Annotated in this window: 48 protein-coding genes, 1 tRNA gene and 1 riboswitch (1 of these 50 only partly in view); of the genes, 23 read left to right on the top strand and 26 right to left on the bottom strand. The window is 36.3% G+C overall.

Translation table 11 applies throughout. The annotated features are described in order from the left end of the window. Positions 1-92: 92 nt before the first annotated feature. The 5 genes from ACPDG9_RS05425 to idi form a co-directional block, all read right to left on the bottom strand. Positions 93-169: transfer RNA gene (locus ACPDG9_RS05425), tRNA-Thr, on the bottom strand. Positions 170-250: 81 nt separating this feature from the next. Further along, positions 251-514: a hypothetical protein gene (locus ACPDG9_RS05420; RefSeq protein ID WP_430526741.1), complete on the bottom strand. Its 264-nt coding sequence runs from the start codon at positions 512-514 to the stop codon at positions 251-253. A gap of 55 nt (positions 515-569) precedes the next feature. Next, positions 570-1,538 (bottom strand): type I phosphomannose isomerase catalytic subunit, encoded by a 969-nt coding sequence (locus ACPDG9_RS05415; RefSeq protein WP_430526740.1) that lies wholly within the window; start codon positions 1,536-1,538, stop codon positions 570-572. Between the two features lie 96 nt (positions 1,539-1,634). Next, a complete protein-coding gene (locus ACPDG9_RS05410) occupies positions 1,635-2,051 on the bottom strand; it encodes a 6-pyruvoyl trahydropterin synthase family protein (RefSeq protein ID WP_430526739.1) in 417 nt (138 codons plus the stop codon). Positions 2,052-2,057: 6 nt separating this feature from the next. Beyond that, complete coding sequence (idi, locus tag ACPDG9_RS05405) at positions 2,058-2,585, bottom strand: isopentenyl-diphosphate Delta-isomerase (protein WP_430526738.1); 528 nt, start codon at positions 2,583-2,585, stop codon at positions 2,058-2,060. A gap of 170 nt (positions 2,586-2,755) precedes the next feature. Here idi and ACPDG9_RS05400 point away from each other — a divergent pair, with 170 nt between their 5' ends. After that, complete coding sequence (locus ACPDG9_RS05400; protein ID WP_430526737.1) at positions 2,756-2,998, top strand: hypothetical protein; 243 nt, start codon at positions 2,756-2,758, stop codon at positions 2,996-2,998. Between the two features lie 67 nt (positions 2,999-3,065). Here the strand turns inward: ACPDG9_RS05400 and ACPDG9_RS05395 are convergent, their stop codons facing one another. The 3 genes from ACPDG9_RS05395 to ACPDG9_RS05385 all read right to left on the bottom strand — a co-directional run bounded on the left by ACPDG9_RS05395 (position 3,066) and on the right by ACPDG9_RS05385 (position 8,625). Beyond that, on the bottom strand, positions 3,066-5,291 hold the full coding sequence (locus ACPDG9_RS05395) for a S41 family peptidase (protein ID WP_430526736.1): 2,226 nt from the start codon (positions 5,289-5,291) through the stop codon (positions 3,066-3,068). Positions 5,292-5,355: 64 nt separating this feature from the next. Next, positions 5,356-6,117 (bottom strand): helix-turn-helix domain-containing protein, encoded by a 762-nt coding sequence (locus tag ACPDG9_RS05390; protein WP_430526735.1) that lies wholly within the window; start codon positions 6,115-6,117, stop codon positions 5,356-5,358. A gap of 312 nt (positions 6,118-6,429) precedes the next feature. Next, complete coding sequence (locus ACPDG9_RS05385; RefSeq protein WP_430526734.1) at positions 6,430-8,625, bottom strand: RecQ family ATP-dependent DNA helicase; 2,196 nt, start codon at positions 8,623-8,625, stop codon at positions 6,430-6,432. Between the two features lie 90 nt (positions 8,626-8,715). Between ACPDG9_RS05385 and ACPDG9_RS05380 the strand changes: the two genes are divergently transcribed. The 6 genes from ACPDG9_RS05380 to ACPDG9_RS05355 all read left to right on the top strand — a co-directional run bounded on the left by ACPDG9_RS05380 (position 8,716) and on the right by ACPDG9_RS05355 (position 17,056). After that, positions 8,716-9,681, top strand: coding sequence for a KpsF/GutQ family sugar-phosphate isomerase (locus ACPDG9_RS05380; RefSeq protein WP_430526733.1), 966 nt, complete (start codon positions 8,716-8,718; stop codon positions 9,679-9,681). Between the two features lie 3 nt (positions 9,682-9,684). Beyond that, a complete protein-coding gene (gene tatC / locus ACPDG9_RS05375; protein WP_430526732.1) occupies positions 9,685-10,524 on the top strand; it encodes a twin-arginine translocase subunit TatC in 840 nt (279 codons plus the stop codon). Positions 10,525-10,526: 2 nt separating this feature from the next. Next, entirely contained in the window at positions 10,527-11,270 is a 744-nt protein-coding gene (gene lptB, locus ACPDG9_RS05370) for an LPS export ABC transporter ATP-binding protein (protein WP_182647757.1), read from the top strand. A gap of 111 nt (positions 11,271-11,381) precedes the next feature. Continuing rightward, positions 11,382-12,164, top strand: a complete 783-nt coding sequence (locus ACPDG9_RS05365; protein ID WP_430526731.1) for a polysaccharide biosynthesis/export family protein — start codon at positions 11,382-11,384, stop codon at positions 12,162-12,164. Positions 12,165-12,169: 5 nt separating this feature from the next. Continuing rightward, the gene (locus tag ACPDG9_RS05360; RefSeq protein WP_430526730.1) at positions 12,170-14,587 is read left to right on the top strand and encodes a GumC family protein; all 2,418 of its coding nucleotides are present in this window, start codon (positions 12,170-12,172) and stop codon (positions 14,585-14,587) included. A 249-nt stretch (positions 14,588-14,836) separates the two neighbouring features. After that, positions 14,837-17,056 (top strand): NADP-dependent isocitrate dehydrogenase, encoded by a 2,220-nt coding sequence (locus ACPDG9_RS05355; RefSeq protein WP_430526729.1) that lies wholly within the window; start codon positions 14,837-14,839, stop codon positions 17,054-17,056. A 95-nt stretch (positions 17,057-17,151) separates the two neighbouring features. Here the strand turns inward: ACPDG9_RS05355 and purB are convergent, their stop codons facing one another. From purB to ACPDG9_RS05325, 6 genes are all read right to left on the bottom strand, one after another. Continuing rightward, on the bottom strand, positions 17,152-18,492 hold the full coding sequence (gene purB, locus ACPDG9_RS05350; RefSeq protein WP_430526742.1) for an adenylosuccinate lyase: 1,341 nt from the start codon (positions 18,490-18,492) through the stop codon (positions 17,152-17,154). A gap of 175 nt (positions 18,493-18,667) precedes the next feature. Next, positions 18,668-19,522 carry a DUF2911 domain-containing protein gene (locus ACPDG9_RS05345; RefSeq protein ID WP_430526728.1) on the bottom strand — a complete coding sequence of 285 codons (855 nt, stop codon included), beginning with the start codon at positions 19,520-19,522 and terminating at the stop codon, positions 18,668-18,670. 131 nt (positions 19,523-19,653) lie between these two features. Further along, positions 19,654-21,639: a protein-disulfide reductase DsbD family protein gene (locus tag ACPDG9_RS05340; protein WP_430526727.1), complete on the bottom strand. Its 1,986-nt coding sequence runs from the start codon at positions 21,637-21,639 to the stop codon at positions 19,654-19,656. Further along, complete coding sequence (tilS, locus tag ACPDG9_RS05335; RefSeq protein WP_430526726.1) at positions 21,636-22,958, bottom strand: tRNA lysidine(34) synthetase TilS; 1,323 nt, start codon at positions 22,956-22,958, stop codon at positions 21,636-21,638. Before tilS ends, ACPDG9_RS05340 begins: the two co-directional genes overlap by 4 nt. Before the next feature lie 974 nt (positions 22,959-23,932). Then, a complete protein-coding gene (locus ACPDG9_RS05330) occupies positions 23,933-24,976 on the bottom strand; it encodes an RluA family pseudouridine synthase (RefSeq protein ID WP_430526725.1) in 1,044 nt (347 codons plus the stop codon). Positions 24,977-24,989: 13 nt separating this feature from the next. Then, the gene (locus ACPDG9_RS05325) at positions 24,990-25,583 is read right to left on the bottom strand and encodes a PASTA domain-containing protein (RefSeq protein WP_430526724.1); all 594 of its coding nucleotides are present in this window, start codon (positions 25,581-25,583) and stop codon (positions 24,990-24,992) included. Between the two features lie 125 nt (positions 25,584-25,708). On the opposite strand from ACPDG9_RS05325, the gene ACPDG9_RS05320 reads away from it, so the two are divergent. Next, positions 25,709-26,683, top strand: a complete 975-nt coding sequence (locus ACPDG9_RS05320) for a D-alanine--D-alanine ligase (RefSeq protein WP_430526723.1) — start codon at positions 25,709-25,711, stop codon at positions 26,681-26,683. A 13-nt stretch (positions 26,684-26,696) separates the two neighbouring features. Then, positions 26,697-27,149 carry a pantetheine-phosphate adenylyltransferase gene (coaD, locus tag ACPDG9_RS05315; RefSeq protein ID WP_430526722.1) on the top strand — a complete coding sequence of 151 codons (453 nt, stop codon included), beginning with the start codon at positions 26,697-26,699 and terminating at the stop codon, positions 27,147-27,149. Between the two features lie 31 nt (positions 27,150-27,180). Here coaD and ACPDG9_RS05310 read toward each other — a convergent pair whose 3' ends face one another. Continuing rightward, complete coding sequence (locus ACPDG9_RS05310; protein WP_430526721.1) at positions 27,181-27,786, bottom strand: NUDIX hydrolase; 606 nt, start codon at positions 27,784-27,786, stop codon at positions 27,181-27,183. Positions 27,787-27,793: 7 nt separating this feature from the next. On the opposite strand from ACPDG9_RS05310, the gene pyrE reads away from it, so the two are divergent. The 4 genes from pyrE (at position 27,794) to ACPDG9_RS05290 (ending at position 30,956) form a co-directional block, all read left to right on the top strand. Beyond that, on the top strand, positions 27,794-28,435 hold the full coding sequence (pyrE, locus tag ACPDG9_RS05305) for an orotate phosphoribosyltransferase (RefSeq protein WP_430526720.1): 642 nt from the start codon (positions 27,794-27,796) through the stop codon (positions 28,433-28,435). Positions 28,436-28,451: 16 nt separating this feature from the next. Next, positions 28,452-28,844 (top strand): SRPBCC family protein, encoded by a 393-nt coding sequence (locus tag ACPDG9_RS05300; RefSeq protein WP_430526719.1) that lies wholly within the window; start codon positions 28,452-28,454, stop codon positions 28,842-28,844. Positions 28,845-29,135: 291 nt separating this feature from the next. Continuing rightward, positions 29,136-30,374 (top strand): AAA family ATPase, encoded by a 1,239-nt coding sequence (locus ACPDG9_RS05295; RefSeq protein WP_430526718.1) that lies wholly within the window; start codon positions 29,136-29,138, stop codon positions 30,372-30,374. Between the two features lie 3 nt (positions 30,375-30,377). After that, positions 30,378-30,956, top strand: coding sequence for a hypothetical protein (locus tag ACPDG9_RS05290; RefSeq protein ID WP_430526717.1), 579 nt, complete (start codon positions 30,378-30,380; stop codon positions 30,954-30,956). Positions 30,957-30,987: 31 nt separating this feature from the next. Here the strand turns inward: ACPDG9_RS05290 and ACPDG9_RS05285 are convergent, their stop codons facing one another. Further along, positions 30,988-31,731 (bottom strand): hypothetical protein, encoded by a 744-nt coding sequence (locus ACPDG9_RS05285; RefSeq protein ID WP_430526716.1) that lies wholly within the window; start codon positions 31,729-31,731, stop codon positions 30,988-30,990. A gap of 466 nt (positions 31,732-32,197) precedes the next feature. Here ACPDG9_RS05285 and ACPDG9_RS05280 point away from each other — a divergent pair, with 466 nt between their 5' ends. Both ACPDG9_RS05280 and prfH read left to right on the top strand, forming a co-directional pair. Further along, positions 32,198-33,589, top strand: a complete 1,392-nt coding sequence (locus tag ACPDG9_RS05280) for an RtcB family protein (RefSeq protein WP_430526715.1) — start codon at positions 32,198-32,200, stop codon at positions 33,587-33,589. Between the two features lies 1 nt (position 33,590). Then, positions 33,591-34,223 (top strand): peptide chain release factor H, encoded by a 633-nt coding sequence (gene prfH / locus ACPDG9_RS05275; RefSeq protein WP_430526714.1) that lies wholly within the window; start codon positions 33,591-33,593, stop codon positions 34,221-34,223. 10 nt (positions 34,224-34,233) lie between these two features. On the opposite strand, the gene ACPDG9_RS05270 is transcribed toward prfH, so the two are convergent. Continuing rightward, positions 34,234-34,509 (bottom strand): ATP-dependent Clp protease adaptor ClpS, encoded by a 276-nt coding sequence (locus tag ACPDG9_RS05270; protein WP_430526713.1) that lies wholly within the window; start codon positions 34,507-34,509, stop codon positions 34,234-34,236. Positions 34,510-34,530: 21 nt separating this feature from the next. Beyond that, complete coding sequence (prmA, locus tag ACPDG9_RS05265) at positions 34,531-35,364, bottom strand: 50S ribosomal protein L11 methyltransferase (protein ID WP_430526712.1); 834 nt, start codon at positions 35,362-35,364, stop codon at positions 34,531-34,533. 120 nt (positions 35,365-35,484) lie between these two features. On the opposite strand from prmA, the gene ACPDG9_RS05260 reads away from it, so the two are divergent. Beyond that, positions 35,485-36,708, top strand: coding sequence for a porin (locus ACPDG9_RS05260; RefSeq protein WP_430526711.1), 1,224 nt, complete (start codon positions 35,485-35,487; stop codon positions 36,706-36,708). Between the two features lie 136 nt (positions 36,709-36,844). Next, entirely contained in the window at positions 36,845-37,333 is a 489-nt protein-coding gene (locus tag ACPDG9_RS05255) for a hypothetical protein (RefSeq protein ID WP_430526710.1), read from the top strand. A gap of 261 nt (positions 37,334-37,594) precedes the next feature. Here ACPDG9_RS05255 and ACPDG9_RS05250 read toward each other — a convergent pair whose 3' ends face one another. The 4 genes from ACPDG9_RS05250 to ACPDG9_RS05235 form a co-directional block, all read right to left on the bottom strand. Then, entirely contained in the window at positions 37,595-38,608 is a 1,014-nt protein-coding gene (locus ACPDG9_RS05250; protein ID WP_430526709.1) for a hypothetical protein, read from the bottom strand. Positions 38,609-38,876: 268 nt separating this feature from the next. Next, complete coding sequence (locus tag ACPDG9_RS05245) at positions 38,877-39,107, bottom strand: hypothetical protein (RefSeq protein ID WP_182647779.1); 231 nt, start codon at positions 39,105-39,107, stop codon at positions 38,877-38,879. An 81-nt stretch (positions 39,108-39,188) separates the two neighbouring features. Continuing rightward, a complete protein-coding gene (gene lysA / locus ACPDG9_RS05240) occupies positions 39,189-40,352 on the bottom strand; it encodes a diaminopimelate decarboxylase (RefSeq protein WP_430526708.1) in 1,164 nt (387 codons plus the stop codon). Positions 40,353-40,364: 12 nt separating this feature from the next. After that, entirely contained in the window at positions 40,365-41,684 is a 1,320-nt protein-coding gene (locus tag ACPDG9_RS05235) for an aspartate kinase (RefSeq protein ID WP_430526707.1), read from the bottom strand. A 521-nt stretch (positions 41,685-42,205) separates the two neighbouring features. Here ACPDG9_RS05235 and ACPDG9_RS05230 point away from each other — a divergent pair. The 5 genes from ACPDG9_RS05230 (at position 42,206) to ACPDG9_RS05210 (ending at position 50,079) form a co-directional block, all read left to right on the top strand. Continuing rightward, positions 42,206-43,957, top strand: coding sequence for an ABC transporter ATP-binding protein (locus tag ACPDG9_RS05230; RefSeq protein ID WP_430526706.1), 1,752 nt, complete (start codon positions 42,206-42,208; stop codon positions 43,955-43,957). A gap of 74 nt (positions 43,958-44,031) precedes the next feature. Next, on the top strand, positions 44,032-44,397 hold the full coding sequence (locus ACPDG9_RS05225) for a PUR family DNA/RNA-binding protein (protein WP_430526705.1): 366 nt from the start codon (positions 44,032-44,034) through the stop codon (positions 44,395-44,397). Positions 44,398-44,458: 61 nt separating this feature from the next. Further along, a riboswitch (Fluoride riboswitch) is annotated at positions 44,459-44,519 on the top strand. 29 nt (positions 44,520-44,548) lie between these two features. Further along, a complete protein-coding gene (locus tag ACPDG9_RS05220; protein ID WP_430526704.1) occupies positions 44,549-45,766 on the top strand; it encodes a chloride channel protein in 1,218 nt (405 codons plus the stop codon). Positions 45,767-46,092: 326 nt separating this feature from the next. Continuing rightward, positions 46,093-47,646, top strand: coding sequence for an FMN-binding glutamate synthase family protein (locus ACPDG9_RS05215; RefSeq protein WP_430526703.1), 1,554 nt, complete (start codon positions 46,093-46,095; stop codon positions 47,644-47,646). Between the two features lie 735 nt (positions 47,647-48,381). Further along, a complete protein-coding gene (locus ACPDG9_RS05210) occupies positions 48,382-50,079 on the top strand; it encodes a tetratricopeptide repeat protein (protein WP_430526702.1) in 1,698 nt (565 codons plus the stop codon). Between the two features lie 560 nt (positions 50,080-50,639). Here the strand turns inward: ACPDG9_RS05210 and ACPDG9_RS05205 are convergent. The 3 genes from ACPDG9_RS05205 to ACPDG9_RS05195 all read right to left on the bottom strand — a co-directional run bounded on the left by ACPDG9_RS05205 (position 50,640) and on the right by ACPDG9_RS05195 (position 53,920). Then, on the bottom strand, positions 50,640-51,578 hold the full coding sequence (locus ACPDG9_RS05205) for a pyridoxal-phosphate dependent enzyme (RefSeq protein ID WP_430526701.1): 939 nt from the start codon (positions 51,576-51,578) through the stop codon (positions 50,640-50,642). A 226-nt stretch (positions 51,579-51,804) separates the two neighbouring features. Further along, on the bottom strand, positions 51,805-52,737 hold the full coding sequence (locus tag ACPDG9_RS05200; RefSeq protein WP_430526700.1) for a peptidylprolyl isomerase: 933 nt from the start codon (positions 52,735-52,737) through the stop codon (positions 51,805-51,807). 13 nt (positions 52,738-52,750) lie between these two features. Beyond that, a complete protein-coding gene (locus tag ACPDG9_RS05195; protein WP_430526699.1) occupies positions 52,751-53,920 on the bottom strand; it encodes an MFS transporter in 1,170 nt (389 codons plus the stop codon). Positions 53,921-54,423: 503 nt separating this feature from the next. Here ACPDG9_RS05195 and ACPDG9_RS05190 point away from each other — a divergent pair. Then, positions 54,424-54,681: a hypothetical protein gene (locus tag ACPDG9_RS05190; protein ID WP_430526698.1), complete on the top strand. Its 258-nt coding sequence runs from the start codon at positions 54,424-54,426 to the stop codon at positions 54,679-54,681. A 69-nt stretch (positions 54,682-54,750) separates the two neighbouring features. Here ACPDG9_RS05190 and ACPDG9_RS05185 read toward each other — a convergent pair whose 3' ends face one another. Beyond that, a protein-coding gene (locus tag ACPDG9_RS05185) for a hypothetical protein (protein ID WP_430526697.1) crosses the window boundary here: on the bottom strand, positions 54,751-55,391 show its 3' portion. 85 nt of this gene lie beyond the right edge of the window; the window shows 641 of its 726 coding nt (coding positions 86-726); its start codon lies off the right edge, out of view — the gene reads right to left on this strand; the stop codon is at positions 54,751-54,753.

The raw sequence follows: 55,391 nt of genomic DNA, 5'->3' as shown, positions 1-55,391 counted from the left end.
ACCCACGACCTGCTGATTACAAATCAGCTGCTCTAGCCAACTGAGCTACACCGGCGACTTAAAATCGTCTTGCAATATTTAATCTTCAAAATTGGAGCCGATGGAGGGACTCGAACCCACGACCTGCTGATTACAAATCAGCTGCTCTAGCCAACTGAGCTACACCGGCGACTCATTTTTCGAGTGCAAATATAACACGCTTTTTCAATCTTCCAACTGAATTCGCGTGTTTTTTTTCGCTTTATTCTAATTACAAGTTGTTAATCTTTTCAACTAATTGACCTGCAATATTTTCCAATTTCACAAAAACACCTTTAAAATGAGCTTTTTTATTTTCAACTCCCTTTGCATTGATGTCAACAATCAATTCGTCGAATCCTGTTAACGCTTCTTCAATTAATGCTGATGTCTGTTCTGTAGGTCCTCCTACTGTCAATTCATGAATATAAATTGCCTCAATGATGTCTCCTAATACTTGGTGTACATCTTTTTTTAATCCTCTTACACTTGCCATAATAATTTATTTAAAATTTAAACAAAAGTACAATTATCTTTACTATATCGTCGGTCTAATCGATATATATTTCTAACAAGGTTGCCTGACCAATAGCAACTAGCTTTTTCACTGAAGCGGGAATCAATACGGTTTCTCCCTGTTTAATTCCACACGTCAAATCGTTAATTTGAAGCTCACACGCCCCTTCTGTACAGACATAAAGGTAAAAGCGATCTAAAGGCTTCTCTATTTCGTATCGCTCCGCCAAAGGGATGAAATTGACGGTAAAAAACGGACAACAAACCAAAGGATTTGCTTTATTTTCGTGCTTTTCGTAAGTGAGTACAACCTGTTTTTTTTCGTAATTAATGGCTTTTAATGCCAAATCTACGTGTAGTTCTCTTGTTTGCCCTTCACTATCCACCCTGTCCCAATCGTATACGCGATAAGTAATGTCAGATGTTTGCTGAATTTCAGCTAGTAATACGCCACCTCCAATGGCATGAACCGTTCCGGTTTGTATAAAAAAAGCATCTCCTTTTTTTACGGGAATCTCATTTAAAATAGAAGGAAGTGTTTTGGTACTCAAATGTTGTAAGTAATCCTCTTGCGTAACTCCCTCTTTAAAGTCTACAACAACTCTCGCTTCAGGGTCCGCTTGCATGACATACCACATTTCTGTTTTACCTAGTGAGTTGTGTCTCTCTTTTGCTAATTCATCGTTGGGATGTAATTGAATAGACAGATCTTCCTTGGCGTCTAAAAACTTAAACAACAAAGGAAATTGATACCCAAACGCCGTTACAATAGAAGATCCCAAAACATCCATCGGATAAGTTTTGATCAGTTCTTCTAGACTTTGTCCTTGATAACAACCATTTGAAACAAGACTCACATTTTCTGGAACATTTGAAATTTCCCAACTTTCTCCAACGGAATCAGAAATCTGCTGTTTACCTAAAACAGTATGCAATTTCTTCCCTCCCCAAATTCTTTCTTTTAGAATGGGTTCGAACATCATTGGATATGGTATAAAACTCATAGGCTTAACTTCTTCCTCATTTCGCGATAGTCTATCAATAGGTTTATCGCTTAAAACAAGACGCAAATGTACAACTTTTAATGGATTCTATACATGTTAAATCCCCTCCCCTTTAAAAGTTACAAAGTTTCTAGAAGTTTCATATAAAACCACCTCTAAATCATTGTCTTTTGCAATAAAAGGTCTCAATTTTTGCCAAATCACTACTGCAATATACTCTGCAGTAGGAATGAGTTGTTGAAATTCCTTTACATCTAAGTTTAGGTTTTTATGATCAAACGCTTCTTCTATCTCTGCTTTGATCAAATCTGAAAGTATTTTAAGATCCATGACAAATCCTGTTTCTGGGTCTACTTCTCCAGTTACATTGACGATTAATTCGTAATTATGTCCATGAAAATTAGGATTATTACACTTGCCAAACACAGCTTGATTCTTTTGGTCCGACCAATCGGAACGATGCAATCGATGTGCTGCATTAAAATGTGCTTTTCGGCTTACTGTTAATCTCATGTTGTATTATTTTTTATGCGCTTCGATATGGGGGTAAAACTTGGCGAAAATGATTTTAAACCACGCCGTATAAAGATGTGGATGTACCTCCATATCCTTTTTTACCTCTTCAATACCCATCCATTTCCAAGCTTCAACTTCCTCAGGGTTAATAATCGGTTCATCGTTGTAATATCCGATCATTACATGATCAAACTCATGCTCTGTAAGTCCGTTGTCAAACGGCGCTTTATAAATAAAGTGAAAAACATCCTTCAAAGCCACCTCAAACCCCATTTCTTCTCTCAAACGGCGTTTTCCTGCTTCGATATTGGTTTCCCCAACTCTTTGATGACTACAACAAGTGTTCGCCCATAACAACGGTGAATGATACTTCTCTGCAGCACGTTGTTGTAGCATAATTTCATTTTTATCATTCAAAATAAATACAGAAAATGCACGGTGCAACAAAGCTTTTTCATGCGCTTCTTGTTTGCCCATAGTACCTACTTGTTCATCTTGCTCGTTAACTAAAATCACTTGCTCTTCAATCATACCTAGTGTTACTTTTATTTTACTTCCAAAAGTACAAAAAACAAAATAGGAAACCAATGGCGAAAAGGAGTTTAAACCCCCATCCTAAACTGCACCTTCTTTTTAAAGATCTTTTCCTTTATACATCAGATCCAATACAATTTATTTACCTTTGAGGTTTTACACTAGTCATGGAGAGATTAATCAAACTTATTTGGGATTTTCGAGGTCCTGATGCTGAAAAAATAGCAGAGCACCACGTGATTCACTTGCGTGAATATGTAGCTTTAGAAAAACTTCCTTTAACACTTATGGATAAAGAGGTTATCAATGACTTTCACGCCCTTGCTTATTTGGTTGTCAACGAGCAACAAATGCGAGAGGTCAGAGATGTATTAAAACCACATCGAGGAGAACTTTATCAAGCAAAATAAAAAATCAAATGCGATAAAAAAATCCCTTTTGTTGTGCAAAAGGGATTTTTTTATCGTGAATAATCACTTACTTCTTTACTATTTCCAAGGCTTTTTCCAACAGTTCGTCTTTTCCTTTTTTAATACCTTCTATGGTTGGACGTACAATTATATCGGGTATAATACCGATGCGCTGCGTTTCTGTACCATCGGGATAGTAAACACCAATGCCCGAAATCGCAGTTCTCAATCCTCCAGGGAGATGAAACTGAGCCATATCCCCATCTGCACCTGATGTTGTACTCCCAACAATCGTTGTGTTTTTTCCTGCTCTAAATGCCATAGCAGTGTATTCTGCCTGACTTTGCGTATACGCATTGACTAAGACAACTATTTTACCTGTATACGGTTCTTTATCATTGGGAATTTCCAACAACGGTGTAAAAACGAATGTCCCAGGATTATTGACATCTCCGACAGTAAACTTAACAAATGGCGTTGCTTGATCCACAAACCATCCCCCTAAGTCAAACGCAGTAAAAGCAGTGGGATAATTTCGGATATCTATAATTATTCCTTTGGTATCTTTAAACATCTGTTTTATTTCTGGTATATCCTCTTTTTGAATGTTCGCTAAAGTCACATAACCAATCGTTTGATCTAACAATCGAAAACTCCTTTGTTCATCGTCTACTTTATACCAGCGATATCGATTTAACTCTTCTTCTGGATACAACACAAGATCCATTTGCTTTGTTTTTCCAGCTTTTTGATAGGTGATTGACATAGACGCAGTAGAAGAACGCAAAGCGTCTTCTGCTATATCCCTCAAGCGAGCTGCCTCATTTGAAGCAGGATAATACGGACGTAAGCGATTAACCATAGCAGCAACCGTTTCTCCATTAATATGCGTGATCACATCACCCAGACTTATCTCTTCTTTTTGCATTAATTCAGGATTGAAATAATCAACTACAACCAATTGATCTTCCACAAAACTCACCTTAAACGGGGCAAAATGATTTCCTTTTGCTACAGCAAATTTATCACCACCTCCCCATAAGTTCGCGTGGGTATCGTGAATTTCTCCAATTAACTGAATTGCTGCAAGCTCATACTCCAACTCATCTTTCGCATCTAAAAACACCGGAATATATTCTTTTAATACCTCTTCCCATTTTTTATCCGTTAAATGTTTACTTGGAAAAAAATACTCGATCATACTCCAATACTTATACACTGCCAACAACCTAAAACCACTGTCCGGATAAGGCATACTAGCATAGATATTCTCATTGTCAAAACGAGGACTTCCCACAACATTCTCAAACACTACGTAATAATGTGATCCTTGATTTCTACGCGCATATACCTGTTGCAATTCGCCTTGTAACTCCTTCGACATACCGAATTGCTTCATCCAATAAAAATCCGGTTGCAGCACTGCATCTTTTGACACAGGCTCACAAGTTTCACAAGGCGCCAAAGGTCCATATTTCTTTATCCATTGAAGGAGAACCTCATCTCTATCTTCCTTATTTTTCACCTTTAAATAAGCAGGAAGTACTCTAAACAACTCATAATCCCAATTGTAATTTCCTTTGCCCACTTCAGGATGATGGTATTTCAAAAAACCCCATATTTTGCCTAATAGCTCTAAATTAGCAATTGTTTCAGCTGTTGGATTGCTTATGGAAATCGCAGATCCCGCATCAAATTCTTTGTCCAAATCAGCAGGTAAAGGCTCTTTGACATAAACTTCAAGGGTTGGGTCATCTAGTGTTTTTCCATCAATTGTTACTTGTAAGTGATCCAACCACATTTTTCCCTTACCAACCAACAATCCTCCAATATAAACTCCCTCCGCCTTAGCAGGATCCAAAGGCAAGGTAATCTCATACTTCTGCCAAGCTGTAGTACCGATCACTCCTCTATCATCCATATTATCAAATGCTAACATAGGATCAATGCGCATCCACAAACCCGCATATCCTTCTGTTACATTTTCTGTTTTGATATAACCCGAAAGACGAATACTATCTCCCTTAAACTTCTGCGGTAACACTAAAGCCAATGCTTTATATCCTGCTTCCATTCCTGTATTTTCAATTACTACGGAATATTTTCCACTTTGCACCTGAACTGAATCAGCATATATCTTATACTGTTCATCTCCCATATCAATCCACTGTATAGGATACCCCCCTTTAACCTGTTCAAAATCTAGATCTATTAGTTGCTCTTCAACTTGTTGAGAAAATCCCATCAACGAAAATAAAAAGACAATGAGCATTTTTATCAATTTATATCTCATACTGTATATTTTTGGCTAAAACTAGCTGTAAAACAGCTAACAAACTTGTAAAAATGGAAACTACCTAAATAGTCAACCAGACATTCTCCACATCGAGTTTTGTTTTATCAAAAAAATCTTTAGGATTATGCTTGGTGAACCTCTTAAATTCTTTGATCAAATGCGATTGATCAAAAAACAAATGATTATAGGTTAATTGGGTTAAGGTTTGATTGGGTTGCTCTTGAAAACTCTGTATTGCCTTTCTGAATCGAGCGATTTTTTTATAATCAGAAGCATTCTTACCTATTCTTTTTTTCAAATATTTGGACACATACTGTCGCGATATCCCGAGATTATTCGCAATATCTTCAATAGCGTACCCTTGATCTAATTGCTGTAGTAACTCCATCAACAACAGATCTTCTTTTCGTTGAAACCGCATCAACAAATAATTCTCAATTTGCTGCTCGATATCTTCGGTTTGAGTTAACAGATGCGCCATATCGTTTTTAAATGTTTCATGAGGGTTAAAATCATAAAACATCTCTGTCGTAAAGCAACTTATATCAGTAAAAAACTGCTGCAGTCCAAAAGGCTTAAAATATATAGTTAATTCCTTAACCTTATCTACATAGTTAATTTCCATTGGTCGTGTATAATTATACGTCAAACTCAAGGTCGATGCTCCTTCTGTTTTATATATCAATACGCGATCCCCGTCCTTTTGAACAGTAGCATGATGTAAATAAGTCAATATGAGGTAATTCGTCGGAAAAGTTAAATACCGTTTGGGAAACGTTGTATATTCATCTAAGCAATAATACCCTTGAATATATTCCTCCAATACAGGGTTTTTAGGTCTATTAAATTTAAAAGCAATATCCAAAATACAGGTAAAATTAGCAATGTTAAATATACATCTTTTATCAACAACTAAAAAAGAACTAGGAAACACTATAAGATTGATGGTAAGTTAAACTATTAAAACAAACGTTAGCAATGCCTCTATTTTAATTTTTTCAACTCTGCTTCTGTTGCCCCTATCCCCTGTTCTTCGATCAACTTTATTCAAAAAAAAATCCAGAGAACAATTGTTCTCTGGATGGTATAATTCCAAGTCTCAAGGACTATATTTATTTTACGATAAAAACAGCGGTTAATTCGCTTCTTTGGTAATAAACTGGATGCGCATTAATCGCAATTCATCCGTATCATATTCACCATCAAACTCCGCCATAGCTGTTTTAATATTATCCGATTCAGAGTCCATGAAGTAATCGTAAATTTCTTCCTGTTGATCTTCATCCAATACTTCATCCAGCCAATAATCGATATTTAATTTTGTTCCTGAATAAACAATTTGTTCCATTTCCTTCAATAGGGCATCCATGTCTAATCCTTTTGCCTTCGCAATATCATCTAAAGAAAGCTTTCGATCTACACTTTGAATAATATACAATTTAAGTGCTGAATTCGCCCCAGTAGACTTCACTACTAAATCATCTGGTCTGATAATGTCGTTTTCTTCAACATAACTTTTAATTACATCGACAAAATCCTTTCCGAACTTTTTAGCCTTTCCATCACTTACACCGATTATATTCGCCATTTCCTCTAGTGTGATAGGGTATTTCAAGCACATTTCTTCTAATGATGGATCTTGAAACACGACAAATGGCGGAACCCCTGCTTTTTTGGCCACTTTTTTGCGCAGATCTTTTAATAAATTAATCAAAACTTGATCAATGATTACCTCTGCTTTTGGAGCATCACTTTCAACAACCGAATCGCCTTCTGTATATTCGTGATCCTCCGTCATCATGAACGAAACAGGATGCTCAATAAAGTGCTCTCCCAATTCTGTCAACTTTAACACACCATATGATTCAATATCTTTTTTAAGATATCCTGCCACATTTGCCTGGCGGATGAGCGCCAACCAAAAGCGTTCATCTTGATGTTTTCCAACGCCAAAAAAGGCTTGTGTATCTGTTTTATTTACTTTTAAAAGCGCATTTAACTTACCTAACAAGATAAATACAATCTCTTTGGTCTTGTACACTTGCTTGGTTTCGCCAATAATCTTCAACACTTTTTGGAGTTCTTCTTTTGCTTCACTCTTCTTCTTGGGATTTCGAACGTTGTCATCCATGTCAGCTCCTTCTCCATGTACTTCATCAAACTCCTCTCCAAAATAATGGAGTAGAAATTTACGTCTAGACATAGAAGTCTCAGCATAAGCTACTACTTCTTGCAATAGAGCTATCCCTATTTCTTGCTCGGCAATTGGCTTACCAGCCATAAACTTTTCGAGCTTTTCAATATCTTTATACGAATAGTAGGCTAAACAATAGCCTTCCCCACCGTCACGTCCAGCACGCCCCGTTTCTTGGTAATAACTTTCTAAAGACTTAGGGATATCGTGATGAATCACATAGCGCACATCTGGCTTATCGATTCCCATCCCAAAAGCGATAGTAGCGACTACAACATCGACATCCTCCATTAAAAACATATCTTGATGTTTCGCTCTAGTTTTGGCATCTAATCCCGCATGATAAGGTACAGCGCTAATCCCGTTAACTTGTAAAACATTGGAGATTTCCTCTACTTTCTTTCTACTTAAACAGTAAATAACCCCTGATTTACCTTTGCGTTGCTTGATAAAGCGAATAATATCACTTTCTATGTTTTTCGTTTTGGGTTTTACCTCATAGTATAGATTAGGTCTATTAAATGAAGCTTTAAAAACATTAGCATTTGGGATTTCTAGGTTTTTCAGAATATCTTCCTGTACTTTTGGTGTAGCTGTAGCAGTTAAACCAATAATGGGAATATCGCCTAATTGTCGGATGATATTCCTTAAATTTCTGTATTCGGGTCTAAAATCGTGCCCCCATTCGGAAATACAATGCGCCTCATCAATCGCAACAAATGATAGTTTTACTTCTTGAAGAAAGCTCACATACTCTTCTTTTGTCAATGATTCTGGGGCTACATATAACAACTTTGTTATCCCTTGTTTGATATCTTCTTTCACCTGATTCACTTCCGTTTTGGTCAAAGAGGAGTTTAAAACATGGGCAATTCCTTGCTCCGTTGATAAACTACGAATAGCATCAACTTGATTTTTCATCAGAGCAATCAACGGAGAAACAACGATAGCCGTTCCGTCTAAAACCAATGCAGGTAATTGATAGCAAAGTGATTTACCACCACCTGTAGGCATAATCACAAAAGTATTGTGCCCGGAGATAATACTTTTCACCACGTCTTCTTGAAGACCCTTAAACTGGGAAAAGCCAAAAAATCTCTTTAACTCTTTGTGCAAGTCAATTTCAATTGATTTCATTATTTTTGTATGGTATTTTACATAAATTTGCAGTACCTAAAGATAATAATTTTCTTTGGTGCAATCCTAATATTTAACATTCTCGTCATTTTGAATACATCTACGACTATATTACAACGAGCAAAACAAACTTTACTATCTGAAAGTGAAAGCATTAAAAAGCTTATCGATTATTTAACGGAAGACTTCTCGGCGGCTGTACAAACCATTTTGGATTGTAAAGGACGTGTAGTCGTTACAGGTATAGGTAAAAGTGCGTTAATTGGCAGCAAAATTGTCGCTACCTTCAACTCCACTGGAACTCCTTCGCTTTTTATGCATGCGTCAGAAGCGGTTCACGGCGATTTAGGTTTACTTCAACCCAATGATTGTGTTATATGCATTTCGAATAGTGGAAATAGCCCCGAAATAAAAGTATTGACTCCTTTGCTCAAGCGCTTTGGCAATACGCTCATTGCGATCACAGCAAATGAACAGTCTTTTTTAGGAAAAAATGCCGATTACGTTTTACGCTCTAAAGTAGATCGCGAATCAGATCCGAATAATTTAGCTCCCATGGATAGTACAACCGCACAATTGGTCCTAGGTGATGCTCTAGCTGCTTGTTTAATCGAGTGCAGGAATTTCACAGCCAATGATTTTGCGCTTTATCACCCAGGAGGTGCCTTAGGAAAAAAATTATTGCTCTTGGTTCAAGATATCTTAAACAACGAAAATAAACCAATGGTTCGCCCAGATTCTTCGATCAAAGAAGTGATTGTTGAAATTTCTCAAAAGCGCTTAGGTGTGACTGCCGTAATTGATCAAAACAAGTTGATCGGTATTATTACAGATGGAGATTTACGCAGAATGTTGCAAAATAATGTTAGTTTTGAAAACATTCAAGCCAAAGACATCATGAGCATCAACCCCAAAACGATTGAATCCGACCAGCTTGTTTCCAAAGCATTGTCCGCATTAGAAGATAATTCAATCACACAGTTAATTGTCACCAAAAAAGGAGAATACCAAGGTATCATCCATTTACACGATATTTTAAAAGAAGGAATAGTATAACCAATGGCAAAACAAAAAAACTCAGAAAAGGCAATGTCCTTTTTAGACCATTTAGAAGAATTGAGATGGCTTTTAATTCGCTCTTCTATTTTTATTTTAGGAGGAGGAATTGTCGCTTTCTTTTTCAGAGACTTCATTTTTAATCAAATTATTTTCGGTCCTAAGAATAGCGATTTCATCACGTATCAATTCTTTTGTAAAATCGCTCAGAAATTTGATTTTGACGATAGTTTTTGTCAACAAGAACTTCCTTTCGAAATTCAAAACAGAACCATGGACGGGCAATTCTCTGTCATGATGTGGACGTGTATTACAGCTGGTTTTATCATCTCTGTCCCTTTTATCTTACGCGAAATCTGGAAATTCATTAGTCCAGCCTTATATACAAAAGAAAAAAAATACGCAAAATTCTTTATTATTGTTTCCTCCCTTCTATTCTTTTTAGGTGTTTTATTTGGGTATTATGTCATTACGCCTCTGTCGATTAATTTCTTAGTTAACCTACAGGTGAGTGACATTGTAAAGAATGACATTGACATCAATTCGTATATTGGTTTAGTTAAGACAACCTCCTTAGCCTGTGGGCTTATTTTTGAGCTGCCTATTATCATGTATTTCTTATCTGTACTTGGTTTAGTAACACCACAATTCTTAAGAGAATACAGAAAATATGCGATTGTTCTAATTCTAATTTTGGCAGCTATTATCACACCGCCAGATGTAATTAGCCAAATCATCGTATCGATCCCGTTATTAATTCTGTATGAAATTAGTATTTATATCTCTAAATTTGTTCAGAAGAAACCCAAAACAGAAGCTTTAGAAGCACACAAAAAGGACTAATCATGAAATTAAGAGCAGATAATATTGTCAAGATATACAAGAAGAGGAAAGTCGTAAAAGGAGTTTCTGTCGAAGTAAATCAAGGGGAAATCGTAGGATTGTTAGGCCCCAATGGAGCGGGAAAAACAACGTCATTTTACATGATTGTTGGTTTAGTAAAGCCCAATCTTGGTCACATCTATTTAGATAATATGGACATTACCAATTTCCCGATGTACAAAAGAGGACAACACGGGATTGGCTACCTTGCCCAAGAGCCATCCGTATTTAGAAAACTCAGCATTGAAGATAATATTCTCAGTGTATTACAATTAACCAAGCTTTCTAAACAAGAACAAGTGGCTAAGATGGAATCTTTAATTGCTGAATTTAACTTAGAACACATCCGTACGAATCGCGGAGATCTCCTTTCAGGAGGGGAACGCCGAAGAACAGAAATCGCTCGTGCTTTAGCTACCGACCCAAAGTTCATTTTATTAGACGAGCCTTTCGCAGGTGTTGACCCTGTTGCTGTAGAAGATATACAACGCATTGTAGCCAAATTAAAAAATAAAAATATCGGTATTTTAATTACGGATCACAACGTACAAGAAACACTAGCCATTACAGATAAAACCTACTTAATGTTTGAAGGAGGCATTTTAAAAGCCGGAATTCCAGAAGAACTAGCAGAAGATGAGATGGTCAGAAAAGTATATTTGGGTCAAAACTTTGAATTACGTAAAAAGAAATTAGAGTTTGACTAGATTAATTGTACAAAAACCGTTTTCAGCACTCTTTTACTTTAATTTGTAAAATATTGCTACTTTTACTTTTATTCGACTCAACAAAGTTCTATTTTTGAAAAAAAATTAACAATGAAATTAAGAAGCTTTTTTGTGGTGCTCTTGGTAGCTACTACTGTTTTTTTCTCTTCTTGTGCCTCAAGAGAATCGGTAGTTTACTACCAAAATGTAGAGGATGTTTTAGCTAACGACAATGCTGTAAAACAATTTGAGACGTATTTACAACCCGATGATTTACTAATGATCATTGTTTCCGCTCAAGACAGAGAGGCTGCAGAACCCTTCAACTTAATCAACACCATGGTGACTAATTTGAACAACCAAGCGGGGGCAGGATCTGCTCAACAGCAACTTTACTTAGTGGACAATAAAGGAAATATTGAATTTCCCGTTCTTGGTACAATAAAAGTTAGTGGATTAACGAAGAAACAAGCTATTGATTATTTAACAACAGAAATCAGCAAATACATTATTCGCCCTATTGTAAACATGAGAATCATGAATTTCAAAATTACAGTACAGGGAGAAGTGAATCGTCCTGGAATTCACACGATAGTAAGCGAACGCCTAACGCTATCTGACGCTATCGCTCTTTCGGGAGATTTAACTGTTTACGGCAAAAGAGACAATATCTTAGTAATTCGCGAAGTAGAAGGCAAACGCATTCCATATCGCGTCGACATGACAAAAGCTGATTTCATGACTTCCCCTTACTACTATTTAAATCAAAATGATATTGTATATGTAGAACCTAACAAAACAAAGGTTAACTCTTCTGTAGTTGGTCCAAACTTGAGTTTAGGTATCTCAGCTTTATCCCTATTAGTAACTATAATCGCATTAGCAGCTAAATAATAGAAATGGAAGGAAAATTCGAAAATAACGAAAACACGAATATCAATATTCGGGAGGAATTAGAAAAATATCTTATACACTGGAGATGGTTTGTTGTAAGTGTTTTTCTTACGCTTATTCTTGCTTTTATCTACCTTCGTTATACAGAAAAAACCTATAAGGTTAATACTACTATTGTTGTAAAAGATGAAAAAAGAGGTGGTGGTATTTCTACTGAACTTTCTGCTTTTGCCGATTTAGGAATGCTTTCTGGAGGAAAAAGTAACGTTGAAAATGAAACTCAAATTTTATCTTCTCGTACCCTAGCTGAACGAACAGTACGTCGTCTACAGTTAAACATCACCTATATCAATGAAGGACGCTTAATCAACAGTGAACTTTACAACAATAGCCCGATAGACTTCAACTTTATCGAACGCGTTTTTGATTTTGACAATATTACGTACACCTTCTATGCGAAAGACATTACGGAAACGTCTTTTACGCTTTTAGATAAAGACAAAGTTAACTTAGGAACATTCGAGTATAATACAACAATCGAAACAGTGTTAGGGAAATTGGTGGTTACAAAAAACCAACCAAAACAAACGCCAACATTAAAAAAATTGGATATTGAGAAAGAAGATCCAGAAGAAAGTGAAGAAATTAAGAACATTATTATTGAAATCAAACCAGTAGAGGAAGTTACAGACTACTTTGTAAAAAACGTACAAATTACTCCTACGGATAAATTTTCAAGTATTTTAGATCTTTCCCTTCTTAGTCCAACACCAGCAAAAGCAGTTGATTATTTAGACAATTTAATTACGCTATACAACGATGCTGCTATTGCAGATAAACGCTATATCTCAGAAAAGACATCTGAATTCATCGATAGCCGCTTAAAGCTGATCACAAATGAATTAAGTGATGTTGAAAAATCAGTTGAAGGTTATAAATCAAGAAATAGTATCACAGATATCCCTACTGAGCTAGGTTTATTCTTGCAAGATGCTAATGTTTATGACAAACAAATCATAGAGAATGAAACAGAACTAAAAGTGGTTTCTTCTTTAATTGAATTTCTAAAAACCAGCAAACAAAATGAGCTTTTACCGAATTTAGTTTCGTCAAATCCCAATATAAGTGCTCAAATTAACCAATACAATTTATTGGTTCTTGATCGCAATAGAATTAGTACGAGTTCAACAGATCTGAACCCTACTGTGGTTAAGTATGACGATCAAATTTCGGCTATGCGCGCATCTGTTACGGCTAGTTTAATGCGCTTAGAAAGTTCTTTAAAAATCACCAAAAAAGAACTAGAAGGAAAAGAACACGAATTGCGCGCTAAACTATCTCAAGTTCCTAGACAAGAACGCGAGTTTAGAATCATTGATAGACAACAAAAAGTAAAAGAAGCGATCTACTTATACTTATTCCAAAAGAGAGAAGAAACTGCAATTACATTAGCAGCAACGGATCTTAACGCAAAAGTAATTGACACAGCGAAGAGCTCAGACAAACCAGTCTCTCCTAAAAAGATGATTGTCTTATTGGCAGCTTTAATTTTAGGTGGTTTAATTCCTTTTACTTTCATTTACTTGCGTTTGTTACTAGATACAAAAGTTAAGAATAGATTAGATATTGAAAACAATACGAATGTACCTTTCTTAGGAGATATCCCTCATTCGGATGACAATGAAAACATCATTGACCTAGCAAGTCGTTCAAGCTCTGCAGAGGCCTTGCGTATCATACGTACCAACTTGGAATTCATGCTTGGAAATGTCAAGGAAGGAATGGCTAAAACCATTTTCTTAACTTCCACATTCCCGAAAGAAGGAAAGACCTTTACATCCGTAAATTTAGCAGCGACGATTGCGCTTTCTGGTAAGCGTACGCTTTTAATCGGTATGGACTTGCGTAATCCACGATTGGATGATTACCTAACTTTACCTTCTAAAGGTGTTTCGGATTACCTGTTGAGAAGGAATATCGATATCGATCAATTCATCGTAAAAATTGATGGATATGAGAATCTCTTTGCATTGCCAGCGGGAACAATTCCGCCAAACCCAGCAGAGTTATTGATGGGAGATGCCATTGAAGCGATGTTTACGAAGCTGAAAAAGGAATATGACTATATCATTGTAGATACAGCTCCAGTAAGTTTGGTAACAGATACTTTACTAATCAGCAAGTTCTCTGACACGTTCATTTATGTAACAAGAGCAAATTACTTAGATAAACGCATGTTGAAACTTCCAACAGATTTACACCGTGAAGGCAAGCTGAAGAATATGTCTATTATCCTAAACGACACCATGACAATGAAAGGATATGGTGGGTATGGATACGGATACGGATACGGATACGGTTATGGACACGATGTTCAACAAGATAATCGTCCTTGGTGGAAAAAACTATTGAACCTAAAATAACAGGATAAAAGCAAAGAGGCTGACATTGTACTATGTCAGCCTTTTTTACTAATATTACTTTTTTATACAAGCAAAAATAACAATAAAGCAATATTACTTATACATATTATAAACTTAACAATTCTACTGTTATATCACTGAATTCACGCGTTTTTTACAATGCTTATGCTTATATTTGCTTTATAATTTCAATGTTTTAGACTCAACACATACAAACAATTATATTGTTATCATTTAAATCTAACAAAAATGACAAAGAATTCTAAAATCCTTTACACGTTTACAGACGAAGCTCCAATGTTAGCTACGTATTCTTTCTTACCGATTGTTCAGGCTTTTGCAAAAACAGCGGATATTGAGGTAGAAACAAGAGACATTTCTCTAGCTGGACGTATTTTAGCTAATTTTCCAGAATTTTTAAAAGACGAACAAAAAATTGGAGATGCTTTAGCTGAATTAGGTGAATTGGCAAAAAGCCCAGATGCTAACATTATTAAATTACCCAATATTTCTGCTTCTATTCCACAGTTGAATGCAGCTATTAAAGAACTTCAATCTCATGGATTTGCTGTTCCAAATTACCCTGCAGAACCTAAAAATGAAGAAGAAAAACAAATCAAAGCGAAATACGCTAAAATCTTAGGATCTGCTGTAAACCCAGTATTACGTGAAGGTAACTCAGACCGTCGTGCTCCTAAAGCAGTTAAGAATTACGCTAAAAAACACCCACATAGCATGGGCGCTTGGGCGAAAGATTCTCAAACAAGAGTAGCTTCAATGAGTGAAGGTGATTTTTACGGTTCTGAAAAGTCAGTAACCGTTGCTAAAGACGGTAAATTCAAAATCGAATTCATCGCTGCTGACGGATCAACTAAAGTATTGAAAGACTACGCTTCACTTCTACAAGGAGATGTGATCGACTCAACAGTCTTAAATCTAAATAAATTAAAAGCGTTTGTTTCTGAATGTAAAGAAGAAGCAAAAGCGAAAAACATTCTTTTCTCTACGCACTTAAAAGCGACGATGATGAAGGTTTCTGACCCTATTATTTTCGGTGCTGTTGTAGAAGGATACTTTGCGGATATTTACACAAAATACGCTGCTGTATTTACTGAATTAGGAATTAGCCCGAACAATGGTTTAGGTGATTTATATGCTAAGATTGCAGGACATGCATTAGAGGCAGAAATCAAAACAGCGATTGATACAGCAATTGCGCAAGGACCAGCGATTGCAATGGTAAACTCAGACAAGGGAATCACAAACTTACACGTTCCTTCTGACGTAATTGTAGATGCTTCTATGCCTGCAATGATTCGTACCTCAGGACAAATGTGGAATAAAGAAGGAAAACAACAAGATACTTTAGCAATCATTCCAGACCGTTGCTATGCAGGGGTATACGAAACGGTAATCGAAGACTGTAAAGTAAATGGTGCGTATAACCCAACGACAATGGGATCTGTACCAAACGTTGGTTTAATGGCACAAAAAGCTGAAGAATACGGTTCTCACGATAAAACATTCCAAGCAGACGCAAAAGGAACAATCCGCGTTTCTGACGAAAACAATACTGTTTTCTTTGAACAAGCTGTTGAAGCTGGAGATATCTTCAGAATGTGTCAAACAAAAGATGCTCCCATCCAAGATTGGGTTAAACTAGCTGTTAACCGTGCTCGTTTATCTGAGACACCTGCTATTTTCTGGTTAGATGAAAACAGAGCACACGATAGAGAGTTAATCAACAAAGTAAACGAATACTTAAAACAATACGATACAACAGGTTTAGATATCCGTATTTTAAGTCCAATCGAAGCAACGAAAGTTACGGTTGAACGCATCCGCCAAGGATTAGATACAATCTCTGTTACAGGTAACGTATTGCGTGATTACTTAACAGACTTGTTCCCTATCTTAGAAGTAGGTACATCTGCAAAAATGCTTTCTATTGTTCCTTTAATGAACGGAGGAGGTTTATTTGAAACAGGTGCTGGTGGATCTGCTCCAAAACACATTGAACAATTCATCGAAGAAGGATATTTACGTTGGGATTCACTCGGAGAATTCTTGGCTTTAGGTGCTTCTTTCGAGCATTTGAGTCAAACACAAAACAATGCTAAAGCTTTAGTATTAGCAGAAACACTAGACGAAGCTACAGCAAAATTCTTAGACAACGATAAGTCACCAGCGCGTAGAGTAGGCTCTATCGACAACCGTGGATCACACTTCTATTTAGCGATGTACTGGGCGGAAGCTTTAGCTGCTCAATCCAAAGATGCAGACTTAAAAGCTAAGTTCGCTCCAATTGCTAAAGCAATGACGGAAAGTGAAGCAAAAATTAACGAAGAGTTAATTAGCGCGCAAGGTAAAGCACAGCAAATCGGTGGTTATTACCAAACAGACGCAACAGCTACTTCAAAAGCAATGCGCCCAAGTGCTACATTAAATGCAATTATTGACGCTATCTAAATCTTAGCTCATTCCATATAAAAAGGCTGTCTATAAATGACAGCCTTTTTTAATTTTACTACTAAAAAAAGGACTAAATCAGTCCTTTTTTTATGCTAAACACCCAAATAATTACTTGGGGTAATTTGTTTTAATTCAGCTTTAATAGCATCGTTAACTGCTAAGGTATCAATAAAGTTGTGAATCGAATCTCTATTGATTACAGTATTGGTGCGGGTTAAATCTTTCAAGGCTTCATAAGGATTTGGATATCCTTCTCTTCTCAAGATGGTTTGAATTGCTTCCGCTACTACAGCCCAATTCTTATCTAAATCTTCAGCAAATTTATCCGCATTTAAAAGCAACTTATTCAATCCTTTCAATGTCGATTCAAAAGCAATGAGAGTATGTCCCATAGGTACACCGATATTTCTCAATACCGTGCTATCTGTTAAGTCGCGTTGCAATCTAGACAGCGGTAGTTTAGCAGCTAAATGCTCAAAAATAGCATTGGCTATCCCTAAATTCCCTTCAGAATTTTCAAAATCGATTGGATTCACTTTGTGTGGCATAGCGGAAGAACCTATTTCCCCTGCTTTGATCTTTTGCTTGAAGTAATCCATAGACACATACGTCCAAATATCTCGATCTAAATCGATCAAAATTGTATTAATTCGCTTTAAAGCATCGAAGAAAGCAGCAAAATGATCATAGTGTTCAATTTGTGTCGTCGGAAAAGAATACTTTAAACCCAGACTCAATTCAACAAAATCCTCTCCAAATTGTTTCCAATCATACGTAGGATACGCTACATGGTGTGCATTAAAATTACCTGTTGCTCCACCAAACTTAGCAGCAAAAGGAACATTGTTTAATAAGCGCAATTGTTCTTCCAAACGCTGAACAAACACGTTCATTTCTTTTCCTAAACGCGTTGGCGATGCAGGTTGTCCATGTGTTCGAGCTAACATAGGCACATCGGCCCATTCCTTGCTCAATTCCTTTAACTTATTCACAACAGAAACAAACAAAGGCATATACACCTCGTGAAAGGCTTCTTTGGTCAATAAGGGAATTGAGGTATTATTAATATCTTGAGAAGTAAGCCCAAAGTGAATAAACTCTTTGTACTGTTCTAACCCTAAACGATCAAAAGCATCCTTGATGAAATACTCAACCGCCTTTACATCGTGGTTGGTTACTTTTTCTTTTTCTTTAATCCAAAGCGCATCTTCCGCCGTAAAATCTTTGTATAATTTTCGTAATTCTGGAAACAAAGTAGGTGAAATACCGCTCAATTGAGGAAGGTTATATTCACATAGCGCAATAAAATATTCAACCTCAACCAAGACTCTATACTTAATTAGAGCCTCTTCAGAGAAATATTGAGCTAATGATTGGGTTTTACTTCTATAACGCCCGTCAATAGGCGAAATCGCATTTAATTCTGTAAGCATCATTTAGATTGTGTTGTTAAGATACAAAGATACTATTTTTTGTGTTTTGTTTTTTTACTAGGTTGCCCCTATTTTCTCAATAGGCAAACTGTGGTTCATTCTTCGTTGTTCATCTACCTATAACAAGCAAAGTTCCATTTGCCTCTCTAGGGGAGTAAATATCATTCAATCAGCATTAAATTGCTTTAGACCATTCTTTGATTGCGTCTTTATTCATTTTTACATAGTCGAGGTTATTTGCTTTTTCAGCCAAATCCAACGCCACTTTAGCCGTTTCTACTGCTCCAATCTTATCCCCTGCTTTAGCTTGAATTTGCGACTTCAGGCGTACAAAATAGTACGGAACTTTATCTGCTGATTTTTCAATAGCTTTATTAATCCAAGACAGCGCCTTAGTCAAATCTTTCCCTGTTAAATAGAAATACTCCGCTGCCGCATAGAAATCAACGATTTTAGGCCCATCAAACGTCTCAGTAATGCTTTCCATCGCTAAATTGTCCGTAGGCACTTTAAAACGCACAGGAACTAATGTGCGTTCCCACATGATTTCCAAATCTGCATAATCAATATTCACGTTATTAATTGCCATGGTAAAAGTTTCAAACTTGCGATCTAAATTTTGCACTTTTACTTTTGTTGACAAGGCTATTTTTGATTCTTCCCATTTTTCTGGTAACCCCCAACTGTTGGTGTCTTTATAAAAAATCACTTCCCACTCCTCTACTTTTGGAATGGTATAAATCGCATAAGACCCTTTTTTCAGCACTTTACCATCAATTTCAACGTCATTTCCAAAAGTTACAACGGTGTTCATATTTGCTCCAGTACGCCACAAGCGTCCATAGGGAACTAGATCACCAAAAACTAAACGCCCGCGCATATTAGGTCTTGAATAATCAATACTCACATCTGTCAGACCTACGACTTGGTGAATTTCTGATTTCGTACTTGTAGGAGGTGTTTGTACCTGTGCTTGCGCTGTTGATAATGCAAACACAGCTAAGCTGGTAACAACAAACTTTTTTATCATGTTTATCTGTATTTAATGGTCAATGTTATTTTAAATTTAAAGCTTACAATTTATTAATTTATCCCCTGATTTAGTCTTAAAATAAACAAAAAAAAGCGACCGAATTTCGATCGCTTTTTTATATTAAAAATTTATTTTCCTTTTTGAATACCGCCTTCTAACCAGGTTTTATATTCTTCTACATCTGGGGTATACCCAACTGGTTCAGACAAACGCTGTCCTTCACCATCTAACACAATATAGTAAGGTTGTGCATTGGCATGGTAGTGTTTCATTTGGAAATCACTCCATTTATTTCCAATCGTTTTAATTTTCTTCCCTGTTGTTTCAGAAATATACTGTTCACTTTCAGGCAATTCTTTTTTATCATCTACATAAAGAGAGATTAAGACAACCTCATTCTTCAGCAGCGCTAAAATTGCGGGATCTGACCAAACGTAGTCTTCCATTTTACGACAATTTACACAAGCAAACCCTGTAAAATCAAGCAAAACGGGTTTATTCACTGATTTAGCATAAGCCATTCCTTGTTCATAATCTGTAAAAGCGACAATATCATGTGCTCCATATTTAGCTCCATCTGGCAATACTTCTGCTGTTGCAGATCCACCGCCACCACCTTTACCACCAACGCCATATGGACTTTCAGCATACGTCATTGGAGGAGGGAAACCAGAAATAATTTTCAATGGCGCACCCCATAAACCAGGAACCAAATAAATAGTAAACGTCGTAACAAACAACGCCATAAATAAACGTCCTACAGAGATACTATCCATTGGACTATCATGCGGCAATCGAATCTTACCAAATAGATACAAGGCCCAAGCCCCAAAGATGGTAATCCAAATCGCTAAAAACACTTCTCGTTCTAGCCAATGTGCTTGCAAGACTAGATCCGCATTAGACAAGAATTTAAAGGCTAGTGCTAATTCTAAGAACCCTAAAGATACTTTTACGGTATTTAACCATCCACCAGAACGCGGGATAGAGTTTAACCATCCTGGGAACATCGCAAATAACATAAATGGAAGTGCTAAAGCCAAAGAGAACCCAAGCATTCCAACGATCGGTGCAATTCCTCCTTTAGATGCTGCTTCCACTAATAAAGTTCCAACAATAGGTCCTGTACAAGAGAAAGAAACAATAGCTAAGGCTAAAGCCATGAATAAAATTCCAATTATACCTCCTCTATCCGCTTGTGAGTCTACTTTATTCGCCCATGAATTGGGTAACATAATTTCAAATGCCCCCAAGAAAGACGTTGCAAACACAACGAGTAAGAGGAAGAAAATCACATTGAAATAGACGTTTGTAGATAAGGCATTCAGTGAATCAGCTCCAAAAATAGCTGTGACAATCGTTCCTAAAACAACGTATATCAAGATAATAGACAAGCCGTAAATAATAGCATTCTTAATTCCCTTTGCTCTTGTTTTACTCTGCTTCGTAAAGAAACTCACTGTCATGGGAATCATTGGAAACACACAAGGAGTTAACAAAGCAGCAAATCCAGAGAAAAACGCGAGGATAAAGATTGTAAATAACCCTCTTTTTTCTTCCGTTTTAGGAGCTGTAGCTGTGTCCGTTGTTGAAGCGGTTTCTTCTTTTGCTGTAGTAGCCTTGGCTTCATACGCTTCGAAGTTATCCACTTCTACTACTTGCAAGGTTTTTAAATCGTATACAAAAAGATTACTCTGGCTAATACAAACATCTAAACACACTTGATACCCTAGTTCAACTTGGATATTCGGCGTATCTACGTTCGTTAATTTAATATCTTGTACCAGTTGAACGGGTCCTACGAAATAGGTTTCATCCACTTCAAAGATATCGTTATAAACGGTTTTGGTTTCGCTTTCTTTCGCATCGCCAATCAGTTCGTAATTTCCTTCAATATTGTTGTATATAAATTCCGTTGGCAGTGGTCCTCCATCAGCAGTATACTGGGAATACATATGCCAACCATCTTCGATAATACCATTCCATGTAATGGTATATTCAGTATCGGATTTCTTCTCAATTTTCGTGGTCCATTTCGCAGGATTTTCCATCATCTGCGCTTGAACACTAAAAATAGACACAAAGAAAAATAGCAAATAAGCTAATTTTTTCATACGGTTAATTTAATTTTTAAAACATTAGTAGTTGTATTTCTTACCTTAAATCGTTCATCCATTCGACTTCCAATAATCCATACAATGGTATCTCCTGAGCATAATAACCACAGATTTTCCTTCTGCAATTGGGTCATTTTCTCATCTTTTACATATTTAGAAATTCGCTTTGTTCCCTTCATTCCAAAGGGCACAAAATAATCTCCTTTTTTAGGTTTGCGAATAAGCAACGGAAACTGCAACTTATCTCGATCGAGATACGCACACAAAGCATCCGATGTCAATTCAATTTTAGTTCTTTCATAAGTTTTAGTTGTTAGGTGTATGGGTTGGTTAATTGTTTGGTTCTCTTGTAAATAATAAGAATCTCCTGTGTCTTCAACAATCTTGCTCTTTAATCTCAATAATAAATGCGCTCTATCTTTGATCAAGCAATAGTGTTCCGCTAGGATTCTCTTTCCGTTTTCAGCCTTGACTAAATCAGCAATATCATTCCATGCTTTAAAACCATAAGGTTCTAACCACTTATACAAATACGCTTTAGGCAAAGACAATTCGCTTAATTCTTTTAAGGGAAACAACAAGTCGTCTCCTTGTCTAATCACAATTTTCTCAAACATCATCTCACTAGCATCTTCACTCATTTGATGTGCTTCTTTTAAATGCGCAACGGTCTGTTGAAAAGATTGATCCAGTTGTTGATTAATTTCTTTAAAAACAGGCAAGATATTTTTTCTTATCTTATTTCGCAAATATTTTGTTTGTGCATTGGTATAATCTTCACGCCAAATCAATTGATTAGCTTCTGCATATTGTTCAATTTCCTCACGTGTAAATACTAACAATGGCCGCCGAATATAGTCTGTTTTTTCTGGTATTCCTAGCAATCCTTCAATTCCAGTTCCCCTAGAAAAATTAATAAAAAACGTCTCCATCGAATCATCCAAGTGATGTGCAGTCAGTAAAAATTTACGCTTCCCTTGTTTGATTAGCTCTTCAAACCACTGATAGCGCAATTCACGCGCAGCAACTTGAATAGATACTTTATGCGTTGTTGCATAGTGATGAGTGTCAAATTCACGTACAAAACAAGGTACGTTTATCTGTTGACAAACCTGTTCAACAAATTGCTGATCCAATACACTATCCATTCCCCTCAAATGAAAATTACAATGTGCAACCGCAACATCCAAGCCTAAACGATGGCATAATTGCAATAACACAAGACTATCTATACCTCCACTAACTGCTAGTAAAAGGGGATGCATTGTTAATTCAGCGAAATTTAATTCGATGTGTTTTTTAAACTTACTTTCCATGGATTACCTCAACATAGCTCATTCAATTGGAGTATACTTGTTAACCCTTACTCACAATTGACTAGCAAACTTCAAAAATACCTATTTTTTAATGAAAAACCTTTAGTATACATTCATTTTCTGTGTACAAAAAATTCTCTAGTCGAAAAAAAAGAGGAGAGATAACGAGGTGTGATTGAAATGAGTCTTTAAACAATAACAGAAACTAATTCTCAATAAAAGTGAATCAAAATTATGAATCAAAAAGCCTCTGTTCCAGATTGTTTTTACTTTTTAGTAAAAAAACGACTAACAGCCTAAATTATTGAAAAAACTATATTTGAAATTATTTTTAAAACTCAAAAACAAATAAAACGAAGAAAACCTTTATTTTTTTATGTGCTACCTTATTACTTTCTTGTCATACAAATGATAAATCAATAGAAAGCTATAATTAAAAAAAGGAAGTAAGCGAACAAAAAAACTTCAAGTAACATACGAAGATTATGGCAAATTAACTACCTCTTTAATTGACAATTTTAGTAAACACTTAGATAAAGAAACGCTCATAAATAGAGAATTAACAAAAAACGACATTAGCTATTTTTCTCTTTTAGAAAACAGAGGTCTTTTGGGGATTTGGATCAGCATTCGCTAAAGCTTATATTGATTGCAAAACAAATTTGTTACAAAAGCATATCACACTTGAAAAAGATTTACCTTTATTTAATCTATATAAGAAAATAAACAATGTCTACTTTATTTAAGCGATTACGTATTGTTATACCAGGAGGTGTTTTGTACGCATTCTTAATTTGCTATGTAAATAATTATGAACTCTCTAAAGCCTTTCTAAAAAACTTTATCTTCTTTTCGATAGGTCTTTATACTGGATTTTTACTGTTAGAGTATGTAGATAAAAGACGGAAGAAAAAACAAAAATAACGATTATTTATATAACATAGGCTTCCCTTAAAGAGGGGAAGCCTTATTTCTTATTCAAGCTCAAGAGCAGAGTTTTGAGCGTAGTTTCTCCATTTTTCAATACAAGCCACCATATCTTGTGGAACCTCCGAATCAAATCGAACATATTCCTTGGTTACAGGGTGTTCAAAGCCCAATGTTTTAGCGTGTAATGCTTGTCTTGGTAAAAGTTGAAAACAATTTTCTACAAACTGTTTATACTTGGTAAAGGTTGTTCCTTTTAGGATTAGATTTCCACCGTAGCGTTCATCGTTAAACAACGTATGTCCGATGTGTTTCATATGTACCCTAATTTGGTGGGTGCGTCCTGTCTCTAATCGACAAGAAACGAGGGTAACATAGCCAAAGCGCTCTAAAACCTTGTAATGTGTAACGGCCCATTTGCCTTTTTCTTCCTCGTCAAAAGCAGCCATTTGCATGCGATCCTTCACGTGTCTTCCAATATAGCTCTCTATTGTTCCTTGATCCTCTACAACATTCCCCCATACCAAAGCCACATACTCGCGTTCTGTTGTTTTTTCAGCAAATTGACGTTGAAGCTCTGTCATAGCCCATTCTGTTTTAGCTACAACCAACAACCCACTGGTATCTTTATCGATTCGATGTACCAATCCAGGGCGTTCACTGCTATTCAGCGGTAAATTATCAAAGTGATACGCCAAAGCGTTGACTAGCGTTCCGGTATAATTACCATGTCCTGGGTGTACAACCAATCCAGGTTCCTTATTCACGATCAATAAAGCTTCGTCTTCATAAACAATGTTTAAAGGTATATTTTCAGGAATGATGATATGCTCAAATGGAGGTTGCTTCATTAACACGCGAACCACATCTAAAGCCTTCACCTTGTGATTGGACTTTACAGGAACATCATTCACAAAAATATTCCCATTAGATGCCGCTTGTTGAATTTTATTGCGCGTAGCATTTTCCACCAAATTCATCAAAAATTTATCTACGCGTAAAGGCGCTTGTCCTTTACCCGCTTCAAATCGAAAGTGTTCATACAACTCCTCTTCTAAATCGTCGAACCCTTCATTTACGTTTTCTTGCATAACTTATGTTATCTTAATCAATAGCTGGAGCAACATCCAATTCTTCTGCTGATAATCCAGCCTTTCCATCACCTAAGACAAAATCAATCTTAGAGTTTTTCACAACTAAATCTCCTTTTTTTAATTTTTTTCCATTTTGGTAAATACCCAAAACAACATCTTTTCCTATGAAAGTAGCATATGATTTTGTTCCTTCCTTCAATCCCATTGAAGCAATGGTCGAACTAGCTTGTCTATACGTCAATTGTTCTAATTCCGGTAAAATTACTTTACCATACCCTGAAGCATTGATCTTAACATATATCTTTCTGTTTTCTTTTACACTTGAGCCAGCCGTAGGATCTTGTTCCAATACCGTTAATGGAGGATAATTCTTATTGTAATCTAACGTATCCAATACCACCATGCGCAATTCTTTTTGCTGTAGTGCTTGTTCGGCTTGAAAGGAATCGAGTTTTATAACATTGGGAACTTCAATACGCTGTTCGTGATTTGTTGTTATTTTCAACCATTTCAATAGGCCTAATACGCCCATAATAGAGATTAAGATGGCCACTGCCAAAGAAATTAAAAAGCTCTTACTTTTCAAAAATTGAACTAATTTCATAGGGATCTATTTTTGACAAAGATATAAAATCGAAAAGATTTTTTGTTTCTGTGTTTTGTTATAAATTTGTTTTAAACAATTTAATCCAATTCTTTTATCAATTTAACTTCAAACATCCTTGGTATATGAAGCACGTAGCAGTAATTATGGGAGGCTATTCGAGTGAATTTGAAATTTCACTCAAAAGCGGTCAAGTTGTAGTTGACACCTTAGACCGCGCGCTATACACGCCTTATAAAATCCATATTTTTCGCGATAAATGGGTTTATGTCGATGAGAACAACGAGGAGTTCCCCGTTGACAAGAACGACTTTTCTGTTCCGTATAAAGGACACACCCTTTCTTTTGATGTGGTGTTCAATGCCATTCACGGAACACCAGGAGAGGATGGGTTGTTACAGGCTTACTTTGAATTGATTCAAATGCCTCATACCTCGTGTAATTCCTATCAGGCTGCTTTAACGATGAATAAAAGAGATATGTTATCTGTGTTAAAACCTTATGGTATTCAAACGGCTATTTCTTACTATTTAAACCAAGGGGACGAGATCAACCCAGAAGAAATCATTCAACGCGTAGGGTTGCCTTGTTTTGTCAAACCAAATCGCTCAGGTTCGAGCTTTGGAATTTCTAAAGCCCATACCACAGAAGAACTTTTACAAGCGATTGAAGTCGCTTATAAAGAAGACAATGAAATCTTAATCGAAAGTTTCTTAAAGGGAACTGAAGTTTCTGTTGGAGTCATCAATTACAAAGGAGAAGTTATCGTACTGCCTATTACAGAAATCGTAAGCGAAAACGACTTTTTTGATTATGAAGCGAAATATTTAGGCAAATCTCAAGAGATCACTCCAGCGCGCATAGACGATATCATTAAAGCCAAGATAGAAGATATTGCAATAAAAATCTACCGCATTTTAAAGATGGATGGATTTTCGAGAAGCGAATTTATCATCGTAGGTGATACGCCCTTTTTATTGGAGATGAATACTGTTCCAGGATTAACAAGAGAAAGTATTTTACCCCAACAAGCTGCCGAAGCTAAAATTCCATTATCCGATTTGTTTGGCAATGCAATTACATTAGCTTTGCAGAAATAAAGACTCCTAAAGTATGAGAAGAGCTGTTTTCCCTGGATCGTTTGATCCAATTACGAATGGGCATTACGACATTATCCAAAGAGCCCTGCCTCTTTTTGATGAAATCATTATTGCCATTGGTGTAAATGCTGACAAAAAATACATGTTCAGTTTAGAAGAACGCAAAGTTTTTATTGAAAAGACCTTTGCGAATGAACCCAAAGTAAAAGTAGAAACGTACCAAGGGTTAACCACTGACTTTTGTCACCAAAAAGAGGCGCAATTTATTTTAAGAGGATTGCGAAACCCAGCGGATTTCGAATTTGAAAAAGCCATCGCCCATACCAACCGCTTCTTGACTAAAATAGAAACGGTCTTCTTACTTACAGCTGCTAGTACTTCTTTTATTAGTTCAAGTATTGTACGCGATGTCATTCGAAACAATGGAGATTATACCAAACTCGTTCCAGAACCTGTACGAATATAAAAAACAAAAAGTCGCCACTACGGCGACTTTTTTATTCACTAAGCAAACCTGCTTCTTCTACTAAAAGTTTTATATTTTCATACGAGTTAGCCATTGCTTCCTTAATTTGCGCCTTATCAAACCATACCACCTCTTCTATTCCCTCTTCTGCTTGACCACTTAACTCTCCTTGATACGCCGTAGTCATCTCAAACCAACTGGTTATTTTTAATCGATACTTGCCGTTGCGCTTAAATATATGGTAGGTCTTTGGTAGCTTTTTAATTACCTTCAGTTGACGTACTCCTGTTTCTTCCTCTACTTCGCGAACTGCTGTCTCTTCTATTTCCTCATGTTTCTCAATACCGCCCTTAGGCAAATCCCATTTGCCATTTCTCTTGATAAAAAGAACTTTTCCTTCTTCATTATAAACCACTCCACCCCCTGCTTTTTGAACGGGAATTTTCTCTTTTAACTTTTTCATCATCGCTTTTTCATCAGGATGATATAAAAAAGCCTTATCAATTTTATTTTGAAAATATTTAATGATAATTTTGTCAATATCAACACTGTCTAACAAGAATAACTGAAAATCGGTTTCTTTCTCAATTTTATCAGTGAGAAACAACGGTTTATCGTTTACAAAAACTTTATACATTTGTATTATGATTTTTACTAAAGAAACAGCTCAACAAACGGCCGAATTACTTCTGCAAATTAACGCAATTAAATTAAATCCAAAAAATCCTTTTACATGGGCTTCTGGATGGAAATCACCTATTTATTGTGATAACCGTATAACCTTATCTTATCCAGAGATAAGAAAATACTTAAAAGAAGAGTTTGCGAAACACATTGTGGAGAAATATGGCAAACCAGATGTAATCGCTGGTGTAGCAACTGGTGCTATCGGAATTGGATTATTAGTAGCTGAGGCTTTGCAATTGCCTTTCGTTTACGTTCGTCCTGAACCTAAAAAACACGGAAGACAAAATCAAATTGAAGGTCAATTAGAAGCAGGAAAAAAAGTAGTTGTAATTGAAGATTTGATCAGTACAGGGAAAAGTAGCTTACAAGCAGTAGAAGCACTTAAAGAAAATGGTGCTGAAATTTTGGGAATGGCTGCTATTTTTACCTATGAATTTCAAGTTTCTAAAGACAACTTCACCCAAGCTGGGGTTGAATTAACTACCTTGAGCAATTATTCTTCGCTATTGGAGAATGCAGTGAAACAAAATTACATTTCTGCATCTGATTTAGAAACACTACAAGAATGGAGAGTTAATCCATCACAATGGAATCAATAATTAAAGAAATAAGCATATGCAATTAGAAAGTCCAAAAGTAAAAGTAGCTCAATCCGCTGAATATATATTTAACGCATTATCAGACGTAAAAAACTTCGAAAAGTTAATGCCGGAGTCTATAGCAAAATTTGAAGTTACAGGAGATGATTCATTCATTTTCGCTTTAAAGGGAATGCCCGAAATCAAATTAAAGAAAAAAGAGGCAACCCCTCACACTAAAATTGTTTTAGGAGCAGCTAGTGATAAACTACCGTTTACCCTAACTGGAGACATCACTGAAGTTGACGCAAACAATACGGAAATCCAACTTCACTTTGAAGGAAACTTCAACCCCATGATGGCGATGATGGTAAAAGGACCTATTGGTAAATTCATCGAAGCTTTAGCTGGAAACATGAATAAATTATAAGAGAACTTCTTCTATTTTTATTCCAATAAATATACAAACCCACTTGAATTAGTGGGTTTTTTCTTTTTGATTCCTATAAGAAAAAAAACTTACACGATGTAATTTAGAACTTCAGTGTTCGATGTATTTAAAATTAGCTTAACTTTAAACAAAACACGCCCTATTTAAACGTATAAATAACAATACCAACACTCATTTTAGATTAAACCAATTGTTTTGTTTTAACGTATTTTTATTGCTATTTACTAAATAGAAATAGTTACTTTTACCTAATACTTTATAGTAAAAATTATGAACACCTCTTACATTAGTAGTACACAATTATCCGGATATAAATCGATCGATGATGTTTCTATCGAATTCACTCCTTCTTTAAATATAATTATTGGAAAAAATGCTGCAGGTAAAACAAATTTCCTTAACTATTTAAACGATTCCTTGAATTTTAAATTTGAGAAATACAACAATTTTAATTCATCTTATGTATTAAAGAGCAATGAGAATATCTTTAATTTTTCCTTCTCAAAAAAAACTGTTTTAAATTTTACAGAAAACTTTAAACTGAAGACTAATTCGAGTTTTAAAGGTCACATAGCTCTAAATTCAAATGAGTTAAAGTCCGATATTAAAATAAACCACATTGATGAAGCTCATAAACTCTCGGAATTTTTAGAAAACCACAACATACAATTATATTCTAAATTAATCAGACATGGTATTCCTAAAAATTACCCTATCATTGAAACACCTCTAAATATTGATCTTATCATAAATGGTGATTTTTCTGATGATTTTTTCAAGCTTTATCACTCTGAACAAATAGATTCTTCCTTTTTTAAAAAAGTCTTATTTTCATTAATCAATGAATATATAATTAATGGGGAATATTTCAATAACCGATTAAAAAACAAAGAATCTATAGACAAGTATATAGAGAAAGTAAAAACAGACTACAAACAGACTATACTATCTCGTTTACACTACATTCAGGATTTGAAAAGTGTTTTACTTAGTTATTCTCCAATTGAAAACATTAGATTAAATGAAAACTTTTTAGTTGAAATTGACAATCAAGAGAAGAACATCTCAATTAAGAACTTCTATCTCGAATTTTTTATAGATAAAAAGTGGTACACCTTTGATGATCTATCCGATGGAACAAGGCGAATTTTTTATATCCTATCAGAACTTTTTACTGTTGATTTGAATGGTACAAACAATGAGAACAAGAAATTCCAAGTAGTCATGATTGAAGAACCAGAATTAGGAATTCATCCGCATCAGTTGCTAAAATTAATGAGCTACATCAAAGAAAGAAGTAAATTTATTCAAATCATTATTACGACTCATTCGCCATTAACGCTAGATATTTTAGAAAAAAGCGAATTAGATTCTATCCTTATAGCAGCTAAAGTAGAGGGCAAAACCGTATTAAAAAAATTGGATGAAGTCAAGAAAGAAAAAGCTAGTTTATATATGGATGAGCTAGAACTGAGTAACTATTGGATTAATTCCGATTTAGAAGATTAAGTCATGAAGATTGGACTAGTAGGAGAAGCTCCTAATGATACTAAATCAATTGAAAATATTTTAAAGAAGAAATATATTGATTTAGAATTTGTTGAGCTGTTAAAGAACAAATTCACAGGTGCATCTTTAGAAAACAAAGGAGCTAAAACAGCACTGCGAATAGAATGTATTAGTCATAAACCCGATATTGTAGTTTTTACAAGAGATCTTGACGGTCTTATGACTAAAGAATACAGAGAAAAGAGATTGCAGAGAAAATCGTATTATAACGATTTCAAAGGGTGTACTCAAGTAAAGAAAACTCTTTTTTTACTTCATGTATGGGAAATAGAGGCCTTAATTTTAGCCGATATCAATGCTTTTAATACCTATTACAACACAAAAGCTACTTTTGACGGTGACCCTATGCTAATTAAAGAACCTAAAGAACTTTTGACAACGTATTACAAGAAATACAGTGAATCAGATAATAGTAAAATCTTCCTTCATTCTGATTTTAAGCAGTTACATCAAAACTGTGAATACTTCAAAAAATTCATTGATGATTTCGATAAATTATTAGAACAGGACATAAATCCATAAAAAAGAGCTTGAAAAATCAAGCTCTTTTTTTTTATTTCAATTCTACTTTATACTCTAATACCTTGGGATTTTCGATAACATCTGACATTTTAAATTCTTTGACAAACGATTTACCATCTTGTGAAATCATCGCATCTTGGTAAGATACTGATTTTATCGGTTGTTCGAAACTCACTTTAATTCTGTACGTGAACATCGCAGCCATCTGTCCCATCTCTCCTAAACTCTTTGCTGCATCTTCTGGTTTAACACTAATCGTGCGTTGTAATGTTTTTTTCTTCCAATTGTATTTCGACTGCTTGACAAACTCAGGTGCATCTAATTTCTTTCCATTTCCCTCACCTAACGTTCTTAATTCTTCCAAATTCGCCAAAGAGGTATTGAGATCCGAAGCACTTTTAGCGATAACTTTCAATCCAATATTTCCGATGGAATCATTCATCATCACGCGCACTCTTAAATTTTCTGTTTTTTTGAGTAAATCAGGATTAGCTTTGAGAATACTGTCTTTCGCTTGCTCTGGATTCTTGCTTTCTAACAGGCTAATATCCAATAATTGTCCTACAGATAATTCTTCTCCATTAATTAAGTCTAACGCTTGTTTTACATCTCCTGACATACTGTTCGCATTAGGCATTGTTTGTAGCAATTCCGAGAAATCCATATCCATGGCATACGTTATTGCTCCATCTTTTTTTACGGTCACCTCTTCAGTTGTTACACATGACTGAAACATAAAGCCCATGACAACTGCTAATCCTATTAACTTTTTCATTGTGAATATTTTTTACAAAAATAGACAAATCTTATCAACAGCCCACTTTTCCTTTCGCGATTCTCTATTTGATTTCTTTTTATCCTCTCATTTTTATTTTTTTAGCAACCAAACCCCTACTCTAAAAATAAAAACTCATTTTTAGTTGATTATATCAAAAATATTTTGCAAAATTTGCATTCAAATAAGTTTAACACCTAAAAAACGAAGACAAAATGTTTGTACTAAATTCTACATCGGCATTGTTCACACCAGCACAGGTTGCATGGGTGTATCTTCGTGGTACTTCACTGTAGTAAATTAGATTACTTGATATAGAAAAAGCCCGAAGATGTAAATTCGGGCTTTTTTTTGTTTATTCCGGACCCTTTACAGAAAACCCGAATTGACGCGTTGGTCGAACGCCAACAAGATTCACGCAACTCCTATTTGCGAGTTGCCTTTATAGTCAATTAAACAAAAAATCATGGGAAGGAAACTTTCAGGAAAAGACCTCATTCAATTAGGTTTTCCACAGAATAATACCCTAAATATTGCTTTAGGTACCATTAGTCGTTACAAGAAAAAAGAAAACAAAGACGCTATACTTAGAGAAGCAAAACAAGTGTTACAAAACCCCGAAACCTATTTAGGAGATGGTATTTGGGGAAAAGTAGCAGAAAGTATGATCAAACAAGTTGAGATCAAAAGACAGGAGCTAACACATACACGTGCACCTTTCTCCATTTTTGGAGCAGATGCCATCGACGAACAGACCAAGTATCAATTATATACTGCACTAAAGCTACCCGTTGCAACAGCGGGTGCTTTAATGCCTGATGCGCATTATGGTTATGGACTACCAATAGGTGGTGTACTAGCCACAAACAATGCCGTCATTCCCTATGGAGTTGGCGTAGATATCGGATGTAGGATGAGTTTGTCTGTATTTAATTTACCGGCAAACTTCCTCAAAGGAAAAGATCATCAGTTGATGAATATCCTAGCGGATCACACCAAATTTGGGATGTACGAAACCCATCAAAACAAAGTGGATCACGACGTATTCTATCGCGATGCGTTTAAGGACATTCCCTTTGTAAAAGGATTGTTAGACAAGGCGTATAAACAATTAGGGACTTCGGGAAGTGGCAATCACTTTGTAGAGATTGGCGTAGTGCATTTAACAGAAACCAAGCCCGAATGGAAATTAGAACCGGGTAGTTATATCGCGGTGCTATCCCATAGTGGCTCGAGAGGTTTAGGTGCAAACATTGCCAAACACTACACCTATTTAGCGACTAAACAATGTCCGTTACCAAGTAATGCACAACATTTGGCTTGGTTAGATCTCGATACACACGATGGACAAGAATATTGGTTGGCCATGAATTTGGCAGGAGATTACGCCAAAGCTTGTCACGATGATATTCATCGACGCATAGCCAAAGCTTTGGGTAAACAAATTGCGTTTACGATTGAAAATCACCACAACTTTGCGTGGAAAGAAGTGATCCATGGACAAGAACTCGTTGTGCATCGAAAAGGAGCTACCCCCGCTGCAGAAGGTCAGTTGGGAATTATTCCTGGATCCATGACAACGCCTGGTTTTATCGTCGAAGGCTTGGGAAATGAAGCGAGTTTGAATTCAGCATCCCATGGAGCAGGTCGCTTGCATTCAAGAAATGCATGTAAGAGCAAATTCACTAAAAGCGATATTAAAGCAGCTTTAAAAACGGCAGGCGTACAGCTCCTCGGAGGTAGTGTAGATGAAGCCCCAATGGCATACAAAGACATTCACACTGTTATGCAAGCACAAGAAGATTTAGTACGAACCCTAGGTACATTTACGCCTAAATTTGTACGCATGGATAAGTAAGATGAAAAGGATCATACAAATTACCTCAGGAAGAGGTCCCGCAGAATGTTCATTTGCTGTAACTCGAATTGCTGCTATTGTCGTAAAAGAAGCAAACCAACAACAGCTAACAGCCACTTATCAAGAACGGGCAAGCTGCGATTCAGACTCCATTTTTATAGCAATCAATGGCGAGGACGAGCGCAAACTTGCTGTTTTCTTGCAATCCTGGCTCGGGAGTATACAGTGGATCTGTCCGAGTCCTTTTCGCCCAAAGCACAAGCGAAAAAACTGGTTTATTGGAATTTTTCAAAGCGAAGAACCTAAAAAAAGGAAAAGTTTAGCAGAACAAGATTTATCCTATCAGGCGATTCGCAGTTCGGGTGCAGGAGGACAACACGTTAATAAAGTCAGTTCTGCTGTACGCGTGACACATCTTCCTACAGGTTTACAAGTAACCGCTATGGATAGCCGATCACAACATCAGAACAAGAAAGTAGCCCGTGCGAGATTGGAAGAAAAGATAGAGCAGTTCAACGAATCTGCCAAAGAACAGCAGGAGAGAAACACTTGGTTAAACCAAATGCAGATCGCAAGAGGAAATCCCATCAGAGTATTTGTGGGACCTCACTTTAAACAAAAAGGGAGCCTATAGCTCCCTTTTTTTATTGTATTTCTGCACTCAATCCTGCGTCTAACAGTTGTAGGCATTGTGGTTTTAATTTTTTAAACTCACCCGTCTTCACCGTACACTTTCCAGTATAATGAACTAAAATAGCACATTGTTCTGCTTGTTCTGCAGTATGGTCACACACTTTGATTAACGTATCTATCACGTGATCAAACGTATTGACATCATCGTTATACAAGATGATTTCACTCTGACTGTCGAGCAACTCCGCTACATCAATTTTTTCTTCAACTATTTCTTTTGTACTCATACTATTCGTATTTTAATATGACTAACGCTTTTTAAACTTCAAAGATACCCAATTATTTTTTTCTAATTGATTTTCAAAGGTTAAACCTTTTTCTTCAGCAGCTTTTTTGATGCTAGATACATCTTCTGTGTAGAATCCACTGAAGTAAATCTCTGCCTGTTCCTTCATAGTTTGGATATAGCGATCCATATCATTCAACAAAATATTGCGATTGATATTCGCTAATACAACATCGTATTTCGGTTCTTGAGCTAAAATAGATGCATCCCCTTCAAATACTTCAACAGTGGCACAAGCATTGCGCTCTGCATTTTCGATAGAATTTAAATAGCACCAATTGTCAATATCAATAGCATCTACGTGTTTTGCACCACGCATTGCAGCTAAAATTGCCAAAATAGCCGTTCCACATCCCATATCCAACACAACCTTATCTTGCATATCGTTGGTTAAAATTTGACGTACCATCATATAAGTTGTTTCATGATGACCTGTTCCAAAACTCATCTTAGGTTCAATGACAATATCGTATTGTGCCTGCGTTTTTTCGTGAAAAGGCGCGCGAATATAGCAAATCCCATCTACATCAATTGGATCAAAATTCTTTTCCCATTCCTCATTCCAATTTACCTGTTCAATTTCTTCTTTTCGATAAGTGATGGTAAATTGATCTGATTGCAAAATGAAAATATCCTCCAAAATATCCTCTGTCCACAAGTCTTGCTGTACATAAGCACTAACGCCTAGGGCTGTTTCTTCAAAACTCTCAAATGCTTTTTCACCTAATTCTGCGATAAGAATCTCTACACCAGGCACCAAAGGCTCTACGGTAAAATGATATCCAATATATGACATGCTGTTTTCTTTACTATCTTTAATTAACCATTTAATAACATTAAACTTACATTTCGATAACAACGATATAAATGCGGAAACAAAACTAATCTTATTTTTGCAAACTCAACACACGAACACATGAAAAAGATCTATTTATTAATATTGACGTTACTTTCATTTAACGCAATAGCACAGAAGATTGAAACTGAAAACAACGATGTTAAACTTGCTCAATTGCCTTACTACAATTTTGGTAAAGGAGTTGGAATAACATCCGCAGACAGTATTTTTCAATTAAACTTGCGTTTTCGCATGCAAAACCGTTTAACCTTCATGGAAAATGATGGAGGAAAAACAAAATATGAGGGCGAGATTAGACGTTTGCGTTTGCGTTTCGACGGTTATGTAGGAAACCCTAAATTCTTATACGTTATCCAGTTGTCATTTGCTCCAAAAGACATGGGTAAAACAGTAGAAGGAGAATCAGTAAACATCATTCGAGATGCTGCAATGACTTATCGTCCAAATGAGAATTGGAGTTTTATTTTCGGACAAACTAAACTACCTGGAAATAGACAGCGCATCAACTCATCAGGAGCCTTGCAATTAACGGATCGCTCGATTAATAACGCTAAATTTAACATCGATCGCGATTTTGGTATTCAGGCATATTATCATCAAGAGCGCAAAGACAAGTTTGGCTATGTTATTAAAACGGCCGTATCTACAGGACGAGGAAGAAATTTCCAAGGTTCTGAAAGCGATAGTTATGCCTTAACAGGTCGTGTAGAATTGTTTCCAATGGGAAGTTTTAAAAACAATGGAGCGTACTTCGAAGGTGATATTGCTCGAGAGGCTAAACCCAAATTACTACTTGCTGGAACATTTTCACACAATAACAATGCTGAAAACTCACAAGGACAAACAGGAACAAAACTCTATGAACCTAGAAACCTCAATTCTTTTATGGCTGACGCCATCTTAAAATACAATGGTTGGGCGGGAATGGTTTCCTTTATGAATAGAAATGTAGACGATGCAATCACGTATCAACCACAACTAGACGGATCAAAAAGCAGTAGTTATGTTTTTGCAGGTCATGGAATGGATTATCAATTGAGCTACATCTTGCCAAGTAATTACGAATTTATCGGCCGTGTTTCTACTCAAAAAATGAAAACACAACTCCATGAACAATTAAACTTACCCAACACAACTCAGTACACCCTAGGTGTTACAAAGTACCTATGGGAACACGCTTTTAAGCTACAAGCAGAAGTTAGTTATGATCAATTAGACTTCTATCAAGGAGCAGGTAAAAATAACTGGTATTTTAGAATGCAATTTGAAATTGGAATCTAAACCTTATAATTTCATCACAGCTATCTTGTTTTTATAAACAAAAAAGCAACAGCTTTTACAAATTCATAAAAAAAAATACAATATACTACTATTTTTTAGTTATATTTATAGGAGTAACAATCTTAACTAATTAGCTATGAATAGATTATTTTATTATTTCGGCATTATACTAGTTGGAGTCGGCACGATGGGATGTCAAGACAAAACTGCCTCCTCCACTCCTACTGAGGTAGAAACGAGCACGCCTGTAGATCAAGTTAAACTTGATTCAGCGATAGAAGAATATGAATTAATCAAACAAGACATATTAGATAAGCTAAATGAGACCGTTCAACGAGAGAAACTCACTTCTGTAGAAAATATCATGCGTTTGTATGCACCAGAAGATACCCAGGCAGAGGGAAAATACAGCTATGATATTACGGTTTTACAAATGTCTGATACCTCTGTTACATTAGTAACCTTAGTAGAAGAGGGAATAAACGATGATTCAGTAAAAGCAAAAAAAGTAGTGATGACTGTTAATTTAAAAGAGGGACAGTACCACGTCACAAAAATCAAACAGAGTTATCAATGCTGGGAAGGTCGAGGTCATACCAATTGGAATTCGAGCCCTTGCAGTTAAGAAATAAAAAAAAGTCGTGAGTGAATCACGACTTTTTTTTATTATCTTAAACTAAAAGCCGAGCTTATTTCCTTTTAATCAAGGTTGAGCTTATTGTGTAGCTCACTAAAAAAGAAATCAATAAAGCGACATAAAACAACCAATCTTTATAAAAACAATGCCCAGATGCTATGACTAATTTTATGCTATTTTTAAAGTAAAAAGAAAATAAAAATAATAAGGTTCCTACTGTAACAAAAACATATTTCATGGTATTTTAAATTATTTTATCGTAATTCTAACTTTACTATTCAAAGAGACTCTTTGTAAATCGCTGAGGGAATTCTGAATTTCATTACGTATAATTTCTTCCTGAGAAGGGCTCATTTGAGAACGAATAACTTTGGGGTAATTCATTCCCTTATATCTTGGATCAATAGGGTCAATAGTCCCCAAGAGTACACAATTTCCAGAACCACTTCCTCCTTGTGTTTGAGTAAAACAATCCACACTAGCCCATAGAAATCCTCCTAACATACCCGTACTCGCTCCCGCAGCACCTACAAAAACTGCTCCACCTACAGCACCTACTGTAGTCCCTATTATAGGTACAACAACAGTACCTCCACCTGCTCCGGCAATAGCGCCTGTAATAGCACCTCCTATAGCCCCTTCAACTAAACCTCTAGCTATTGGAGCACCACCATTTTGTGTCATACAGTCTAACCAACTCGTATATTTTGGATTTGAACCAAACAAAGATTTTCGAGGATTTGCATTCTTGGTAAAATTATACTGAAGAAGAAGAAAATCTATATTTGCCTCAAACGATGCAAATATGGGATTCAATACTTCATAATCGCTAAGTGTCAAATCTTTATTATTGATAAACTTACTTTTTTCAGTATCGAAAACTTCTTTCAATGTCTTGATTTCTGTATTGAAAATAGAACTATACAAATTTGATAAAACCACAGATACTTCCTTTGAAAAGTTGAAATTATATTGAATTTCAATATCTACTATTTTGTCGTTAATACTATTTTCATCAGAAAAAAGTCCTTTAGCATGTGCTTCAAAAAACGATCTTTCTAATTGATCAATATTTTCCAGCCAATTACTTTGGGCATACTGATAAAAAACTTCTTTTAAATCTACATAACTGTAGCTCATAAGATCGGGAGTAACTAAATCATTTTGCTCCGATTTACTAAATTCTTGTTTAGAGTCATCGTCAATTTTATTACAGGACAATAAAGCAATAGTGGAAAAGGTTAATAGAATAATTTTTTTCATAATAAATAAATTAGATTAATGTTTTACATTAAATTAAAACATTTTAATTAATTTCTAATAAAAAATCATATTTATTTTAAATAAAATACAATAAGCATAAAAATAAAATGATTTTTACTTGTTTTTTACAATAATCAAACAATAATCTATTTAACACTACGAAGTCCTTGCCAATAAGAAAGATCAAAAATTTACTTGCGCAATAGAAGTAGAAGTTCAAAGAGGAGAAATAAAAAAAGTCGTGATTGAATCACGACTTTTTTTATGCTTATTCTGCTTTAGGTTGCTCTTCGTCCCTTTTAGCAATATTCATATTTGGAAATTTCTTTTGAATAGATTGTAAAGCAAACTCATTAATCTCATTCATCGCTTCTGGTGAAGGTAGTTTTAATGTTTCTGCATTGTGTTTTAATACTTCTTCTAATAAGATTTGTGTTCTTAACAATTGAAAGTTTAAATCGATTAATTCTCCTGCTACGTCGATATCTCCTAATTTCATTTTTCTTGGGATTAAATTAAAGTTCTATTTTTATTACAATCAAATTTAACAAAGAATTTCTAATAACAACTACAAAAGATTTTATTCTTTAAAATAATAATGCAGTGGTTGTCTCAAATTGTAACGAGAGGACATTACTTCACCATAAGCTCCTGCAGAACGAATAGCAATCAAGTCACCTCGAGTCAATTTAGGCAATGCCACATTTTTCCCAAAACAATCACTACTTTCGCAAATAGGCCCCACAACATCGTAGTGTATTCGTTGTTCGCCTTGAGATTCTTCTGCAGTTAGGCACTCTATCTTATGATAGGCTTGGTACAAAGCGGGACGCAGCAATTCGGTCATACCAGCATCGAGAATCGCAAAGTTTTTTTCCAAGCCATTTTTGATATACAAAACACGGCTGATCAAACTACCACAAGTTGCAACGAGCGACCTTCCCAGCTCAAAGTGTACTTGTTGTCCCTTTTTAGGGGTTAAAAATTGATTAAAGATCCCAAAAAAAGCCTCAAAATCGACGATGGGATCACCCGTAGGATCCGTATAATTCACTCCTACTCCACCTCCAACATTAAGTATAGGTACTGTAATTCCCCGTTCGATAAACCACGCATTCCATTCATTTACTTTTAAACACAACCGCTTAAACACATTCCAATCCGTAATTTGAGATCCTACGTGAAAATGCAATCCTACCAAGTTTAAAGCCGCTGCATGCGTGTTTATCCAAGTAAGACAATCCTCCAATTCATGCATCATAATCCCAAATTTATTTTCGTCTAAACCCGTGGTTATATAATGATGCGTTTGCGCATCAATATTGGGATTGATACGCAACGCTACACGAGCTTGCGTTTTCATCTCTTCTGCAAGAGAACCAATCACTTTTAACTCATCAAGTGATTCAACATTAAACGCTAAAATTTGTTGTGCTAAAGCGATTCGAATTTCTTTATCCGTCTTGCCAACTCCTGCAAACACAATATTTTTTGCCGTAAACCCATGAGCAATAGCACGTTCAATTTCCAATCCACTCACACAATCCGCCCCTAATCCCTGTTGACTAATTTCCTGCAAAATTCGCGGGTTGTTATTTGCTTTTACAGCATAGTGAATGTGGTATCCCCAGCGATCAGCTGCTTGTTTTGCACAAGTAATTGTCTCCCTTAACAAAGGCAAATCATAATAATACAATGGAGTTTCCTCCCTTTTTACCTGTTCTACTATATCGGTTAAACTCATACTTTTTCTACTTTAAAATAATCGATGGTGTAAAGCGCGTAAAGCTTCTACTTTGTACGTTGACGGAAGTAATAAAGAAATATTGTGTTCACTACCTCCATAGGAAATCATGCGGATTGGAATATGCTTAACCGCTTCGGAAACCAAAGTTGCATACCCCTTTTTATTGCGTTTAAAATCGCCTACAATACAGACAATGGATTGATTTTCGTCGACATCAACAGAGCCAAAGTGATTTAATTCATTCACAATAGCATTTAAATTTGTCGTGCTATCTATCGTCAGTGATACAGCAACCTCAGAAGTTGTGATCATATCGATTGGTGTTTTATAGCGCTCGAAAACCTCAAAAACACGCCTTAGAAATCCGTAAGCTAACAACATTCGAGACGAGTGAATGCGAATCGCTGTAATATTATCTTTTGCTGCAACAGCGACAATCTCGTCTGCATGATCAAAACGAGAGGATATTAAGGTTCCCGTTGCCTCAATATTCATCGTATCGAGTAGACGAACAGGAACATTCGCCTTTTGAGCAGGAAACACACTTTGAGGATGCAATATTTTCGCACCAAAATAAGCCAATTCCGCTGCCTCATCGAAACTCAAATTAGCAATTGGTTTTGTTTGAGCTACATAGCGAGGATCATTATTGTGAAAACCGTCTATATCTGTCCAAATTTGAATCTCTTCTACCGCTAACGCTGCTCCAATCAAAGAAGCCGTATAGTCTGACCCTCCTCTTCTCAAATTATCTACTTCACCAAAAGCATTTCTACAAATATACCCTTGTGTAATAAAAACCGTATCCGATTCATGTTTGGCTAGCAACTGCCCTAAATGATCCTGTATGTAAGACAAATCGGGCTCATTATCTTCACTCATACGCATAAAGTCCAAGGCAGGCAGTAAAACACTTGCTACACCTATTTCTTGTAAATAATAATGAAATAAAGTGGTTGATAAAAGTTCTCCTTGTGCTAAGACTAAGCGCTCCTCAACAGAAGTAAACAAATCGTTGCCCAAATCATCTACAAAACAAAAATGGCGATCAACAACCTCTTGTCCCTGACCCCTACCCCTAGGCGTAGAAAAAAGTTCGGTTACAAAAACGTCATACGTGTGTTTTAAACCTTGTAGGAGCTTCCGCGCTTCTGCTATATTTCCGTTTACATACTGATGGGCAATATCCACTAATGCATTTGTCGTTCCTGCTACTGCAGAAAGAACAATCACCCGTTTATCTGTGGCTTGCGATTGAATAATTGGCCATAATCCTTTAAATCGCGCTGGACTTCCGACAGAAGTTCCTCCAAATTTTAAAACTTTCATCCTCGTTATTTTTCATAAAAAAAGGGGTTGTCTTCGCGACAAACCCCTTGTTATTTTAAATTACTTATAAAAAAAGGACCTTGCTCACGACCATTGGCGTAAGTACATCTTCTTTCCTTTTTTTATAATGAATACACTCATTTCTGTTCTATATTGTTGTAACAAATATATTTAGTTTTTATTCTACTTTCATTTTATTAGTAAATTATTAACTAAGAGTTATATTACTTTTAACAAACAGAATACCTTGTTCGACTGAAAGGAAGAAATCACAAAGAAAGGGAGGTTCACCGAACACTTGAGCCAAATAATAACACCTGGAGATAAAGAAGAAAGAGGTTCTAAACAAGGGCTTCCACTATAAAAATAAGAAAACAAGATTTTCATTTTTTACTTTTGTCTCAACCTTTTCCCCAAGAAAAAAGAATAATAGTTTATATTTGTCCATCACTTTTTAAAAGAAGAAAAAAGGCATTTAAACCCTTATTTTTTCTTACTTTGCAAGACTAGACAAACAAACTATGCGTGCTTTACAATCCTTAAATAAATATTTTTTCAAGTATAAATATCACTTTTTAACGGGTGTTATTATAACCATTGTCGCCCAAATATTTACGCTTTACACCCCTAAATTAGTTGGAGACTCTATCCGTATCTTGGAGCAACTTACTGCTTTTGACAAAGAAAAAGTAACAGCGTTGTTGTTATCCAACATTTTTTGGATTTTAGTCACAACACTTATTGCGGGATTCTTGACTTTTTTAATGCGACAAACCCTCATTGTTATGTCTCGTCACATTGAGTTTGACCTAAAGAACGATGTTTTTAAGCACTATGAAATTCTAACTCAAAGTTTTTACAAACAGAATCGCACGGGTGATTTGATGAATCGCATCAGTGAAGACGTTGGAAAAGTGCGACAGTATGTAGGTCCAGCGGTGATGTACTCTATCAATACACTTATTCGATTTGCCGTAGTACTAACCCAAATGTACATTATTTCGCCACAATTAACACTATATTCGTTGTTGCCGTTGCCGTTGTTGGGTTACTTTATCTTTAAACTCAGTCGACAAATCAACGAGCGCAGCTTAATTTTCCAACAGAATTTATCCGTTTTATCGACCTTTACGCAAGAGATTTTTTCAGGTATGCGCGTGATCAAGGCCTATGCCATAGAGAATAAAAAAGTAGAAGAATTTGAAGTATTAACAGAGAGCAGCAAAGAAAAATCGTTAAAACTAGCGAAGACTGGCGCGCTGATTGGTCCTCTAATGATTTTGCTCATTGGATTGAGCAACTTGATTGTTATTACCATAGGATCCATATTATACTTCAATGGCAAGCTACCCGACATCGGTGTAATTGCACAATTCATCCTCTATATCAATATGTTAACTTGGCCTGTTGCCTCCTTGGGATGGATTTCTTCCATGATTCAAGAAGCGGAGGCTTCCCAAAAGCGCATTAATGAGTTCTTAGAAGTACAACCTGAGATTTTCAACACCAATCCCAATCCAACAGAAATAAAGGGCAATATTGTTTTTGACCGCGTTTCTTTTACCTATTCTGACACGGGGATTGTTGCCTTACAAGATGTTTCATTTTCATTAAAACAAGGAGAAACTTTAGCTATTTTGGGTAAAACAGGTTCAGGAAAGAGTACCTTACTTTCTTTAATTAGTCGAATGTATACAATTGACGAGGGACAAATTTACTTTGACCAAACGCCAATTAAAGATTGTAATCTTCGTGATTTAAGAAAAAATGTAGCTGTTGTACCACAGGATTCCTTTTTATTTTCCGATACCATCAGCAATAATATACGCTTTGGAAAAGAAGATGCAACCATAGAAGAGATTGTGGAAGCGGCTAAGAAGGCTGTAGTTCATCACAATATTGAACAATTTGAACACGGCTATGAAACCGTATTAGGCGAACGTGGCTTAACCTTATCAGGTGGACAAAAACAACGCGTTTCCATTGCTCGTGCCTTGATTAAAGACGCGCCAATTCTCTTGCTTGACGATGCCTTATCCGCCGTAGATACAGAAACGGAAGAGCGCATTTTAAAGCACTTAGAACAACACAGCAAACACATTACAACACTTATTGTAACCCACCGTATCTCCTCCGCAAAAAATGCAGACAAGATAATTGTGCTGGATCAAGGTAGAATAATTCAAGAGGGAACACACGAAAGTTTGATCAATCAAGAAGGATATTATGCGGAGTTACATGAAAAACAATTGAAAGAAAAAGAAATAGTGTAAAAAGTTGGTTTATTAGGATTTTTTTTAGACTTTTGAAAGCTATATATACAAATCAATTAATTGATAGAAGGATTATGAGAGATAACGAAATGTTAGAAAAAGAAGAGATTTTCTCTAAAGTATTGAGAGCTGGTAGAAGAACTTATTTCTTTGATGTAAGAGCTACAAAGGCGGATGATTACTACATAACCGTAACTGAAAGCAAAAAATTCACAGAAGACGACGGATCATTTCACTTTAAAAAACACAAGATCTACTTATATAAAGAGGATTTCACTGCCTTTAAAGAGATCTTAGATGAAATGACAGAGTATGTTGTTAATCACAAAGGAGAAGAAGTTATTTCTGAAAGACACCAAAAGGATTTCAAAAAAGAATATCAAAAAGAAGAGTCTGATTCTTTGAACAATTTTACAGATGTAGAATTTGATGACATTTAATCAACGCTAAAAAATATAAAGTTCAACTCGCTGAGTTGGACTTTTTTTTTATCTTTGTCCTATCATAATAGGCAATGATGTCTGCCTTGAACCGCCTTGTAGCTGATGACGTCTAGTATACTATAGTTTAACTAATCTATACTGCGTCGTTATGAATACAGTTCAAAAAACAAAAAAGTATCTTTTTTACCCATCAAATAAGCCCTTACTTTGGCTTGCATTGAGCCTAGTTCTAGGTATTTTAATAGGTACATCCGCAGCAATTTTCCTTTCTGTTCTCGAATACGTAACACAAGTGCGTATCCATCAACCTATGCTTTTATGGGGTTTACCGCTTGGGGGATTATTCGTTGGTGGTCTTTATCACTATTTTGGAGGTACGGCAAATAAGGGAAATAATTTACTGATCCAAGAATACCACCATCCTGTTGAAAGAATTCCCTTAAAAATGGCTCCTTTCGTTTTGCTTGGTACGTGGATTACCCATCTATTTGGAGGATCTGCAGGAAGAGAGGGAACAGCGGTGCAAATGGGTGGTGCAATTGCCGATCAGTTTAGCCGACTCTTTCCACTTGATGCGGCCGATCGACAAGCGTTATTACTTATGGGAATTGCCGGTGGTTTTGCTGCCGTTTTTGGCACACCGCTGGCAGGAATGTTATTTGCCTTGGAGCTAATGGTCGTGGGACGAAGTAAATACAACTATATCCTTCCTTTATTTCTCACAGCTATTGTTTCTCATCTGGTTTGTATCTCTTGGGGCATTACCCACACGGTGTATAGCGTCGAACATATTCCGTCACTCACACCACTTACTTTGATTAAGGTGAGTTTGGCAGGTATCCTATTTGGTTGGACTGCCGTCTTGTTTATCAAAGCAACGGATGCTGTATCCCATATAGCCACAACTAGAATTGCCTTTCCTCCCTTGCGTCCATTTTTTGGGGGCCTACTAGTTATAGCCTTGTTTTACAGCTTTCAAGACACGCGATTTCTAGGTTTAGGCGTGGAAACTATAGTAGATGCATTCACAACCCCCCAAGATTATTCCGTTTTTCTGCTCAAAATTATATTCACAGCGATCACCTTAGGCGCAGGCTTTAAAGGGGGAGAAGTTACTCCCTTGTTCTTCATTGGTGCAACTTTAGGGAGCTTTTTAGCTGTTTACCTCCAATTGCCCCTTGGTTTTGTCGCGAGTTTAGGTTTTGTTGCCGTGTTTACAGGAGCGACCAAAACACCTTTAGCGTGTATATTCATGGCAGGCGAATTATTTGGTGCTGAAGTACTTATCTATGCTGGCTTAGCCTGTTTATTCGCCTACTTGAGCAGCGGAAAACACAGCATCTACAAATTTCAATTATACCTATAAAACACGTAATCCTCCCTCTATTATATTAAAAAACAAGAGCAAAGATTACATTTTAAACAGTTATTAACCAAAATACGTAAAAATCCACTATCCTTATCCAGTAAAATTATCATATTAGCATTTTTACAGCCGAATACTGTCAAAATAATAATTATAAAAATCTTTTAAATTCAAAATCTTTACTACCTTTGCTTTCGATAGAAGTGATTTTATTTTCTGTTTATTTTTAAACTAAAAAAGTGAGGAATCACAACCTATTCACCCTATTTTTAAACCATTAACATTACAAACTAGACAACAAAAAGATTGCACTAAATTTTAGATTTATGTTTCACAAAAAGTTTTTTAATCGATTCACATTTGGCCAATTGACCATTACATTAGTTGTGATATACGTATTGTACGCTATAACAACTTTTGTACTTACCCAATCAACAGCTAGCATCGTTAATCTTATAATCTCAGGAATCCTTACATATTTAACGATCTATGATTTACTTCAAAGTAAACATACGATTCGTAGAAACTACCCCTTATTTGCCCGTTTTAGATACATGTTTGAATCTATTCGTCCAGAGATGCGTCAATATTTTTGGGAGGGAGAATTAGATGGAAAACCATTTAACCGTCGTGAGCGTTCAATTGTTTACCAAAGAGCGAAAAATGAGAAGCAAACGGTTTCATTTGGTATGCAAGATGATCCAAACCGCATTGGTTACGAATGGGCTGCTCACTCAGTATACCCGAAACACGTATCGGATACTAACTTCAGAACTTTAATTGGAGGTGAAGATTGTAAACAACCGTACAGTGCGAGTATTTACAATATTAGTGCGATGAGTTATGGTGCATTAAGTAAAAAAGCCATTACTGCTTTAAATGAAGGAGCTAAGATTGGTGGTTTTGCACATAACACAGGTGAAGGAGGAATCAGTCAATACCACCGTTCAGGAGGAGATTTAATTTGGCAAATTGGTACAGGATACTTCGGTTGTCGCGATGAAAAAGGATTCTTCAGTGAGCCCTTATTCGAAGAGCGTTCCAACTATCCTGAGGTAAAAATGATCGAGTTAAAACTTTCTCAAGGAGCAAAGCCAGGACACGGAGGTTTATTACCTGCGGAAAAAAACACCGTAGAAATTGCTGGAATTAGAAGTATTACTCCTCATACAACGGTTCATTCTCCGTCAGGACACACTGCATTTAGCAACCCAACTGAACTTGTTCAATTCTTAGCTAAACTTCGCTTGTTGTCTAACGGAAAACCAGTAGGATTTAAAATCTGTATTGGTCGTAGAGATGAGTTTTTAGCAATTGTCGACGCAATGAAACAAACGGGTATCACACCAGACTTCATTACCATTGACGGTGCTGAAGGTGGTACAGGAGCTGCTCCATTAGAGTTTATCGATTATATGGGTATGGCTTTAAATGACGCTTTGGTATTTGCCAACAAAACATTGATAGAAAATGGTTTAAGAGGGAAAATTAGACTTTTAGCTTCAGGTAGAATTATTTCTGCTTTTGACATTGCTAAAGCAATTGCCCTTGGAGCTGATGCATGTTACAGTGCGCGTGGTATGATGTTTGCTTTAGGTTGTATTCAAGCTTTACAGTGTGACAGTGGACATTGTCCTGTAGGTATTGCAACACAAGATGAAACACTTTACAAGGCTTTAGATGTAACAGACAAGAGAATGCGTGTTGCGAACTTCCATAAAAACACAATGAAGGCTCTAGGAGAATTCATCAGTGCTGTTGGATACGAGAAACCTAGTGAGATCGATCCTAGAACGTTCCACAAACGCGTAGATCACGGCGTAAACAAAAGCTTCCAAGAAATGTATTTTGGAGAATTGGATACACGTAAAAAAGCATAAGTACACAAACCTATCGAAATAAAAAAGGTCAGCTATCGCTGACCTTTTTCTTTCCCAAAAAATACTCCTTCAATTGGTTAGAATGGAATGAGTATCCAAAACAATTAAAACAAAAAAATTTATTAAAAACCAATACTCAAGCTTCACTGCAAAGCTTATAAGTAATTTCCTTTTTCATTTTCTTTCAAAAATCAGGCGACAATGTCTATATCATCGCCTGAGTACTCTTTAAAATTAATAAACCTCGAAAGGTCCCCTTCCTTGTATTCTTTCCTTGCAATGATGACTAATGGTTCAACATCACAAGGAAGAGAATTAGGATTCATACAATATAGTTAGTTGGTTGGTAAATGCTCTTTATTCCGTTCCTTCTCCTTTGTTGTGATCCTTGTTTATACTCCCACAACAACGCTTGCCTTAAAACGCTCCCAAGGTCTGTTTCTTCCTTATACAGCAGGTATCCTCCTGTTTACTGTGGAACTCTTCTACCTGTAAACACTGTTCCCCTTACGCTGTGCTAAACACTCCCTACTTCTATCGCTTTATACTGCCTTATACATTAAATGAAGAACGTCTCTATTTGTGATTCTACTGCCGCAGGATACTTTTATCTACTCCCTGAAACAAATTCTTAAGCAAAGTAAAACATTCTGTTAAAAAAGACACTATATTTGGGGTGGACATCGAGGTGGACATAAGGGTGGACATCTGAAAATTTAACTTTTCTCTTTATTTATGAAAAAAACATTATTTATTCTCATACTTGCACTAATGTTCTCTTGTTCTAAACAAACAGAACACACTTCGAATCAAATCAATCTTTTCCTTGCAGAATTAAATAAAGTAGATGATTTAATTAAATTAGAAGAAGTCCTTTTAAGTAAATCTCCTAAAGAATTGGAGCTAACTAAAAGCATATACAATGTCATTGTAAAAGTTAAACGCGCACAAATTAAAGCTAAAGAGCTTGGCGCCTTTAATGAACAAACGACCTTGCTTTTTAAGGAAGTAGAAGAACAGCTAGAAGCCATTGATTTTCCCAATCTCAAACACTGGGCATACACCCAAATTGGCTTTTACTACTACAACTACAATCACTATATTGAATCCGCCAATTACTACAGTGAAGTTGCCTTTATCTTAGATAACCACCCCGAACAGATCACCATTCAATCAACCGACATCTACAGAAAAATCGGTTTTTTCTACGGAACAATAGGCAAATACAAGCAGGGAATTACCTATCTAACCAAAGCGCTACAACTCACAACCAAAGACAACATCAACTATACCAGCCTCTTAAATGCTATTGGAAATTTCGCTATCAAAGACAAACAAGAAGCCTTAGCCTACCCCTATTTAATACAAGCGAAGAATTTATCTGAAAGTCAAGGCGATCTCTTGCGCTATGCTAAAGTACTAGGTGATCTAGCCATGATTGAAAACAACAAGCAAAATTGGGAAAAAGCCATCAGTTATTTAGAAGAAGACATTGCCTTGTCAAAAAAAGTAGACGACAAGAAGAATACGATGTATGCATTGATCTCCCTTGCTCAAGTGTACTGGGACAAAAACGATGTACCTTTAGCTAAGAAAAATGCCTTAGAAGCCTTCACCTATGCCCAAAGTTTAAACTATGTCAAAGGCTTTGAATATGAAATTATGGAGCTACTATTGGAGATCTCTATTGCCGAAAAGGATGAAAAAAGAGAGCTCCTCTATCGTCGTCACCTCACAACACTCCATGAATACATCAATGAAACCGAAGGAGAAAAAGCGATTGATCAAATCAATTGGGATGCAGAAATAGAGCTCATCAACTTACAAATTGACGCACAGCGTTATCACTATGAGAAAATTAATTATCAGCGCTTGCTTTTCATTTCCCTCTCTTTTTCCTTGGGGTGTATTCTAGTTTTTGTGTACCGTATTTACCGAAAACAGCTCTCTAAACAAGCCTTTCTATATGAATCAAACATTCTCAAAATTGAACAAGAAATGGCTGAATCCGAAAAGAGATGGCAAGACACCAATCACTCGCTAGATTCCTATAAAGAATACTTAGCAGAAAAAACAAAACAAATTAACATCTTAGAAGTCGAATTAAATAAACTCAAAGACTCAACAAGCGTAAAGTCACAAACGGAGCGAATGAAATTAGAGCAAACGATTTCTTCGCATTTAATGACAGATGAAAGCTGGATGATCTTCAAAAAAACCTTTCAAACGGAACAAAGTGAATATTTTGAAAAACTTATGGAACAATTTCCCGATCTAACAGATTCCAATCTGCGCGTTATCTTGTTGCAAAAATTAAACCTAACCAATCAGGAAACCGCTAATATTTTAGGCATTACAATTGACGCAGTCAAAAAAACAAAACAACGACTCAAGAAAAAATACCATACTTCGTATGATCAATTGTTTGGTTAATGGATGATTGTCGTTTTTCGATTATCAAGGAACAACATACAACCAACAAATCACAACAGGAAGTGACCACAGATAGCCTTTAGAGCAGTCATCATCGATATGAGTCAAATATACCTCCATGGTGAGTCCATAGTGAGTCTATTAAAAACAATCTTTTAATGGACTCACTATGGACTCACCATGGACTCACTATGGACTCATCCCCTACAAAGTATAGCTCGTCCTACTACAACTGTACAGCTATAGTTCATAATCCCACTTAGTACTGTACATTTTTTAGTAGTCCTTTTATTCGTGTAGCAGTCGTTGTTTTTGTTTATTAGTCTTGTACTAATTCTTCCATCTCTTAGTTAGAACACCACTCTTTACGTGAGCTTGATGATTTGCAGTTAACCTATTACAACTATCATGAGGTGTCACGTTTTTACAAAGTATTTAAGGATGTTCAAACCGTTAACGGTTAACGGTTAATCAATAAACAAAAAACACCAAACAAAAAAACCACCCCTACAAAGGAATGGTTTATTTATCATTGAATATCTTCTGTTAACCGTTAACGGTTAATCAAACGGCAAATTATCTAAATCGACATTACCGCCAGACAAGATAATACCTACTTTTTTACCTTCAAACAAGGGACGTTCTTTGATTAGAACGGCGAGTGCCACGGCACTACTTGGTTCAACGACAATTTTCATTCGCTGCCAAATGAGTCGCATTGCGCTGACTATTTCATTTTCACGAACGCGAATAATCGCTTTTACCCCTTCCTTAATGATAGGAAAGTTCACATCCCCTAATTGCGTACGCAAGCCATCTGCTATGGTATCTACTGAGAGATTTGATTCAATCGTACCACTTGCTAAAGAGCGAAAGGCATCATCTACTTCATAGGGTTCGCCCGCGTATACTTCAATCCCCTCTTTACCATAGGTTTGAGCAGCTAAAATCGTACCCGCCAATAATCCACCACCACCAACAGGAACGATTAACGCATCTAAATCGGGGTGAATTTCCAACAATTCTTTGGTTGCGGTACTATTCCCAATAATCACATTCATTTCATTCGATGGATGGATAAAGGTAGCACCTGTTTCTTCAATCACTTGATTGCATACACGTTCTCGAGATTCCATTGTTGGCGCACATTCTACAATTTCTCCACCATACATCACCACTGCGTCTCTTTTTACATGCGGTGCATTAAAGGGCATTACGATATAGCATTTCACACCAAACGTACGAGCAGCGAGTGCGAGTGCTTGTGCAAAATTACCGGAGGAATGTGTAACGACTCCTTTTTCCCTTTGTGCTTCAGTAAGATGTAAAACAGCATTCGTTGCTCCTCTCATTTTAAAGGCACCTGCGCGTTGAAAGTTTTCACATTTAAAATACAAATCACTACCTAAAAAGTTTTCAATATGCCCAGATTCCATGATAGGAGTATGGTGTACATACGGTTTTATTTTTTCGTAACACGTATTGATTTTCTCTTTCATAACTAAAAATAGGTTTGATGAACTCATCCTGACTGTTTTGATTGAAGTGAAAATTAGCTATTTTGAGTCTGATTAAAGGCATTTTTAAGTTGCATAGCAGGGCTACGGAATGAAAAAATGGAGAAAAGCAGACTCAGAAGAGCAGTTTTTTAACCAATTAGAAAAAGTCAAGATGAGTTCGATAAAAAACTCCCAAACTTAAACAAGATTGGGAGCATTTTTTATATTACTTTACGTCCATTAATTCAACATCGAACACTAGAATTGCATTGGGAGGAATAACCCCTCCTGCGCCTCTTTCTCCGTATCCTAAATACGATGGAATAACAAAGCGCGCTTTATCACCAACTCTCAATAAGGCGATTCCCTCGTCCCATCCTTCGATTACGTGTCCCATACCTAATGGAAACTCGATTGGTTTTTTGCGTTTGTATGAGTTATCGAACTCCGTTCCATTGTCTAATGCTCCTTTATAGTGAACCGCAACTGTTTTTCCTTTTTCTGCTTTTGCTCCCGATCCGTTTACGATCATTTGGTAACGCAATCCGCTTTCTGTACGCTCAAAACCAGCAGCTACTTTTTCTAAAGCTTCCTCTGCGGCTGCTTTTTGTTCTGCCACGCGCTTCTCTCTTGCTCCTTCAAACATTCTAAACGCTTCTACTGCATTCCATTTTTGTGCTTCTTCTCCTACTCGAACGATCTCCAATGATTCGATTACGTCATCTTGTCCAATCGCATCTACGATATCTTGTCCCTTGATTACGCGTCCAAACACGGTGTGTTTTCCGTCTAACCAAGGAGTTGCTACGTGCGTGATAAAGAATTGAGATCCGTTTGTTCCAGGACCAGCATTAGCCATTGACAATACACCAGGACCGTCGTGTTTCAAACTTGCGTCAAACTCGTCGTCAAATGTGTACCCCGGACCCCCTGATCCAATACCTTGAGGACATCCTCCTTGAATCATAAAATCAGGTATAACTCGATGAAATTTTAATCCATCATAATAAGGTTTTCCTTGTGGACGTGCTGAATTTTCTAATTTCCCTTCTGCTAAAGCAACAAAGTTACCTACTGTTCCGGGTGTTTTATCTTCAGTTAGTTTAACTAAAATCTCGCCTTTTGACGTATTAAATTTTGCGTAAATACCGTTTTCCATTCTTCTTATATTATTAATTTTTAGTACTTCTTTTTCTTTGAGCGCGCAGGTAAATCAAGAATGACAAAAAGGCCAAAACCATGCCACCGATACACACGCCTACCCAGCCAAAATATTTCCACAAATATAAACCAAAAGCCGAGCCAAACGCAGTTCCGAGGAAACTAAATGACATATAGACAGTATTTAGTCGGTTCCGTGCTTCGGGTAGTAAGGAGTAGATTCGCGTTTGATTGGATACATGTATGGTCTGTAAGCCCAAATCAATAAGGACAATTCCGATGATTATCCCAACAATAGAGCTGGCAGAAAGGGCAAAAACAACAAAGCTGAAGAATGTCATGCCTATCCCATAGAGAATTAATTTCTGCGCTCCCCCTGCTCCGCCAATTTTCCCGACTAAAGGTGCAGCGAAAGCACCACAAGCGCCAATCAATCCAAAGGATCCAATCAACGCGCTGTCATAACCAAAGGGTTGATTGTGCAACAACAAGACCATCGTAGTCCAAAATGCTCCAAATTGAGCAAATGCCAAGCTGGTAATCCAAGTTGCCTCGCGCAACACTGCTTGTTCTTTAATTAGCTTAAATAAAGAGCCGTATAAACTAGCAATAGATCCTTGATAGGTAGGTTTATTAATGGGTAGACGAAATTGAATCATCACCACCAATAAGACACAAATGGCCGTTGCAATCCAAAACATACCACGCCATCCCAACCACATACCGACAAATCCACTCAAGGTACGGGAGAATAAAATTCCGATGAGCAATCCACTAACCACCGTGCCGATCACTTTTCCTCTCTGCTCTTCGTCTGCCAAACTTGCCGCCATAGGCAAGACTAACTGCGGAACAATAGACGTAGCTCCGAGAACAAAACTCACCACCTGCAACCAAAAGAAGTTATTCACACTGGCTGTTAGTGCTAAGGCAATAATCGCAAAGCTAGTTGTCCAGGTGATTTGCTTTTTTCGCTCTAGCCTATCGCCCAATGGAATCATTAAAAACATTCCGATGGCATAACCTGCTTGGGTTAAATAGGTTAATGTACCTGCTTCTGCTTCTGAAACGCGAAACTCTTCTGCAATAAGGGGAATTAAGGGCTGACAATAGTATAAATTGGCTACAATTAACCCCGTAACTGCTGCCATAAACCCTACATTTGCTTTAGATAAACTCATCTGGCAAAGGTAAAAAATCTCTAGTATTCGAAGTGTATACGCTTAGAATTTCTACAGTAAATTAATGATATTGTTGGTTGTTCGGTGAGAGGGTGAGGCGATGAGTTGGTGAGTTGCCCGATGACGCGGATTTAACGAAAGAAGGTATTCCCTCACCTCCCAAAACTATAAAAAAAAACAAAAATCTTTAATCTCGTTTACATTACAAAGAACACACTGATTCTGATGTATGTAGATGATCTTTTGGAATAATATGTGTGGTATCGACTGTAATCCTAAATCAAAGTATTGTGATCTTGAAAAAATATTTTACCGTATGGTAAGGTGATAGTATTGGAAACAACTGTAACGCTTACTTTGAGCGTAGGACACCTAAGTCATACGGATTTTAAAGAAGATTTTCCCGTATGATATGGTGACAGTATTGGAAACAACTGTAAACGCCGTTGTAAGCGTTAGGACACCTAAATTATACGGGTTATATACCCTAAGATTACAACACTATGCGTACAAAACCCCAACCGCGTATCCCTACAGCAAATGATTGGCACAACTTAGCCCTTTTAGAAACGCTGTATGAACTCCATGAAAACTTTAGTTCTCATGCGCAAAGTATTAACGAACTCTTCTACTTCTATGTCCAAAACTGTACAGAAACAGGAGAGGACTTCTCCTTAAACCACACAGATGTTTATCGCGTACTCGAAGTAGTTACCATCCTACAACAATTGCGAGATCCAATACAAGAAAAGTTAGAATAGGTTAGCATTTTAATGAGAAAAGCAGTAGGGAATTCTCTCTACTGCTTTTGTTTGTTATAGGTTAACCCTTTATTCTTTTTCAATTTCTAAAAAAGCTTTCCCATAATAGGGCTCTTTCATAAATTCCTTCATCTTCTCAGAAATTTTAAGCGGCACAATATTACTTTCTATCTTTTTTGTATACAATTGATATCCATCATCTTCTAGATTTTTTCTACCATAAAACTCATTTCCTTTTCTTAACTGCTCCATTTTCTCTTTTTCAACTTGATAGCTTAGTTGGAAATTAGCAAATAAATTATCTGTACTCTGATAGTATAAAGAACAAGAATAAATATCCTTCTTAATAAATTGTATAGCTACTTTTATTCTTACTGAAGTATTAGATTCCATTATCAAGATATCAACATTCTTAAAATTCTCCTCTTCCTTCATCGTTCTGAAACTAAATAAACTTTGTTTAACATCCATACAATCTGTGATACCTGTTCCTCTATAATTTCCGTGTTCCATACTGCTATCATACCATACCTCATTCAGTGAAAAATCTCCTCTTCTTTTATCATAGTAACTATTAAAACCAAGATGCCGATCCATTGAGGTGTCTAAAGGGAGATAATAATCTGTATCACTATGGTTAAAAAACTCAATCGTAACCAAACTATTATTTTCAATAGAGTCTTTTAAAATAGTTAAGGATATATCTCCCT

Source organism: Myroides sp. C6-3, assembly GCF_050522425.1.
GTDB lineage: Bacteria > Bacteroidota > Bacteroidia > Flavobacteriales > Flavobacteriaceae > Flavobacterium.
Note: the sequence above shows the minus strand (reverse complement) of the source record. Positions and strands in the feature narration are given on the sequence as shown.

Bases quoted from the DNA above. Each gene is read 5' to 3' on its own strand.
- ACPDG9_RS05295 (WP_430526718.1), top strand. From the start codon at position 29,136: ATGAACACCTCTTACATTAGTAGTACACAATTATCCGGATATAAATCG.
- ACPDG9_RS05285 (WP_430526716.1), bottom strand. From the start codon at position 31,731: ATGAAAAAGTTAATAGGATTAGCAGTTGTCATGGGCTTTATGTTTCAG.
- ACPDG9_RS05230 (WP_430526706.1), top strand. From the start codon at position 42,206: ATGCGTGCTTTACAATCCTTAAATAAATATTTTTTCAAGTATAAATAT.
- ACPDG9_RS05225 (WP_430526705.1), top strand. From the start codon at position 44,032: ATGAGAGATAACGAAATGTTAGAAAAAGAAGAGATTTTCTCTAAAGTA.
- pyrE (WP_430526720.1), top strand. From the start codon at position 27,794: ATGATTTTTACTAAAGAAACAGCTCAACAAACGGCCGAATTACTTCTG.
- ACPDG9_RS05360 (WP_430526730.1), top strand. From the start codon at position 12,170: ATGGAAGGAAAATTCGAAAATAACGAAAACACGAATATCAATATTCGG.
- coaD (WP_430526722.1), top strand. From the start codon at position 26,697: ATGAGAAGAGCTGTTTTCCCTGGATCGTTTGATCCAATTACGAATGGG.
- ACPDG9_RS05270 (WP_430526713.1), bottom strand. From the start codon at position 34,509: ATGAGTACAAAAGAAATAGTTGAAGAAAAAATTGATGTAGCGGAGTTG.
- ACPDG9_RS05410 (WP_430526739.1), bottom strand. From the start codon at position 2,051: ATGAGATTAACAGTAAGCCGAAAAGCACATTTTAATGCAGCACATCGA.
- idi (WP_430526738.1), bottom strand. From the start codon at position 2,585: ATGATTGAAGAGCAAGTGATTTTAGTTAACGAGCAAGATGAACAAGTA.
- ACPDG9_RS05365 (WP_430526731.1), top strand. From the start codon at position 11,382: ATGAAATTAAGAAGCTTTTTTGTGGTGCTCTTGGTAGCTACTACTGTT.
- ACPDG9_RS05190 (WP_430526698.1), top strand. From the start codon at position 54,424: ATGCGTACAAAACCCCAACCGCGTATCCCTACAGCAAATGATTGGCAC.
- ACPDG9_RS05320 (WP_430526723.1), top strand. From the start codon at position 25,709: ATGAAGCACGTAGCAGTAATTATGGGAGGCTATTCGAGTGAATTTGAA.
- ACPDG9_RS05400 (WP_430526737.1), top strand. From the start codon at position 2,756: ATGGAGAGATTAATCAAACTTATTTGGGATTTTCGAGGTCCTGATGCT.
- ACPDG9_RS05385 (WP_430526734.1), bottom strand. From the start codon at position 8,625: ATGAAATCAATTGAAATTGACTTGCACAAAGAGTTAAAGAGATTTTTT.
- tatC (WP_430526732.1), top strand. From the start codon at position 9,685: ATGGCAAAACAAAAAAACTCAGAAAAGGCAATGTCCTTTTTAGACCAT.
- ACPDG9_RS05280 (WP_430526715.1), top strand. From the start codon at position 32,198: ATGGGAAGGAAACTTTCAGGAAAAGACCTCATTCAATTAGGTTTTCCA.
- ACPDG9_RS05250 (WP_430526709.1), bottom strand. From the start codon at position 38,608: ATGAAAAAAATTATTCTATTAACCTTTTCCACTATTGCTTTATTGTCC.
- ACPDG9_RS05235 (WP_430526707.1), bottom strand. From the start codon at position 41,684: ATGAAAGTTTTAAAATTTGGAGGAACTTCTGTCGGAAGTCCAGCGCGA.
- ACPDG9_RS05260 (WP_430526711.1), top strand. From the start codon at position 35,485: ATGAAAAAGATCTATTTATTAATATTGACGTTACTTTCATTTAACGCA.
- tilS (WP_430526726.1), bottom strand. From the start codon at position 22,958: ATGGAAAGTAAGTTTAAAAAACACATCGAATTAAATTTCGCTGAATTA.
- ACPDG9_RS05330 (WP_430526725.1), bottom strand. From the start codon at position 24,976: ATGCAAGAAAACGTAAATGAAGGGTTCGACGATTTAGAAGAGGAGTTG.
- ACPDG9_RS05420 (WP_430526741.1), bottom strand. From the start codon at position 514: ATGGCAAGTGTAAGAGGATTAAAAAAAGATGTACACCAAGTATTAGGA.
- ACPDG9_RS05205 (WP_430526701.1), bottom strand. From the start codon at position 51,578: ATGAAAGAGAAAATCAATACGTGTTACGAAAAAATAAAACCGTATGTA.
- ACPDG9_RS05345 (WP_430526728.1), bottom strand. From the start codon at position 19,522: ATGATAAAAAAGTTTGTTGTTACCAGCTTAGCTGTGTTTGCATTATCA.
- ACPDG9_RS05310 (WP_430526721.1), bottom strand. From the start codon at position 27,786: ATGTATAAAGTTTTTGTAAACGATAAACCGTTGTTTCTCACTGATAAA.
- ACPDG9_RS05340 (WP_430526727.1), bottom strand. From the start codon at position 21,639: ATGAAAAAATTAGCTTATTTGCTATTTTTCTTTGTGTCTATTTTTAGT.
- purB (WP_430526742.1), bottom strand. From the start codon at position 18,492: ATGCTTACAGAATTAAATGCGATTTCGCCTATTGACGGGCGTTATAGA.
- ACPDG9_RS05200 (WP_430526700.1), bottom strand. From the start codon at position 52,737: ATGGAAAACGGTATTTACGCAAAATTTAATACGTCAAAAGGCGAGATT.
- ACPDG9_RS05290 (WP_430526717.1), top strand. From the start codon at position 30,378: ATGAAGATTGGACTAGTAGGAGAAGCTCCTAATGATACTAAATCAATT.
- ACPDG9_RS05395 (WP_430526736.1), bottom strand. From the start codon at position 5,291: ATGAGATATAAATTGATAAAAATGCTCATTGTCTTTTTATTTTCGTTG.
- ACPDG9_RS05255 (WP_430526710.1), top strand. From the start codon at position 36,845: ATGAATAGATTATTTTATTATTTCGGCATTATACTAGTTGGAGTCGGC.
- ACPDG9_RS05220 (WP_430526704.1), top strand. From the start codon at position 44,549: ATGAATACAGTTCAAAAAACAAAAAAGTATCTTTTTTACCCATCAAAT.
- ACPDG9_RS05415 (WP_430526740.1), bottom strand. From the start codon at position 1,538: ATGAGTTTTATACCATATCCAATGATGTTCGAACCCATTCTAAAAGAA.
- ACPDG9_RS05210 (WP_430526702.1), top strand. From the start codon at position 48,382: ATGAAAAAAACATTATTTATTCTCATACTTGCACTAATGTTCTCTTGT.
- ACPDG9_RS05325 (WP_430526724.1), bottom strand. From the start codon at position 25,583: ATGAAATTAGTTCAATTTTTGAAAAGTAAGAGCTTTTTAATTTCTTTG.
- ACPDG9_RS05355 (WP_430526729.1), top strand. From the start codon at position 14,837: ATGACAAAGAATTCTAAAATCCTTTACACGTTTACAGACGAAGCTCCA.
- ACPDG9_RS05300 (WP_430526719.1), top strand. From the start codon at position 28,452: ATGCAATTAGAAAGTCCAAAAGTAAAAGTAGCTCAATCCGCTGAATAT.
- lptB (WP_182647757.1), top strand. From the start codon at position 10,527: ATGAAATTAAGAGCAGATAATATTGTCAAGATATACAAGAAGAGGAAA.
- prfH (WP_430526714.1), top strand. From the start codon at position 33,591: ATGAAAAGGATCATACAAATTACCTCAGGAAGAGGTCCCGCAGAATGT.
- lysA (WP_430526708.1), bottom strand. From the start codon at position 40,352: ATGAGTTTAACCGATATAGTAGAACAGGTAAAAAGGGAGGAAACTCCA.
- ACPDG9_RS05245 (WP_182647779.1), bottom strand. From the start codon at position 39,107: ATGAAATTAGGAGATATCGACGTAGCAGGAGAATTAATCGATTTAAAC.
- ACPDG9_RS05215 (WP_430526703.1), top strand. From the start codon at position 46,093: ATGTTTCACAAAAAGTTTTTTAATCGATTCACATTTGGCCAATTGACC.
- prmA (WP_430526712.1), bottom strand. From the start codon at position 35,364: ATGTCATATATTGGATATCATTTTACCGTAGAGCCTTTGGTGCCTGGT.
- ACPDG9_RS05195 (WP_430526699.1), bottom strand. From the start codon at position 53,920: ATGAGTTTATCTAAAGCAAATGTAGGGTTTATGGCAGCAGTTACGGGG.